Annotated in this window: 50 protein-coding genes and 1 pseudogene; 19 read left to right on the top strand and 32 right to left on the bottom strand. The window is 64.0% G+C overall.

Annotation, left to right across the window (positions count from 1 at the left end; all coding sequences use genetic code 11):
* The 4 genes from trmD to BI343_RS09105 all read right to left on the bottom strand — a co-directional run.
* On the bottom strand, positions 1-558 hold a 558-nt coding region (gene trmD / locus BI343_RS09120; RefSeq protein ID WP_071109465.1), incomplete at its 3' end, for a tRNA (guanosine(37)-N1)-methyltransferase TrmD.
* Positions 558-1064, bottom strand: coding sequence for a ribosome maturation factor RimM (gene rimM / locus BI343_RS09115; protein WP_071109464.1), 507 nt, complete (start codon positions 1062-1064; stop codon positions 558-560). The genes rimM and trmD, both read right to left, overlap by 1 nt.
* Before the next feature lie 34 nt (positions 1065-1098).
* The gene (rpsP, locus tag BI343_RS09110; RefSeq protein ID WP_011137222.1) at positions 1099-1350 is read right to left on the bottom strand and encodes a 30S ribosomal protein S16; all 252 of its coding nucleotides are present in this window, start codon (positions 1348-1350) and stop codon (positions 1099-1101) included.
* A gap of 106 nt (positions 1351-1456) precedes the next feature.
* The gene (locus BI343_RS09105) at positions 1457-4132 is read right to left on the bottom strand and encodes a bifunctional acetate--CoA ligase family protein/GNAT family N-acetyltransferase (protein ID WP_071109463.1); all 2676 of its coding nucleotides are present in this window, start codon (positions 4130-4132) and stop codon (positions 1457-1459) included.
* A gap of 386 nt (positions 4133-4518) precedes the next feature.
* Here BI343_RS09105 and nadA point away from each other — a divergent pair, with 386 nt between their 5' ends.
* The 5 genes from nadA (at position 4519) to rpoS (ending at position 9100) form a co-directional block, all read left to right on the top strand.
* A complete protein-coding gene (gene nadA / locus BI343_RS09100; RefSeq protein ID WP_071109462.1) occupies positions 4519-5436 on the top strand; it encodes a quinolinate synthase NadA in 918 nt (305 codons plus the stop codon).
* Positions 5437-5552: 116 nt separating this feature from the next.
* Positions 5553-6296, top strand: coding sequence for a 5'/3'-nucleotidase SurE (surE, locus tag BI343_RS09095; RefSeq protein WP_043624406.1), 744 nt, complete (start codon positions 5553-5555; stop codon positions 6294-6296).
* Positions 6281-6949, top strand: a complete 669-nt coding sequence (locus tag BI343_RS09090; RefSeq protein WP_071109461.1) for a protein-L-isoaspartate(D-aspartate) O-methyltransferase — start codon at positions 6281-6283, stop codon at positions 6947-6949. Before surE ends, BI343_RS09090 begins: the two co-directional genes overlap by 16 nt.
* Before the next feature lie 257 nt (positions 6950-7206).
* Positions 7207-8100 (top strand): peptidoglycan DD-metalloendopeptidase family protein, encoded by an 894-nt coding sequence (locus tag BI343_RS09085; protein ID WP_244886604.1) that lies wholly within the window; start codon positions 7207-7209, stop codon positions 8098-8100.
* A gap of 49 nt (positions 8101-8149) precedes the next feature.
* On the top strand, positions 8150-9100 hold the full coding sequence (gene rpoS, locus BI343_RS09080; RefSeq protein ID WP_071109459.1) for an RNA polymerase sigma factor RpoS: 951 nt from the start codon (positions 8150-8152) through the stop codon (positions 9098-9100).
* A 45-nt stretch (positions 9101-9145) separates the two neighbouring features.
* On the opposite strand, the gene BI343_RS09075 is transcribed toward rpoS, so the two are convergent.
* Genes BI343_RS09075 through BI343_RS09065 form a run of 3 tightly spaced genes read right to left on the bottom strand, consistent with a single transcriptional unit; the run spans position 9146 to position 12907 of the window.
* Positions 9146-11074: a transglutaminase TgpA family protein gene (locus BI343_RS09075; protein WP_071109458.1), complete on the bottom strand. Its 1929-nt coding sequence runs from the start codon at positions 11072-11074 to the stop codon at positions 9146-9148.
* Positions 11071-12018 (bottom strand): DUF58 domain-containing protein, encoded by a 948-nt coding sequence (locus BI343_RS09070; protein WP_071109457.1) that lies wholly within the window; start codon positions 12016-12018, stop codon positions 11071-11073. The genes BI343_RS09075 and BI343_RS09070 overlap by 4 nt, the downstream gene beginning before the upstream one ends.
* Positions 12002-12907, bottom strand: a complete 906-nt coding sequence (locus BI343_RS09065; RefSeq protein ID WP_071109469.1) for an AAA family ATPase — start codon at positions 12905-12907, stop codon at positions 12002-12004. Before BI343_RS09065 ends, BI343_RS09070 begins: the two co-directional genes overlap by 17 nt.
* A 73-nt stretch (positions 12908-12980) precedes the next feature.
* Here BI343_RS09065 and BI343_RS09060 point away from each other — a divergent pair, with 73 nt between their 5' ends.
* Complete coding sequence (locus BI343_RS09060) at positions 12981-13940, top strand: histone deacetylase family protein (protein WP_043624424.1); 960 nt, start codon at positions 12981-12983, stop codon at positions 13938-13940.
* Positions 13941-13968: 28 nt separating this feature from the next.
* Positions 13969-14637, top strand: coding sequence for a signal peptidase I (gene lepB / locus BI343_RS09055; RefSeq protein ID WP_071109456.1), 669 nt, complete (start codon positions 13969-13971; stop codon positions 14635-14637).
* 64 nt (positions 14638-14701) lie between these two features.
* On the opposite strand, the gene plsY is transcribed toward lepB, so the two are convergent.
* A complete protein-coding gene (gene plsY / locus BI343_RS09050; protein WP_071109455.1) occupies positions 14702-15322 on the bottom strand; it encodes a glycerol-3-phosphate 1-O-acyltransferase PlsY in 621 nt (206 codons plus the stop codon).
* An 82-nt stretch (positions 15323-15404) separates the two neighbouring features.
* Here plsY and BI343_RS09045 point away from each other — a divergent pair, with 82 nt between their 5' ends.
* Positions 15405-15764: a dihydroneopterin aldolase gene (locus tag BI343_RS09045; protein WP_043629044.1), complete on the top strand. Its 360-nt coding sequence runs from the start codon at positions 15405-15407 to the stop codon at positions 15762-15764.
* A 7-nt stretch (positions 15765-15771) separates the two neighbouring features.
* Here BI343_RS09045 and BI343_RS19995 read toward each other — a convergent pair whose 3' ends face one another.
* The 14 genes from BI343_RS19995 to mutY form a co-directional block, all read right to left on the bottom strand.
* A complete protein-coding gene (locus BI343_RS19995) occupies positions 15772-16059 on the bottom strand; it encodes a hypothetical protein (RefSeq protein ID WP_043629040.1) in 288 nt (95 codons plus the stop codon).
* Positions 16060-16181: 122 nt separating this feature from the next.
* Positions 16182-16571, bottom strand: a complete 390-nt coding sequence (locus tag BI343_RS09035; protein WP_043629037.1) for a group II truncated hemoglobin — start codon at positions 16569-16571, stop codon at positions 16182-16184.
* Between the two features lie 38 nt (positions 16572-16609).
* A complete protein-coding gene (locus tag BI343_RS09030; RefSeq protein ID WP_071109454.1) occupies positions 16610-17866 on the bottom strand; it encodes a D-amino acid dehydrogenase in 1257 nt (418 codons plus the stop codon).
* A gap of 104 nt (positions 17867-17970) precedes the next feature.
* Positions 17971-18828 (bottom strand): CheR family methyltransferase, encoded by an 858-nt coding sequence (locus tag BI343_RS09025; RefSeq protein ID WP_043629034.1) that lies wholly within the window; start codon positions 18826-18828, stop codon positions 17971-17973.
* 66 nt (positions 18829-18894) lie between these two features.
* A complete protein-coding gene (erpA, locus tag BI343_RS09020) occupies positions 18895-19227 on the bottom strand; it encodes an iron-sulfur cluster insertion protein ErpA (protein ID WP_390861608.1) in 333 nt (110 codons plus the stop codon).
* A gap of 498 nt (positions 19228-19725) precedes the next feature.
* Complete coding sequence (gene argC, locus BI343_RS09015; RefSeq protein ID WP_071109453.1) at positions 19726-20754, bottom strand: N-acetyl-gamma-glutamyl-phosphate reductase; 1029 nt, start codon at positions 20752-20754, stop codon at positions 19726-19728.
* A 134-nt stretch (positions 20755-20888) separates the two neighbouring features.
* Complete coding sequence (gene rpsI / locus BI343_RS09010; protein WP_043621698.1) at positions 20889-21281, bottom strand: 30S ribosomal protein S9; 393 nt, start codon at positions 21279-21281, stop codon at positions 20889-20891.
* Positions 21282-21296: 15 nt separating this feature from the next.
* Positions 21297-21725: a 50S ribosomal protein L13 gene (gene rplM / locus BI343_RS09005; RefSeq protein WP_043621694.1), complete on the bottom strand. Its 429-nt coding sequence runs from the start codon at positions 21723-21725 to the stop codon at positions 21297-21299.
* A 375-nt stretch (positions 21726-22100) separates the two neighbouring features.
* Positions 22101-22811, bottom strand: a complete 711-nt coding sequence (gene deoD, locus BI343_RS09000) for a purine-nucleoside phosphorylase (protein WP_043621691.1) — start codon at positions 22809-22811, stop codon at positions 22101-22103.
* 102 nt (positions 22812-22913) lie between these two features.
* The gene (locus tag BI343_RS08995) at positions 22914-24131 is read right to left on the bottom strand and encodes a phosphopentomutase (RefSeq protein WP_071109452.1); all 1218 of its coding nucleotides are present in this window, start codon (positions 24129-24131) and stop codon (positions 22914-22916) included.
* A gap of 15 nt (positions 24132-24146) precedes the next feature.
* Entirely contained in the window at positions 24147-25472 is a 1326-nt protein-coding gene (gene deoA / locus BI343_RS08990; protein WP_071109451.1) for a thymidine phosphorylase, read from the bottom strand.
* A gap of 111 nt (positions 25473-25583) precedes the next feature.
* Positions 25584-26351, bottom strand: coding sequence for a deoxyribose-phosphate aldolase (gene deoC / locus BI343_RS08985; RefSeq protein WP_071109468.1), 768 nt, complete (start codon positions 26349-26351; stop codon positions 25584-25586).
* A 237-nt stretch (positions 26352-26588) separates the two neighbouring features.
* The gene (locus BI343_RS08980; protein ID WP_071109450.1) at positions 26589-28793 is read right to left on the bottom strand and encodes a RelA/SpoT family protein; all 2205 of its coding nucleotides are present in this window, start codon (positions 28791-28793) and stop codon (positions 26589-26591) included.
* A gap of 93 nt (positions 28794-28886) precedes the next feature.
* Positions 28887-29930: an A/G-specific adenine glycosylase gene (gene mutY, locus BI343_RS08975; RefSeq protein WP_071109467.1), complete on the bottom strand. Its 1044-nt coding sequence runs from the start codon at positions 29928-29930 to the stop codon at positions 28887-28889.
* Positions 29931-30060: 130 nt separating this feature from the next.
* Between mutY and BI343_RS20695 the strand changes: the two genes are divergently transcribed.
* The 4 genes from BI343_RS20695 (at position 30061) to BI343_RS08955 (ending at position 35788) form a co-directional block, all read left to right on the top strand.
* Positions 30061-32406, top strand: coding sequence for a THUMP domain-containing protein (locus BI343_RS20695; protein ID WP_071109449.1), 2346 nt, complete (start codon positions 30061-30063; stop codon positions 32404-32406).
* 425 nt (positions 32407-32831) lie between these two features.
* Positions 32832-33434 (top strand): MarC family protein, encoded by a 603-nt coding sequence (locus BI343_RS08965; protein ID WP_043621679.1) that lies wholly within the window; start codon positions 32832-32834, stop codon positions 33432-33434.
* A 269-nt stretch (positions 33435-33703) separates the two neighbouring features.
* Complete coding sequence (locus BI343_RS08960; protein ID WP_071109448.1) at positions 33704-35020, top strand: dicarboxylate/amino acid:cation symporter; 1317 nt, start codon at positions 33704-33706, stop codon at positions 35018-35020.
* Positions 35021-35128: 108 nt separating this feature from the next.
* Positions 35129-35788 (top strand): thioredoxin domain-containing protein, encoded by a 660-nt coding sequence (locus tag BI343_RS08955; protein WP_071109447.1) that lies wholly within the window; start codon positions 35129-35131, stop codon positions 35786-35788.
* A gap of 65 nt (positions 35789-35853) precedes the next feature.
* On the opposite strand, the gene ppsA is transcribed toward BI343_RS08955, so the two are convergent.
* Positions 35854-38241, bottom strand: a complete 2388-nt coding sequence (ppsA, locus tag BI343_RS08950; RefSeq protein WP_043621674.1) for a phosphoenolpyruvate synthase — start codon at positions 38239-38241, stop codon at positions 35854-35856.
* 283 nt (positions 38242-38524) lie between these two features.
* On the opposite strand from ppsA, the gene ppsR reads away from it, so the two are divergent.
* Positions 38525-39346, top strand: a complete 822-nt coding sequence (ppsR, locus tag BI343_RS08945; RefSeq protein ID WP_043621671.1) for a posphoenolpyruvate synthetase regulatory kinase/phosphorylase PpsR — start codon at positions 38525-38527, stop codon at positions 39344-39346.
* Positions 39347-39682: 336 nt separating this feature from the next.
* Here ppsR and BI343_RS08940 read toward each other — a convergent pair whose 3' ends face one another.
* The gene (locus BI343_RS08940; RefSeq protein WP_244886603.1) at positions 39683-40042 is read right to left on the bottom strand and encodes a translation initiation factor Sui1; all 360 of its coding nucleotides are present in this window, start codon (positions 40040-40042) and stop codon (positions 39683-39685) included.
* Positions 40043-40288: 246 nt separating this feature from the next.
* Here BI343_RS08940 and BI343_RS08935 point away from each other — a divergent pair, with 246 nt between their 5' ends.
* The 4 genes from BI343_RS08935 (at position 40289) to BI343_RS08920 (ending at position 43143) form a co-directional block, all read left to right on the top strand.
* A complete protein-coding gene (locus BI343_RS08935) occupies positions 40289-40606 on the top strand; it encodes a hypothetical protein (RefSeq protein WP_043621668.1) in 318 nt (105 codons plus the stop codon).
* A gap of 212 nt (positions 40607-40818) precedes the next feature.
* Entirely contained in the window at positions 40819-41841 is a 1023-nt protein-coding gene (gene trpS, locus BI343_RS08930) for a tryptophan--tRNA ligase (RefSeq protein WP_071109446.1), read from the top strand.
* Positions 41842-41962: 121 nt separating this feature from the next.
* On the top strand, positions 41963-42676 hold the full coding sequence (locus tag BI343_RS08925) for a CTP synthase C-terminal region-related (seleno)protein (protein ID WP_071109445.1): 714 nt from the start codon (positions 41963-41965) through the stop codon (positions 42674-42676).
* The gene (locus BI343_RS08920; protein WP_071109444.1) at positions 42673-43143 is read left to right on the top strand and encodes a CreA family protein; all 471 of its coding nucleotides are present in this window, start codon (positions 42673-42675) and stop codon (positions 43141-43143) included. Before BI343_RS08925 ends, BI343_RS08920 begins: the two co-directional genes overlap by 4 nt.
* A gap of 47 nt (positions 43144-43190) precedes the next feature.
* On the opposite strand, the gene BI343_RS20345 is transcribed toward BI343_RS08920, so the two are convergent.
* The 8 genes and pseudogenes from BI343_RS20345 to mltG all read right to left on the bottom strand — a co-directional run bounded on the left by BI343_RS20345 (position 43191) and on the right by mltG (position 48257).
* Complete coding sequence (locus tag BI343_RS20345; RefSeq protein WP_244886605.1) at positions 43191-43658, bottom strand: MBL fold metallo-hydrolase; 468 nt, start codon at positions 43656-43658, stop codon at positions 43191-43193.
* A gap of 43 nt (positions 43659-43701) precedes the next feature.
* Positions 43702-43839, bottom strand: a pseudogene (locus tag BI343_RS20340) (MBL fold metallo-hydrolase); the annotation flags it as partial.
* A 141-nt stretch (positions 43840-43980) separates the two neighbouring features.
* Positions 43981-44364, bottom strand: a complete 384-nt coding sequence (locus BI343_RS08910) for a hypothetical protein (protein WP_071109443.1) — start codon at positions 44362-44364, stop codon at positions 43981-43983.
* A 13-nt stretch (positions 44365-44377) separates the two neighbouring features.
* Positions 44378-45148: a TatD family hydrolase gene (locus tag BI343_RS08905; protein ID WP_071109442.1), complete on the bottom strand. Its 771-nt coding sequence runs from the start codon at positions 45146-45148 to the stop codon at positions 44378-44380.
* Between the two features lie 70 nt (positions 45149-45218).
* Positions 45219-45596 carry a PilZ domain-containing protein gene (locus tag BI343_RS08900; protein ID WP_043621644.1) on the bottom strand — a complete coding sequence of 126 codons (378 nt, stop codon included), beginning with the start codon at positions 45594-45596 and terminating at the stop codon, positions 45219-45221.
* A 23-nt stretch (positions 45597-45619) separates the two neighbouring features.
* Positions 45620-46624, bottom strand: coding sequence for a DNA polymerase III subunit delta' (locus BI343_RS08895; RefSeq protein WP_071109441.1), 1005 nt, complete (start codon positions 46622-46624; stop codon positions 45620-45622).
* On the bottom strand, positions 46624-47268 hold the full coding sequence (tmk, locus tag BI343_RS08890) for a dTMP kinase (RefSeq protein ID WP_071109440.1): 645 nt from the start codon (positions 47266-47268) through the stop codon (positions 46624-46626). The genes BI343_RS08895 and tmk overlap by 1 nt, the downstream gene beginning before the upstream one ends.
* Positions 47265-48257 carry an endolytic transglycosylase MltG gene (gene mltG, locus BI343_RS08885; protein WP_052246635.1) on the bottom strand — a complete coding sequence of 331 codons (993 nt, stop codon included), beginning with the start codon at positions 48255-48257 and terminating at the stop codon, positions 47265-47267. Before mltG ends, tmk begins: the two co-directional genes overlap by 4 nt.
* A 239-nt stretch (positions 48258-48496) precedes the next feature.
* Between mltG and BI343_RS08880 the strand changes: the two genes are divergently transcribed.
* Together BI343_RS08880 and modA are read left to right on the top strand one after the other, a co-directional pair.
* Entirely contained in the window at positions 48497-49138 is a 642-nt protein-coding gene (locus tag BI343_RS08880) for a DUF3313 domain-containing protein (RefSeq protein ID WP_071109439.1), read from the top strand.
* Positions 49139-49195: 57 nt separating this feature from the next.
* A partial coding sequence (modA, locus tag BI343_RS08875; RefSeq protein ID WP_071109438.1) for a molybdate ABC transporter substrate-binding protein occupies positions 49196-49711 on the top strand: 516 nt, incomplete at its 3' end.

Raw genomic sequence — 49711 nt, 5'->3', positions numbered from 1 at the left:
GGTATAGTGCGGACAGTCCAGCAGACCATCCACAAATGAGTCTTCGTACGCCGATTGCGCATCGTTGAGCGCGCCCGGCAGCAAACGCACCACCGCGTCCGCCAGCACCATCGCCGGCAATTCGCCGCCAGACAGCACGTAGTCGCCGATGGAAATCTCCTCGTCGACTTGCGTGGCGATCAGCCGCTCGTCTATGCCCTCGTAGCGGCCGCACAACAGGATCAGGCCAGGCCGTTGCGACAACTCCACCGCCTTGGCGTGCGAGAGCCGCGCGCCCTGCGGCGACAGATACACCACATGGCTGCTCTCGGCGCCGGCTTCGCGCTGACGCGCGCGCGCGGCGGCAAGCGCCTGCTCCAGCGGTTCGATCTGCATCACCATGCCGGGACCGCCGCCATACGGCCGATCATCCACCCGACGATAGTTGTCGTGGGTGAAATCGCGCGGGTTCCAGGCATGGAACTGCCACAAGCCCAAGTCAAGCGCCCGCTGGCTGACGCCAAAGCGGGCGATCGAGTCGAACATCTCCGGGAACAGCGTTACCGCGTCGATCTGCATCAGTAATCCAGACCCCAGTCCACCAGGATGCGGCCTTCGGCCAGCAGCACCTCCAGCACGTATTGACCCACGAAGGGGATCAGCCTTTGGCCGTGCTCGCCCTTCACCACCAATACGTCGTTGGCGCCGGTTTCCATCAGCGTTTCCACCGTGCCCAGCGCCTCGCCCTGCTGGTTGACAACTGCCAGACCGATCAAATCGTTCCAGTAGTATTCGCCTTCGCCAGCCTCGGGTAGCTCGCTGCGCGGCACGGCAATCTGCATGCCCCGCAACGCTTCCGCTGCGTCGCGCTCGTCGACGCCTTCCAGCTTGGCCGCCAGGGCCTTGGGCTGAACAGCGCCGTTTTCGAATGCGTACGGCTTCCAGCTGCCGTTTTTGCCCAACCACCAGGTCGGGTAATCGAACAGGCTGTCAGCGTATTCGGTATCGGCATGGATTTTCACCCAGCCCTTGATACCGAAGGCGCCGCGCACAAAGCCCATTACTACGAGATCTTCGTCGCGCATGCGCCCAAATCCGTCTTGATGTTGGATAGCCGAATTAAGCGGCTACGACCTTCTGCTCTTTCAGCAGCTTGGCAACGGAGTCGGACAGCTGGGCGCCAACGCCTACCCAGTAGTTCAGACGGTCCATGGTGAAACGGACGCGTTCTTGCTTCTCGTTGGCTACCGGGTTGTAGAAGCCAACGCGCTCGATGAAGCGACCGTCACGACGGTTACGGGAATCGGTCACCACGATGTTGTAGAACGGACGGTTCTTGGCGCCGCCGCGTGCCAGACGAATCACTACCATTGTCGATTGTCCTTGAAAAAAACTGGATATAGAAAAGCCCACGATTTTAGGTCAGTTTTCCCTTATCTTGCAAGCGCTTAATGCAAGGCTGTGTCGGATAGGCCGCTCAGAGCGGCTTCAAGACCAGCGTCAGCGCCCTGTCTTCGGGGTGCGGCTCCACGCTAAACCCCAGTTTATGCATCAGTTTCAACATGCCCTTGTTGCCGGCCAGCACTTCGCCGCGCATCAGTTTCAGGCCCTGCTCGCGCGCCGCGTCGAACAAGGCCTGCATCAATAGATTGCCTATGCCGCGCCCCTGCCAGTCGTCGGCCACCTCCAGCGCGAACTCGCAGGCTTCGTTGTCCGGATCGGTGATGAAACGCGCCACCGCCAGCATCTCCTCCCCCGCCTCGCCTTCCCGCGTCATCGCCAGCGCCATTTCGCGGTCGTAATCAAGCTGGGTGAAGCGGACCAGCATGCTCTGCGACAGCTGCTTGATGCTGGAAAGGTAGCGGTTGTAGCGGCTTTCCTCGGACAGGTTGCGGACGAAAGCCTGCTGCATATCGGCGTCTTCCGGCCGCACTGGGCGGATCATCACCGGCGTGCCGTCACGCAGCTTGGCGCACACCACCATATGCGTGGGGTAAGGCATGATGGCCATATGGCCGTAGCGCTTGCGCTCTGCGCCTGCCGGCTGCACCACGATGCGGGCATCCAGCGCGATCACGCCCTTCTCGTCCGCCACCAGCGGGTTGATGTCCAGTTCGCGGATCTGCGGCAGCTCGCACACCATTTCCGACACTTGCAGCAAGACATGGCGCAGCTCGTCCACATCCACCGGCGGCAGGTTCTTGAACGGCCCCAGCAACTGGCCGATGCGGGTCTGGCTGATCATGTTGTCCACCAGATAATCGTTCAGCGGCGGCAGCGCCAAGGCCAGGTCGTGCATGACTTCCACCGCGATGCCGCCGGCGCCGAACGCCACCACCGGGCCGAAGGCGGCGTCGCGCGCCACCCCCACCATCAGCTCGCGGGCGAAGCGGCGCTTGCGCATGGGCTGCACCGACACCCCTTCGATGCGCGCGTCCGGCCGCGCCTGCCGGGTGCGGCTGATGATGCCGTCGAAAGCCGCGCGCAAGGTTGCCGCGTTGCTGATGTTCAGCTCCACGCCGCCCACATCGCTCTTATAGATGATGTCGGGCGAATCGATCTTCAGCACCACCGGATAGCCTATCGCCTCGGCCTGGCGCACCGCCTCGTCGGCTTTGCGCGCCAAGGTGGTGGGATTGACCGGGATATGGAAAGCCGCCAGCACCTGCTTGGACTCGCGCTCGGACAGGATTTCCCGCCCTTCGGCCAGCGCCGCGTCTATCACTTTGCGCGCCGCCGCCACGTCGGGATCGTCGCGCCGGCCTTCCAGCGGCCCCGGCGTCTGCAACAGCAGCTGCTGGTTGTGCTGATAAGCCGCCAGATGGCGGAACACCTCGATGCCGTATTCCGGCGCGCTGAAATGCGCGCACTTGGCCTTGGAGAACAGCTCGCGGCTTTCCGACACCTTGGCGTCCCCCAGCCAGGACAGGAACAGCGGCTTAGCGGTCTCGCGCTGCAGGCCTATCATCAGTTGCGCGGTGGTCAGGTGATCGGTGCCGGCCTGCGGCGTGAAGATCACCATCACGCCGTCCACGCCCGGATCATCGACACAGGCCTTCACCGCGGTGCGGAAGCGCATCGGACTGGCGTCGCCGATGATGTCCAGCGGATTGCCGTGCGACCAGTTGCGCGGCAGCACGCTGTCCAGCAGCTTCATGGTGCCCTCGCTCAGCTTGGCCAGCTCCACGCCGCAGTCCACGGCGCTGTCGGCCGCCAGCAGGCCCGGCCCGAAACCGTTGGTCACGATGGCCAGCCGCTTGCCGCCGACGCGGTAATTGGCCGCCAGCACCTTGGCGGCGGTGAACAATTGGGCGATCGACGACACGCGCAGCACACCGGCGCGCGCCAGCGCGGCGTCGAACACATCGCCGCTGGCCACCAGATTGCTGGCGTGGGTGCGGCCGCCGGCGTCGTTCTCGAAACGGCCGGACTTGATCACCACCACCGGCTTGGTGCGGGCGGCGGCGCGCAGCGCCGACATGAAGCGGCGGGCATCGTAGATGTGGTGAACATGCAACAGAATGCCTTGAGTGGCGTTGTCGGCCACCAGGTAGTCGAGGATCTCGCCGAATCCGACATCCAGCGCCCCGCCCAGCGACACCACGCTGGAAAAGCCGATCTCCTTGCTGTCCGCCCAGTCCAGCATCGCCGCGCACAGGGCGGACGACTCCGACACCAGCGCCAGATTGCCCGGACGCACCTTGCCGTTGTAATTGCTGGCGTTGAAGCCGGCCACCGGCCGCATCAGACCCAGCACATTCGGACCGAGCAGACGGATGCCGAAGTGGCGGGCGATGGACAGCGCCTCGTTGATCAGCTCCTGCTCCAGCTGTTCGCTGTCGGAAAACTCCTTGGCCAGCAACACGGCCTTGACGCCCTTCTTGCCGCAATCCTTGACGATGCCCGGCAGCGAGCGTATCGCCGTCGCCACCACAGCCAGGTCTATCGGCTCCTCGATCTGCCGCACCGAAGACACCGCGGGAATGCCGCCGACCACCTTGTGGTTCAGATTGACCGGAAACAGCTTGCCCTGAAAGGAGCCGGCCAGCAGATTGGCGAAGACCGCCTGGCCGATGGAGCCGGGACGATCGCTGGCTCCGACCACGGCGACAGTGCGCGGGGAAAACAGCGGGGTCAGATAATGTGGCCTCATGCGTGCGTGTCCTCGGAAACAATATCAATCAGTAGCGCCCTGCCGGCAGGCGTCGGCTGCACTGCAAGATTACGTGATCCATGCGAAATGCGCGCGACAGCAGCGGCTGCCGAAGCGGGAAGGAGGGACGGCGTAGCCGCCGTCACGCGGCGGCGCCCAGCCCTTCCCATCATGCAGAGCGAACCTGCGCGTCATATTGACCTCCGGCAAACCATGCACATGTGGGTAAGCTGGTCCGCACCGGTTGAATTTCGCCGCCGGCCATGCCGAGCTAGTGGCGCAGCCTTTACAATATTGCTAACCTTTACAGTTTCGCAATAAACGTATTTTGCGCCGCAGCACGCAACCGGCCGGGAAACCCTCGGCCAGGCAGGAGCCGACACACCATGACGAAACGCGTCGTCACACTCGCTCATTATTACACCCAACCGGAAATCCAGCAGATGGCCGACAAAGTGGGTGACAGCCTGGAACTGTCGCTGTACGCCAAGGAAGCCCAGGCCGACATCATCGTGTTCGCCGGCGTGCGTTTCATGGCCGAGACCGCGAAGATCCTGAACCCGGAAGCCACGGTGATCCTGCCGGACGCAGGCTCCACCTGTTCGCTGGTGACGCAAACCGACGTCGTCGAGCTGACCCAGTGGCGCAAGCGTTACCCGGACCATGTCCACGTCGCTTACATCAACTCCAGCGCCGAACACAAGGCGGTATCGGACTGGATCGTCACCAGCCGCAATGTCGACGACATCATCGCGCATCTGTATGCCGAAGGTAAAAAAGTCATCTTCTCGCCGGACCGCAATATGGGGGGCTACCTGAACGACCAGTACGGCTACGACATGCCGCTGTGGTCCGCCGTGTGCGAAGTGCACGACAAGTTCAACGAGGCCGCGCTGAACGAGGCCTTCGCCGCCGCGTCCGGCGACAAATACCTGATCGCCCACCCGGAAAGCCCGCTGCCGGTGCTGAAGAAGGCCGATTACGTCGGCTCCACCTCCGGCATGCTGAACTGGGTGAAAAACTACCAGGGCAATACCAAGGCGGTGATCTTCGTCGCCACCGAGGACGGCATCCTGTACAACATGGGGCTGGCCCGCCCGGATCTGGACCTGCGCCAGGCGCCGATCTACGCCGGCTGCCAGTGCAATTCCTGTCCTTACATGAAGATGAACAGCATCGAAGCGGTCAAGCGCGCCCAGCAAGGCGAAGGTCTGGTGATCGACTACCTGAGCGCCGAGCAGATGGACGCCGCGCGCGTGCCGATTGAGCGCATGCTGGAATTCAGCAAACGCTACTACGCCTGAGCCAGGCCGCACAACCCGCCCGAAGCGGGTTTTTTTACGGTCCGCCGCCGCCTCGCGGCACTATTCGCTGTCATGATGGCGGCGCTACAATCACGCGATGAATACGGAAAGACAGTATGAAGTTTCTGCTGAGCAACGATGACGGCTACGCCGCCCCAGGCCTCGCCATGCTGGCCCAAACGCTGAGGCGTTACGGCGAGGTGGTGGTCGTGGCGCCGGACCGCGACCGCAGCGGCGCCAGCAACTCGCTGACGCTGGACCGCCCCTTGACGGTGCGCTCGGCGGACAACGGCTTTTACTACGTCAACGGCACCCCCACCGACTGCGTGCATCTGGCGGTGACCGGACTGTTGGATTTCAAGCCGGACATGGTGTTCACCGGCATCAACCACGGCCCCAATATGGGCGACGACACGCTGTATTCCGGCACGGTGGCGGCCGCCACCGAAGGCTTCATGCTCGGCATCCCGTCCATCGCGGTTTCGCTGGCCGGCCATAGCGGCAGGCATTTCGCCACCGCCGGCAAAGTGGTGGAACAATTGGTAGAACGCTGCCTGGAACAGCCGTTCGCCCAGCCGGTGCTGCTGAATGTGAACGTGCCGGACACGCCGCCGGAACAACTCGGCGCGATGCAAGTCACCCGGCTGGGACGCCGCCACGCCGCGCAGCCGGTGATCAAATCTCAGAATCCTCGCGGCGAGACGATATACTGGGTAGGGCCGGTCGGCGCAGTGCAGGACGCCGGAGCCGGTACCGACTTCGGCTGCATTGCGGCGAATCAGCCCTCTGTGACGCCGCTGATGCTGGATCTGACCGCCTACGGGCAATTGGACAGGATTTCCACATGGCTTCACCGCTGACACAGAACAGCCAGGCTTACGGCATGCTTTCCGAGCGCACGCGCCGGCGCATGACCGACCGTCTGCGCCAGCATGGCATCGCCGATGAGCGAGTGCTGTCCGCCATGCATGAAGTGCCTCGCCATCTGTTCGTCGATCAGGCCCTGGCCACCCGCGCCTACGACGATGTGTCGCTGCCTATAGGCCACGGCCAGACCATCTCGCAGCCGCTGACGGTGGCGCGCATGACCGAACTGCTGATCCAGGGGCGCCCGCCCGGCAAGATCCTCGAGATCGGCACCGGCTGCGGCTACCAGACGGCGGTGCTCTTGAAGGCGGGCGCCGAAGTCTATTCAGTGGAACGACTGGGCACGATTCTGGACCAAGCAAGACGCAATCTGCGCGCCGCCAAGCTGGTTCACGCACGCTTAGTGCACGGCGACGGCAATGCCGGACTGGCCGAGGCCGCGCCCTTCGACGGCATCATCGTCACCGCCGCAGCGCGCGCGGTGCCGACCGCCCTGGTGGATCAGCTGGCCGACGGCGGCAGAATGGTGCTGCCGCTGGGAGACGGCGAGCAACATTTATGGCTGCTGGAGAAAACCGCGCAAGGTTTGCAAAAGACCAGGCTCGATTCAGTGAAATTTGTGCCCCTGCTCAATGGACGCAGTTAAAACTGCAAAAACGCAACACTATCACTGTCAGACAATCGAGCAAGACCCCAACTTAAACGCTTCTACACAAAAACATGCTAAAAATGCATTGCAGGTATGCCCATATATTAGCTGCGCTAGCCGCCACCGCATTAGCCGGCTGCAGCAGCATGGTACAGCAGGCGGCGCCGGTGGAATCCGCGGCGCCCTCGACGATAAGCAGCAACAAACCGGCCCCGGTGGCAGCCAACGCAAATCATGCGGCCAACACGGAAGCCATGCCCTACCGGGACGCAGGCAACCTGAATATGCAGCCTGTGGGCCAAGCGCCGGCAACGCCCGCGCCAGCCGCAGGCGAACAGACTTACGTGGTGAAGCCGGGCGACAATCTGTTCCGGATCTCGTTGAACCATGGCTTGAAGTATAAGGATGTCGCGGCCTGGAATAACCTGCCGGACACCGGCGTCAAGGTCGGCCAGGTGTTGCGGCTGACGCCGCCGGGCGGTGATGCAAGACCGGCGCCGGTTGCCACGGCGGCAGGGGCGCAGACTGCGCCAGTGGAATCCGCGGCGGCGGCCGGCGGCGCGGTCAAGACGTATCCGAAGGCGCTGAAGCTGCCTTACAGCGGCGAAGCGGCCAAGGACATCGCGGCTCAGAGCGAGGGCCGCGCTACAGCCAAAAACAACGCTCAGGCATCAAGCTCAACCCCTTCCCCCACCCCGGGGAAAAAGCAGGAAGCCAGCACGGCAGTTGCCGCCGCGCCGGCGCAGGAGGCCAGCGCCCCCGCGGCCAAGCAGGAAGAAGACGCGGTGGCATGGCTGTGGCCGACCGAGGGCAAGCTCATCAAGGGTTTCTCGGAAAGCAATAAAGGCATTGAAATCAGCGGGCGCATGGGCCAGCCGGTGCTCGCGGCAGGAGATGGCAAGGTGGTGTACAGCGGGACCGGGCTGCGCGGCTACGGCAAGCTGATCATCATCAAGCACAACAAGACTTTCCTGTCGGCTTACGCGCATAACAGCCAGCTGCTGGTCAAGGAGGGACAGTCTGTCAAAAAAGGGCAGAAGATTGCCGAAATGGGCAATACCGATGCCGACCAAGTCAAGCTGCACTTTGAGGTGCGCCGTTTCGGCAAGCCTGTGGATCCGATGCAGTATCTTGAACACAAGTCCTAGCGGGTAGGCTCTGCCCCCGCCGGGACCAGACAGCGACGGGGGTAGAGACATGAGCAACGAAATCGACATTCTGGACGAGAGCGAAATTCTCGACGAGGAAGCCGCCGAAGAAGGCGCAGCGGAAGCCGAAGCCGAGGAAAGCGCGGACAGCACCGCGGCCTTTGAAGACGTGGTCGCCGATGTCACCCAGATTTACCTGAACGACATCGGCAACAACGCGCTGCTGACCCCGCAAGAAGAGCTGGCGCTGGCGCGCCGCGTAGTCGCCGGGGAGTTTGAAGCGCGCCAGAAAATGATCGAGCACAATCTGCGCCTGGTGGTGAACATCGCCAAGCACTACATCAACCGCGGACTGGCGCTGCTGGATCTGATCGAGGAAGGCAATATCGGTTTGATGCACGCGCTGGAAAAGTTCGATCCGGAGCGCGGCTTCCGCTTCTCCACCTATGCCACCTGGTGGATACGCCAAAGCATAGAGCGGGCGATCATGAACCAATCGCGCACCATTCGGCTGCCGGTGCATGTGATCAAGGAACTGAACGTCTACCTGCGCGCCTCGCGCCACCTGGAAAGCCAGATCGGGCGCGAACCCACGCTGGACGAAATCGCCCATTTGGTCGGCAAACCGGTGGACGACGTGCGCAAGGTGATGAACCTGAACGAGCGCATGGCCTCGCTGGATGCGCCGCTGGACATCGACCCGATGCTGTCCATCGGCGAATCGATCCCGGACGAGCAGCATGAGGAGCCGGAGCTGCAGCTGCACAACAGCCAACTGGAAAGCTTCGTGCATGACTGGCTGGGCCAGTTGAACGAGAAGCAGCGCTTGGTGATCGAACGCCGCTACGGCTTGAACGGCTACGAGATCTGCACGCTGGAAGAGCTGGCCGCCTCGCTGAACCTGACCCGCGAGCGCGTGCGGCAGATCCAGATCGAAGGGCTGGAGCAACTGCGCCGCATCCTGCGCCGCAAGGGCATCTCTCGCGACTTCCTGCTCTAAACGCGGCAAACCTCGTTCATCGGCCCGGCCCCATGCCGGGCCTTGTCATTTCCAGCGGCGCGCCTGGCGCAACCAGCGCCGCTCCCGCCCCGCATCGGCCTGCTGCTGTCGATAGCGCAGCTCGACATACTCCTTCACCAAGCGCTGCAGACGGGCAAAATCCTCGCGCGGCAGGCCCTGGGCCGCCTTCAGCAGCTCAATCGGCCCAAGCGCGGGCGAGACTGCGACGCCGCGCTGCGCCACCCGCTGCCGCAGCCTCATCCATCCTTCGGCCAGCGGCGGCCGCCGCGGCCGTCTGCGCCACCACCAAGCCAAGGGCAATAGCGCCAGCGCCATGCCGATAATCAGGCCGCGCACCACGCTGCCGCCATCGACATGGTCTCCCAATCCCAGTCGCCGGAACAAACCGCGCTGCCGGGCGGCATCGTAACCGACCACCCATTGCTGCCAGGCGAAATCCGCCGCCTGCCATTGCTGCCGCCACCGGCGTAGCCATTGCGGCGGCAGCGCCGCGCCCGCGAAGTCCGCGCCGCGCAAAGCCGGCAAAGACTGTTCCGCCGCCTGCTCCAGCCGATTCGGAGAAACCACCGAGGTCGGGTCCACTCTCAGCCATTGCCTCTGATCCGCGAGCCAAACTTCCACCCAAGCGTGGGCGTCGGAGGAGCGCACCAGCCAGAAGCGGCCCAGCGGATTGTATTCCCCGCCCTGGTAACCGATGACCACCCGCGCCGGCATGCCGGCGGCGCGGGCAAGAAAGGCGAAGGCCGAGGCGTAATGCTCGCAAAACCCCTGCCGCGCGCCGAACAGAAACGCGTCCACCGGCTGCTCGCCCAGCAATGGCGGCTGCAAGGTGTAGCGGAAGGCCCCCAGCCGCAGATATTGCAACGCCTCCCGCATAAAGCCGCTTTCGCTGCCGCCGCGCTGCCGCAGTTGCCATGCCAGCGCGCGGCTTCTGGCGTTGCCAGGCGGCAGTTGCAAATAAAAGGCGCGTCTGCCGGCCGACAGCGGCTCCGTGACGCGCGCGTCGACCATGCTGACCAGCGGGTAACGCGCCAGATCGTCCTGGCTGCGATCCTGCCGCAGCAAGCCGCCGGACGCCAGATGACTGCCCGGCGCGGCGCCCAGCGGCATCTCCAAAGCCGGCAGACGTCCCTGATCGGCGCGCAGCGTCAGGCTGTAAGCCAACTCACGGCCGCCCGTGACCGCCAGCGGCGATACCCTCTCCTCGGCCGCTCGACGCCAGCGCCTGCCATCAAACGCGTCCAACAGCATGACCCGCCAGTACAGCTGATCCTGGCGCGGCGGCGGCCCATCGAACACCACGCTGAATGCCGGCTCGCGATTCAGAATCAGTTTGCTGATGCTCCCGGGCTCCATATCCTCGCCCAAGCCGCTGCTGGCGACAGGCTGTTGCCGCGGCATGCTCCACAACGGCTCCGGCAGGCGCGGCATCATCACGAACAGCACCAGCATGATGGGCAGCGACAACAGCAAGGCCTGCGCCGCGCTGCGCCAGCTGCCGCGCGGCAAGCCGCCCGCCAGCATGGCGGTGGCCCAGGTCAGCAACAGCAAGGCGGCCACCAGCCAAGCCGCCATCAGCGGCGACTGGTTGAACAGCAGCGGCATCGCCGCCAGGAAAAAACCCAGCGCTAACAGCACGCGCCAGTCGCGCGGCGTGGCGGTTTCATAGGCCTTGAACGCCGTCAGCAGCACCAGCAGCGCCACGCCGCCCTCGCGGCCGATCAAGGTGCCCAATTGCAGCCAAGCTCCGCCGATGGAAAGCATCAGCAGCGGCAACAGCAACCAGCGCGACGGCAAGCGCCCAGCGCGACGGGCTAGCCAGCCGCGCCCGAGCAAGGCCGCGCCGCCCAGGGCCATCAACCACAGCGGCAGAAACCATGCCAAGGGCAGCATGACCCAGGCCAATGCCAGCAGCGCCGGTCCATGGCGCATGGCCGGCCCCGCCCCGCTCATCCGCGGCTCCCGAACAAGGCCAGCGCGGCCAGCGCCAGATCGCGTTGCCGCGGCTGCGGACCGATCTCGGCATCGGGCAGGCACAGCCGGTAGTGCTGGTGTTGACGCTCGCACTGCTCCACCCGCCAGGCCATCCGCGACAATCTCCGCTCCGCGTCCAGCTCCTGGCCGTAATCGCTCCAGCGGATCAGCCGCAGCGCGCTGCCCGCCTCGCCGACGAAACGCTTGCTGGCCAAGGTGTCGCGCTGCGCCAGCACCTTCCAGGCGATCTGCCGCGGCGTATCGCCATGGCGGTAGGCGTCGAGGTGGGAGAAGTCGTCTCCACCTGGACGCGTATCGCCGCCCTCCCCGCCATCGCCTTCGCCGGCGCCGCGCGACGCATCGGGCAAAGGCGCCGGATAGACCAGCGCCCGCGCGTCCAGGCGCAACACGGCCAAGGCGCGGATCAAGCCGAATGGCGCGTCGCTTAGCACCACGCATGGCGGCAGCGCCAGCCAGCCGCGGCGGGTGGTCGGCACCTCCAGCGCCGCCTCTCCGCCATAGCCGTCGAACACGCAGGGAATCAGGGCATCGTCCCGGCCCAAGAGATGCAGCGACAGTTGCCGCGCCTGCGGCTGCGGACTGTCCAGCCGCAGGCGGAAACCGGCAGGGTCGCCGGCGAACACCGGCGCGCCGGCCTCGGCCGACACGACCAGGCCGGACAACTGGCGATAGGCCATCAGCACCGCCACCAGCGCCAGACCCACAATCCAGAACGCCAGGGCATAGGCCAGGCTGACCTGGTAATTCAGCGCGCCCACCCACACCGCCAGCGCCACCGTCAGCAACAGCAAGCCAAAACGGGTAGGCAGCAGGTATATCCGGCGCTGCGTCAGTTCGCAGCGATCCTGCAGCGGCAGCCGCGCCAGCCACCAATGCCGCAAGCGATCACGGAATGGCGACATGGGCGAGCAGCCGCTCCAGTTCCTGGCCGACGTCCACGCCGGACGCCGACTGCAGCCGGTGCGCCGCCACCGGCAGAAAGATCGCCTTGACGTCCTCCGGCAGCAGATGATCGCGCCCGGACAGCAAGGCCCAGCCGCGGGCTGCGGCCACCAGGGCCTGCCCGGCGCGCGGACTCAGCCCGGTGACGAACAGGCCGGGACGCCGCGTGGCTTCCAGCAGCGCCAGCAGATAATCGGCCAGGGCCGGCGCCACCGTCACGGCGGCGGCCTGCTGCTGCAGCGCCTGCAGCTCGCCCGGCGAAATCACCGCCTGGAATCGCGCCAGCAGGTCGCGCCTGTCCTCGCCCATCAGCAGCGCGCGCTCGGCCTCGCGCGGCGGATAGCCCAACGAGATCCGCATCAGGAAGCGGTCCAGCTGCGATTCCGGCAAGGGAAACGTCCCCATCTGCTCGCCGGGATTCTGCGTGGCGATGACGAAAAACGGCGACGGCAGCGCATGGGTCTCGCCGTCTATCGACACCTGGCGCTCCTCCATCGCCTCCAACAGCGCCGACTGCACCTTGGGCGAGGCGCGGTTGATCTCGTCTGCCAGCAGCACCTGGGTGAACACCGGCCCTTTGTGCAGCTCGAAGCGCCCGCCGTCGCGCTGATAGATGCTGACGCCCAGGATATCGGCCGGCAGCAGGTCGCTGGTGAACTGCACCCGGCGGTAATCCAGGCCCAGCACGGCGGCCAGGCCGTGCGCCAGCGTGGTCTTGCCGACGCCGGGGACATCGTCGATCAACAGATGGCCGCGCGCGATCAGGCAAGCGAAGGCCAGCCGGATCGGCTGCGGCTTGCCCAGGATAAGCGTGTTCAGTTGCCGGTAGGCAAGGGAGAGAGATTGCATTTGACCCCGGTTGCGCGCAGTATTTATCAAAATCACATAATCGCCATCCATTGTAAGCGCGTAGGGAGCGTACGTGTTCAACTGGCTGAAAAACCGCCTGCAGCGCAACGGCCTGACGGCCTACATCACTCATCCCGACTGCCTGCTGCACAATATGGGGGTGGGCCACCCGGAATGCCCGGAGCGGCTGACGGCTATCCGCGACCAGCTGATGGCCTCTCAGATTTTCGACACCCTGCAGGAAGTCGAAGCGCCGGAAGCCACCTATGAACAGCTGGCGCGCGTCCACCCGCCGCGCTACGTCGAATACCTGGAAGCCTGCGCGCCCAGCGTCGGCACCTTCCGCATGGACCCGGACACCGCGATGTCGCCCGGCACGCTGAAGGCGGCCCACCGCGCGGCCGGCGCCGTGATCAAGGCGGTGGAGCTGGTGGCCGAGGACAAGGCGCCCAACGCCTTCTGCGCCATCCGCCCGCCCGGCCACCATGCCGAGAGCGACAAGGCGATGGGCTTCTGCTTCTTCAACAACATCGCCGTCGGCGTCGCCCACGCGCTGGCGCAGTACAAGTTCGAGCGGGTGGCGGTGGTGGATTTCGACGTCCACCACGGCAACGGCACCGAGGAAATCCTGCACGACGATCCGCGCGTGCTGATGGTCTCCATCTTCCAGCACCCGTTCTACCCCTATTGCGGCGACAAGCCGCAAGGTCCGAACATGCACAACGTGCCGCTGAAAGCGGGCAGCGGGGGGCGCGAATTCCGCGAGGCGGTGGAAAACGTCTGGCTGCCGCTGCTGCACGACTTCCAGCCGCAAATGCTGTTCATTTCCGCCGGCTTCGACGCCCACCGCGAAGACGACATGGGTTCGCTGGGCCTGACCGAGGCCGACTACGAATGGGTGACGCGCCATCTGCTGCAGATCGCCGACCAATACTGCGCCGGCCGCATCGTATCGGTGCTGGAAGGCGGCTACGACCTGTCGGCGCTGGGCCGCAGCGTCGCCGCCCATATCCGCGTGCTGTCCGATGGTTGAACGCCAATCTCACTGACAAAGGACTGCAATGAAGCGCTGGTTCCGCAATAATCGAGGCTTTCTCGTTTTCGTGCTGGTATTCGGCCTGTTCCGCACCGCGGTGGCGGACTGGAACCCGATCCCGTCCGGCTCGATGCGCCCCACCGTGCTGGAAGGCGACCTGGTGCTGGTCAACCGGCTGGCCTACGACCTGAAGCTGCCCTTGAGCAACGTCATCCTGCATCGCACCGGCGAACCTCAGCGCGGCGACATCGTCACCTTCGCATCGCCCAAGGACGGCACGCGGCTGATCAAGCGTTTGGTCGCCGTGCCCGGCGATGTGGTGGAAATGCGCAATGAGGAATTGATCATCAACGGCCGCACCGCCCATTACCAACCGCTGCAGCAGCTGACGGAGACAGTTGCCGCCAATGTGGCGCTGCCTGCGCTGCGTTTGCAAGAAAGCGGCGCGCTGCCGCCTCACCGCGTGCAATGGCTGGCCGGCGTCAACGCCCGCAACAGCTTTGGTCCAATCACGATCCCGCCGGGGCAGTACATGATGCTGGGCGACAACCGCGACGACAGCGCGGACTCGCGCTACTTCGGCCTGGTGCCGCGCAATCTGCTGATCGGGCGCGCCGTCGGCGTCATCGCCTCCGCCGACATCACCGGCAACTGGATGCCGCGCTGGGAGCGTTTCGCCAGCGATTTCCACTGATCCCCATCGCCAAACAAAAAGCCGTCCCATCCGGGACGGCTTTTTGTTTGGCGAAAATCAGGCGTCAGCCGGCGTCGCTCTTGCCGCCTATCTTGTCTTCCTGGCCGGTCATCAACTTGATCAGGTTCGACTTGTGGCGGTGGATCACCACGATGGCGATGATGATGCAGGTGCCGAAGAACACGCTCTGCGGCCCGAGGATGAAGTAGGCGTAAACCGGAACCAGCACGCAGGCGACCAAGGCGGAAAGCGAGGAAATCTTCACCACGAAGGCCATGAACAGCCAGGTGGCGATCGCCGCCAGCGCCAGCGGCAGGCTGATGCCGAACAGAATGCCTACCGCGGTAGCCACGCCCTTGCCGCCTTTGAAACCGAAGAACACCGGCCACATGTGGCCGAACAGCACGGCCAGCGCGCACATGGCGATGCCCTGCTCGCCCAGGCCGTAGCGCGGCCCGAGCCAGGCGGCCAGCGCCACCGCCACCCAACCCTTGGCGCCGTCGCCGAGCAGCGTCAGCGCCGCCGCCAGCTTCTTGCCGCTGCGCAGCACATTGGTGGCGCCGGGGTTGCCGGAGCCGTAGCTGCGCGGGTCGGCCATGCCCATCGCCTTGCTGACGATCACGGCGAAAGACAGCGAACCGATCAGATAGGCCGCCAGGACAAATGCAAATGCGGTCGTGGTCATGGTGGTGGTGTGTCCGTTAGATTAGAATAGGAGGTTTCGGATTTTACGGTATCGGGCGCCAAAGCCCAACCTCCTAGGACTGATGGACATCATATTCCTGCGCGAAGTGCGCGCCGACACCGTGATCGGCGTGTACGACTGGGAGCGCACCGCCGCCCAGACCATTGAAATCGACCTGGAAATCGGCATTCCCAGCGACACGCCCTGCCACAGCGACAATATTGGCGACACCATACACTACGGCGTCGTGGTGGAACGTTTGCGCCAATCGCTGGAGGAACAGCACTTCCTGCTGCTGGAGGCCCTGGCCGAGCATATCGCCAAAATGGTGCGCGAGGAGTTCGGCGCGCCGTGGGTCAGGGTAGCGGTGACCAAGCTGGGCATCCTGCCCGGCGTCAAACGGGTAGGCGTGCAGATAGAACGCGGCCACCGGCCGCGCTGAGGAGGGATCAGTCGGTATTGAAGCGCAGCTTCAGGCCGACGTCCTTATTGTGCATCTTGACGGTAAGATGGGTGCGCTTGCCCAGGTTCACATTGGGCACCAGCCGCAATGTATGGCCGTCCGCATCCTGCTCCAGCCGCACCGGACCCAGCTGCAGCCCCTGCGGCGTCAAATCCTGCTTCTGCACGGCCGCATCGCGCGGCGAAGCGCACATCATGGCCTGCGGCAGGCAAGACGCGATGGCGGCGCCGCACTGCAGCCAGACCGCGAGCGAGAATGACAGACGATGCCACATGGCCGAACCCTCACCATGATTTCTTCTATCATGGACCAAGCCGAGCAATCGTCAAGAAGTGTTAACAAATTAACCAAAGCGCTTATTTCACCGCTGCTTCGCATGACAAAAGTCAACCGCGCCTAGCGGTTCCGCATGAAATCGGCAGTGTTGTAAAACGCCTCCAGCAACTTGTCCTTCAGCCCATCCTCCACCACCAGTTCGCTCACCGCCTGCCGCATGCACAGCATCCACTGGTCGCGCGCCGCCTCGTCGACGGCAAAGGGCATGTGGCGCATGCGCAGGCGCGGATGGCCAAAAGCCTCCATGTACAGAGACGGGCCGCCCAGCCAGCCGGACAAAAACATGAACAGCTTCTGGCGCGAACCGGACAAGTCGGCCGGATGCATGTCGCGCAGCGGCTTGGCCGCCGGCTCGCTGTCCATGATGTCGTAGAATCGGTCCGCCAGCCAGCGCACCACGCCTTCGCCGCCCAACAACTGGTACGGCGTCATTTCCTGTACTTCGCTCATGCTTGCTCCAGATGCCGGCGCAATGCGCCAGCGGTTTTTCACACGCCGCGGAAGGCAAAATCCAATTGCGGTTTGCGGCCGCTGATGATTTCCGCCAGCGCCCGCCCCGAACCGGCGCCTTCGGTCCAGCCCAGCGTGCCGTGGCCAGTATTCAGATACAGCTTGCCGATGCCGCTCTTACCGATCAGCGGCACATTGCCCGGCGTGGCCGGCCGCAGACCGGTCCAGAAACGCGCGGCATCCCAGTCGCAGGCGTCGGGAAACAGGGCCTGCCCTCGCCGCAGCAAGGCGGCGCAGCGGGCCGGATGGAGATGGGACGAATAGCCGGACAATTCAGCCGTGCCGGCGATGCGCAGCTCGTCGCCCAGCCGGCTGAATACGAGCTTATGCGCTTCGTCGGTAATGCTGACCATGGGCGCGGCCACCAGGCTCCTCACCGGCACCGTCGCCGAGTATCCCTTGGCCGGATAAATGGGCAGGCGCAAACCCAGCGGCGCGGTCAATAGCGGAGAATGGCTGCCCAGCGCCAACACATAGGCATCGGCCGTCACCCGTTGGTAACTGCCGTCCGGCCCCGTCACCGACACCGCGCTGACCGCGCCGGCCGTCGCCTCCAAGGCATTGATCCGGGTATTGTAGCGGAACTCCACGCCCAAGCCGGCAGCCGCTTCGGCCAGTCCGCGCGTGAACAGATGGACATCGCCGGATTCGTCGTCCGGGCACCAACTGGCGCCGGCCAGTTGCGGCAGCGCCGGCGCCAAGGCCGGCTCCAACGCCAACAGCTGATCGGGCGCCAGAATCCGTTTATCCACCCCCAGCCGCCGCATCCTGGCAGCGGCGCGCTCGGCCAGGGCCAGCTGGCCGGCCGTGTAATGCAGGGTCAGAATGCCGCGCGACAGGCGGCGGTAGGCGATGCCGGTTTCCTCGCGCAGCTGGCGCATCGCATCGCGGCTATACAGCCCCAAGGCCACCATTTGCCGCGTGTTGCCGTGATCGCGCCCGGGCAGGCACTCCAGCAGGAAATCGGCGATCCAGCGCCATTGCGCCGGCTCCAGCCGGGGCCGGAATAGCAGGGGCGCGTCGTCGCGCCACAGCCAGCGCAGCACCTGCCACGGCGCGCGCGGATTGGCCCACGGCTCGGACTGGCTGACCGACAACTGGCCGCCATTGGCGAAGCTGGTCTCGCGCGCCGCGCCGCATGCCCGCTCCAGCACCACCACTTCATGGCCCATTCTGGCCAGGAACCAGGCGGTGGACACGCCCACCACGCCGGCCCCAAGTACTGCCACACGCATTCCGCCTCCATCAGACAAGACAACGGGCAAGACGCGCTTGCCCGTTATGGCGGAATGTTAAAGCCAAATGCGCGCGGCGGCGACTATTTTGTCGGACAAACCGCCTATTTCTTGGCGTGCTCGTACACGGTCTTGCCGCGCAGATGGAAATAATCGGACGCGAAATAGAAATTTTCCGAGTGGCCGACGAAGAGCAGGCCGTCCGGCTTCAACAGCGGGGCGAAGCGCTTGAGCACGCCGAACTGGGTATCGCGGTCGAAATAGATCATCACATTGCGGCAGAAAATGGCGTCGAACTGCTTGCGCACGCTCCAGTTTCCCTCCACCAGATTCAGCCGCTGGAAGGTGATCATATTGCGCAGCGCCTGCTTGGCCTGGTAACTACCGTCCGGCAGCTTGTCGAAATACTTGACCGCATGGCCGGCCGGCAGCCGGGCGATCTTGTCTGCCGAATAAATGCCGGTGCGCCCGGTTTCCAGCACGCTGGTATCCAGGTCGGTGGCGAGCACGGTGATGTTAGGCCGGGATACGCCAGGAAAGGCCTCCAGCGCGGTGATCGCCAGCGAGTACGGCTCCTCGCCGGTGGAGGCCGCCGCGCACCAGATGGACAACTCGCCGCCGGCCGCCGCCCGTTTCTTCAGATGCTCCGACAGGATGGGGAAATGGTGCTCCTCGCGGAAGAAGAAGGTCAGGTTGGTGGTCAGCGCGTTGACGAACTGCTCGAACTCGCGCTTGCCGCCTATCGACTCCAGAAAATCGACGTAGGCGGCAAAGCCAGGCAGCTTCAGCTCGCGGATGCGGCGCACCAGCCGGCCGTACACCATGTCTTTTTTGGATGGATTGAGCGCAATCCCCGCTTCCTTGTAGATCAGCTTGCGGATGCGTTCGAAATCGGCGTCAGTGAAAGTGAACTCTCGGTTGAATTCTATCTTGGGCAATACCACTGGCGGCAGTTTGTTCATGTCGTGGATTCCACAGCAAAAAGGCCCGGGCAAGTGCCCGAGCCTGGTTCTCACCTTCGCTCAGTATCACACCGAGAACGAAGAACCACAACCGCAAGTGGTGGTGGCGTTGGGATTGCGGATCACAAACTGCGAACCTTCCAGGCTTTCCTGGTAGTCGATCTCGGCGCCGACCAGGTATTGGTAGCTCATCGGGTCCACCAGGAAAGTCACGCCCTGGCGCTCGATGGCGGTATCGTCCTCGTTGGCGATCTCGTCGAACGTGAAACCGTACTGGAAGCCGGAACAGCCGCCACCGGTCACGAAGACGCGCAGCTTCAGGTCGGGATTGCCCTCTTCCGCGATCAAGTCCAGCACCTTGGTGCAGGCGCTGTCGGTGAAGTTGATCGGGCTCGGCATTTCGGTAGCAGCTTCTGTCATGTGTAACCTCGCATTTCAATCGGGCCGGTCGCGGCCATTCACCCACTATTTTAGTCGGATATCGGGGCGGATGGCGAGTATTCAAGCCCCTAGGGGCTGTTGACGTTTGGTGAGTGGATCGCGTTTGAGCCGATTTGGCCCGGAAGCAAGGCGCGCAGTCCGACGCATAGTCATTCTATGCAAGGACTGGGCAACGCGGCTTCCGGACCAAAGCGGCCAAACCCGAAGGGCCGGGCGCCTTTCGCGCCGACTCTTCGTTGTTACGCGCTGGCAGAGAATGCTATGCGGCGCGCGAAACGCCTCGATTCGGCGCAAAATGCATCCCGGCGCGACCTCTCCCCAAACGTCAACAGCCCCTGGCACGATTGTCGTAGGGAGGAAGCCCGGCCGTGCCGGGCGTTCCGCCGCGCCCAATCGACGATGAGGCTTGATCGGCGAGGGGCGGATCGCTCCTTTGGGGCCCCCGCCCTACGCCCATCAGGGCAGCAAGGGCACCACATCCAGGCCGTCGGTTTCCGGCAGGCCGAACATCAGATTCATGTTCTGCACCGCCTGGCCGGCTGCGCCCTTGACCAGATTGTCTATCACCGACAACACCACCACGGTGTCGCCGCCTTGCGGCTTGTGCACGGCGATGCGGCACAGGTTGGCGCCGCGCACCGAACGCGTTTCCGGATGGCTGCCGGCCGGCAGCACGTCGACGAAGCCTTCGCCGGCGTAACGGCGCTCGAACAGCTGCTGCAGATCGACATCCTTGGTCAGCCGCGCGTACAGTGTGGCGTGGATGCCGCGTATCATCGGCGTCAGGTGCGGCACAAAAGTCAGGCCGACCTGCTTGCCGCCGATATGGGACAGACCCTGGCGGATTTCCGGCAGGTGACGGTGGCCGGCCACGCCATAGGCCTTGAAGGAATCGCCGGCCTCTGCCAGCAGCGCCCCGATCTCGCCCTTGCGGCCGGCGCCGGATACGCCGGACTTGCAGTCGGCGATCAAGCTGCCGGCGTCGACCACGCCCGCCTCGATCAAGGGCAGGAAGCCCAGTTGCACCGCGGTCGGGTAGCAGCCCGGGTTGGCCACCAGCCGCGCGCTGCGGATCGCCTCGCGGTTGACTTCCGGCAGGCCGTACACGGCGTCGGCCACCAGACGCGGCGCGGCATGCTTGACGCCGTACCACTTCTCCCACTCGTAGACGTCTTTGATGCGGAAGTCCGCCGCCAAGTCTATCACCCGCACGCCGGCCTCCAGCAAAGCCGTCGCTTCCTGCATGGCAATGCCGTTGGGCGTGGCGAAAAAAACAACATCGCAATCCTGCAGCCTGGCCTCATCCGGCGTGGTGAACGCCAAGTCGATGCGACCGCGCAGGCTGGGGAACATCTCGTCGACGCGGATGCCGGCATCCTTGCGCGAGGTCACTGCCGTTACCCGGGCCTGCGGATGCTTGGCCAGCAAGCGCAACAATTCCACCCCGGTGTAACCGGTTCCTCCGACGATCCCAACCTTGATCATGGCCAGCCCTTTATATAAAAAAATGTCGCAAAGGCGACAGTTTAGGCAGAGCAGGCCGCCACGGCAACACATACAGAAAAGAAAAAACCGCCGGGCCAAGGCCGGGCGGTTTTTTTCCGTGCAGAACCGAGCGATTAACGCTTGGAGAACTGCTTGGCGCGACGTGCTTTGCGCAGGCCGACCTTCTTACGCTCAACTTCACGAGCGTCGCGGGTAACGTAACCAGCGGCGGACAGGGAAGCCTTCAGAGCGGCGTCGAAGTCGATCAGGGCGCGGGTGATGCCGTGGCGGATTGCGCCGGCCTGGCCGGTTTCACCACCGCCAACCACGTTTACCTTGATGTCGAAGGATTCGAGGTTTTCGGTCAGGACCAGCGGCTGGCGGATGACCATGCGACCAGTTTCGCGGGCAAAATACTCGTCAACCGGCTTGCCGTTAACGATGATCTGGCCGGAACCTTTTTGCATGAACACGCGAGCGACGGAGCTCTTGCGACGGCCGGTGCCGTAGTAGTATTTACCGTTCATTGTTATGCCTTAAAATCAGATTTCCAGCACTTTGGGCTGTTGGGCGGAGTGCGGATGCTCGGAACCAGAGTACACCTTGAGCTTCTTGATCATGGCGTAACCCAGCGGACCCTTCGGCAACATGCCTTTGACGGCTTTCTCCAGAACGCGTTCCGGGAACTGGTTTTGCAGTTCGGTGAAAGTGCGTTCGTAGATACCGCCCGGGTAGCCGGAGTGACGGTAGTACTTCTTGTCTTGGGCCTTGGTACCGGTCACGCGCAGTTTTTCGACGTTCACCACAACGATGAAGTCGCCGGTATCTACGTGCGGAGTGAATTCCGGCTTGTGTTTGCCACGCAGGCGGCGGGCGATTTCGGCAGCCAGGCGACCCAGCACCTTATCGGCGGCGTCGACCACGTACCACTCGCGCTTTACCTCATGCGGCTTGGCAGAAAAGGTCTTCATGGAACTCTTCCATCGTAATTCTTGAAAGTTACGGATTTTAGAGCAATGGCCGGGTAGCTGTCAAACCCTTGTGACACAACAGATTTCCGGAGGGCGGGAAACTGTGCGACGCGTGGTAAATATGGTCAAAAAAAAAGCGCAACGCTGCTGCGTGTTGCGCCAAGTTCCACCTTTGAGAAGGAGGATGGAGGAGACAACACCAGAGCGCCACAGTGCGTAACGCCCTGATGCAATACCGATTATCAGTATCCCACCGGAATTAGGCAAGTAATTTTTGTGCACTGCACGATAAATCATGTGCGCCAATGAGACACCCTTGCCACAGCAAGGCGAAACGGGCGCACTCGGCGCCCGTTTCATCGGCAAATCAGCGATTTACAGCTTGATCGCCGCGTCCAGCGCCACTTCCATCATGTCGCGGAAAGAAGTCTGGCGCTCTTCCGCGCTGGTGGCTTCGCCAGTCGGGATGATGTCCGACACGGTCAGGATGCCAGCCGCGCGCGCGCCGTACTGGGCCGCCACGGCGTAGATGCCGGCCAGCTCCATCTCGATCACATTGACCTGCATCTTGGAGAGCACGTCCAGCATGTTCGGCTGCACGCCGTAGAACAGATCGGCGGAGAACACATTGCCGACGGTCACTTTCTTGCCCTGCTCCGCCGCGGTGTCCACCAGGGTGCGCAGCAGGGTGTAGTCGGCGATGGCAGCGTAGTCGTGGTCGTTGAAGCGCATGCGGTTCACCTTGCTGTCGGTGGACGCGCCCATGGCGATGAACAGCTCGCGCAGCTTGATATTGGGCGTCACCGCGCCGCAGGAGCCGATGCGGATGATGTTCTTGACGCCGTAGTCCTTGATCAGCTCCGTGGTGTAGATGCTGGCGGACGGGATGCCCATGCCGTGCGCCATCACCGACAGGCGCTTGCCCTTGTAGCTGCCGGTGTAGCCGAACACATTGCGCACATTGGTCACCTGCTCCGCGCCTTCCAGGAAGGTTTCGGCGATCATCTTGGCGCGCAGCGGATCGCCCGGCATCAGTACGGTTTCGGCGAAGGCGCCATCCTTGGCGTTGATATGCGGGGTAGCCATTGAAAGTCTCCTCTAAGCGATATGCAATAGTCTGGCGGCAGCCCGTGATCCGGGCCGCTCAAATGCGTTGAACGGGCCGCCAGGCGGCCCGCAGGGTAGGACTCAGTCCAGGAAGGACGTGCCGTAATCCATGGCAGGCAGGCCAAGATGGCTGGCCACGCTCTGACCGATGTCGGCGAAGGTGGTTCGCTCGCCCACGCTGCCCGGCTTCACCGACTTGCCGTAGCACAGCACCGGAATGTGCTCGCGGGTGTGGTCGGTGCCCGGCCAGGTGGGATCGCAGCCATGATCGGCCGACAGGATCAGGATATCGTCGTCGCCCAGCGCCGCCATCACCTCGGGTAGGCGCGCGTCGAACTCCTCCAGCGCCGCGGCGTAGCCGGCGGTGTTGCGGCGATGGCCGTAGCTGGAGTCGAAATCGACGAAGTTGGCCATGATGATGGCCGGCTTGCCCCGATGCTGATGCATGGCGGTCAGCGTGGCGTCCCACAGCTGGTCAAAGCTGGTGGCCTTGTGCTTGTGGGTGATGCCGACGTGGGCGTAGATGTCGGCGATCTTGCCGATGGACACCACGTCGCCGCCGGCGTCGGCCAGCTTCTTCAACACCGTGGCCGCCGGCGGCTCCACCGCCAGGTCCTTGCGGTTGCCGGTGCGGGCGAACTTGCCCTTGCCCTCGCCGATGAACGGACGGGCGATCACGCGGCCGATATTGTACGGCTCCAGCAGCTCGCGGGTGATCTTGCACAGCTCGTACAGCCGGTCCAGGCCAAAGGTCTCTTCATGGCAGGCGATCTGGAACACCGAGTCGGCCGAGGTGTAAAAGATCGGCTTGCCGGTTTGCATGTGCTCCTCGCCCAGACGGTCCAGAATCTCGGTGCCGGAGGCGTGGCAATTGCCCAGATAGCCCGGCAGGCCGGCCTTCTCGACGATGGCGTCCAGCAGTTCCTGCGGGAAACTGTTGTCGTGGGCCGAGAAATAGCCCCAGTCGAACAGCACCGGCACACCGGCGATTTCCCAGTGGCCGGACGGGGTGTCCTTGCCGCTGGAGATTTCGCGGGCGTAGCCGTAGGCTGCCAGCGGCACGGCCGGGTCCATCCCTTCCGGGAAGTAGCCGGACGACAGCTGGCAGGCGTGGCCCAGGCCCATCTTGGACAAATTGGGCAGCCTCAGCGGGCCGCTGCGGCCCACGTCGGCGCGGCCGGCGGCCGCCTCCATGGCGATGTGGCCGAGCGTGTTGCTGCCGGCGTCGCCAAACTTGTCGGCGTCCGCCGCGGCGCCGATGCCCAGCGAATCGAGAATAATGATGATTGCGCGTTTCATGCTGCCTCCCTGGCCTTATTCGCCACGGATGATCTGGTAAACCTGCGGCAGCGTGGCCGGCGCGATTTCATCGATGCGGATGGCTGCCCTGACCCGACGCGCCGCGTCTTCGAAGCTCGCCTCGTCGGCGGCGTGGATCATCATCAGCGGGGTGTCCTTGCTGATATTTTGGCCCAGTTCGACGAACTGCGACAGTCCTACGCGGAAATCCAGCTCGTCGCTGGCCAGACGGCGGCCTCCGCCCAGCGCGCAAACGGCCATGCCGATGCCGCGGGTATCCATCGCACCGACGAAACCGCCCTTATCGGCGAATACCGGGCGCACGATGGGCGCCGGCGCCAGATGGCGGTCGTAGTTTTCCAGGAAGTCGGCCGGGCCGCCCAGCGCGGTCACCATGCGGCCGAAGATCTCGGCGGCGCGGCCGGAATCCAGCGCGGCTTGCAGCTTGGCGCGCGCGTCGGCCTCGTCGCTGGCCAGCTTGCCGCCGATCAGCATCTGCGCGCACAGCGCCATGGTTACTTCATGCAGGCGCGGGTTGCGCTCGTCGCCCTTCAGATAGCGTACGGCCTCGCGGGTTTCGATGCTGTTGCCGGCGGTGGAAGCTAGCGGCTGGCTCATCTCGGTGATCAGCGCGGTGGTGGCCACGCCGGCGCCGTTGCCCACCTTGACGATGCGTTCGGCCAGTTCGATGGACTTCTGCATGGTCGGCATGAAGGCGCCGCTGCCGGCCTTGACGTCCATCACCAGCACGTCCAGGCCCGCCGCCAGCTTCTTGGACAGGATGGACGCGGTGATCAGGGCGATGGATTCGACGGTGGCGGTGACGTCGCGGGTGGCGTAGAAGCGGCGGTCGGCCGGGGCCAAGTCGGAAGTCTGGCCGATGATGGCCACGCCCACGTCCTTCACCACCTTGCGGAACAGCTCCGGATCGGGGAAGGGGTTATAGCCCGGCACCGCCGACAGCTTGTCCAGCGTGCCGCCGGTGTGGCCCAGGCCGCGGCCGGAAATCATGGGCACGAAGCCGCCGCAGGCGGCGACCATGGGTCCGAGCATCAGCGACACCACGTCGCCCACGCCGCCAGTGGAGTGCTTGTCCACGACGGGGCCGGGCAGGTTCAGATCTTTCCAGTGCATGCGGCGGCCGGAGTCGCGCATGGCCAGCGCCAAGTGGACGTTCTCTTCCAGCTCCATGCCGTTGAAGTAGATGGCCATCGCCAGCGCGGCGATCTGGCTGTCCGCCACGCTGTTGTCGGTGATGCCGGCAACGAATTGTTGAATGTCTTGCTGCGACAGCATCACGCCGTCGCGTTTTTTGCGAATGATTTCCTGCGGCAAAAACATGGCATTCTCCCTGCCTGATACCCACTGCGCTGCAGAATGAAACGGCAATGGGCGATGCGGCCGGGAAATCGCCCGGCCAGAGTTGCGGTAACCCCGCGAATTCCTAAATGATCAGTAGCCGCTGCTCGGCTTGGCGACGCCGCCGGCGATCTCGATCTGCAGATTGGCCAGCAGGCTGGACGCGCCGAAGCGGAAATGGGCCGCGTTGACCCAGGCGTCGCCCAGCAGGCCGCCGGCCAGGTCCAGGTACTGCTTGGCTTCGGCCGCGCTCTTCACGCCGCCGGCGGCCTTGAAGCCGCACTTGCCGCCCTGCTCCTTGATAACGTTCAGCATCACGCCCGCCGCTTCCAGCGTGGCGTTGACCGGCACCTTGCCGGTAGAGGTCTTGATGAAGTCGGCGCCGGCGCGGATGGAAATCTCGCTGGCGGCGCGGATCAGCGCCGGGTCGTTCAGCTCGCCGCTTTCGATGATGACTTTCAGCAGCTTGTCGCCGCAGGCCTCTTTGCAGGCCTTGACCAGCTCGAAGCCGATGTCGCGGTTGCCGGCCATCAGCGCGCGGTACGGAAACACCACGTCCACTTCGTCGGCGCCGTAGGCGATGGCGGCGCGGGTCTCGGCGACGGCGATGGCGACGTCGTCATTGCCGTGCGGGAAGTTGGTGACGGTGGCCACCAGCACTTCCGGGCAGCCGGCTTCGCGCAGCGTTTTCTTGGCGATGGGCACGAAGCGCGGGAATACGCATACCGCGGCGACGGTGCCGTCCTGGCTCTTGGCCTTCTGGCACAGCGCGATCACCTTGGCGTCGGTATCGTCGTCGTTGAGGGTGGTCAGGTCCATCAGGGACAGCGCGCGGCGCGCGGCTTCAATCAATGCAGACATGGTCATTCTCTCTAGGATGGCATCGCTCGGTCCCGACGCGTATCCGCCAACATGACGGCGTTTTGTCCGAGCCACTGGATGCGATTATGAAAATTTCTTCACGTGAAAGCAAATCGCGAATCGCGCGGACTTGCTTAAACGCAAACCGTCGGTATTACCGATAGCATCGCCAAAAAAACCAAACCGGCTGAAACCCGCGCCACGCGGACGTTTCAGCCGGCCCCTGTATTGCTTGTCTTATACCCGCCGCGCTTCCTGCACGCCGGACAACTCCATCAAACGCGACAACACGCGGCTGATGTCCTGCACCTGCCTCACCTCCACCGTCAGCCGCAGCCGGCTGCGATGGTCGCGCGCCAGCGTATTGACGCCGATCAGGTTCAGCTTCTCGCGCGACAGCACGTCGGACAGATCGCGCAGCAGGCCGGGCCGGTCCATCGAGATCACCTCGATGTCTATCGGGAACAAGCTGTTTTTCTGATCGCCCCACTCCGCCGCGATCAAACGCTCCGGCACTTCCTGCGACAGCTTTTTCAGCGTGATGCAGCTGCTGCGGTGGATGGAGATGCCGCGGCCCTTGGTCACAAAGCCCATCACCTGGTCGGGCGGCGCCGGCTTGCAGCACTTGGCCAACACCGTCATCAGATTGTCCACGCCCTCGATCAGCACGCCGCCAGCGTCATGGCCGCCCTTGCTGGCCTTGACCAGGCTTTCCGGCAACACCTCAACCGCCGGCGGCGGGGCAAAGCTGGTGATGGCGTTGCTGACGGCGCGTATCGTCAGTTCGCCGTGGCCCAGCGCGCCATAGACTTCGTCGAGCTTGTCGTAGCCTAGCTTTTCCGCCAGTTGCTGCAGATTCGGCTGAATGTGCGGACGCCGAGCCAGTTCGCGCTCGAACAGCGCCTTGCCGGTCTCGCGCACGGTGTCGGCGTTTTGCAGCCGGATGTACTGACGGATCTTGGAGATGGCGCGATGGCTCTTCACCCAGCCGTCGTGCAGCCAGTTGACCGACGGGCCGCCTTCCTTGGCCGCCAGGATCTCCACGCGCTGGCCGTTCTGCAGCGGCGTGGACAGCGGCACGATCTGCCCTTCCACCTTGGCGCCGCGGCAGCGGTTGCCCAGGCCGGAATGGATGGCGTAGGCGAAGTCGATCGGCGTCGCGCCCTGCGGCAGCGCCAGCACCTTGCCTTGCGGCGTCAGCACATAGATGGTGTCGGCGAACAGCTCGGTCTTGAACGCCTCGGCCAGGCCTTCGCGGTCGGACATTTCCTCGCGCCAATCCAGCAGCTGGCGCAGCCAGGAGATTTTCTCCTCGTAAGCCGCGTCGCCTTTGCCGCCCTCCTTGTAACGCCAGTGCGCGGCCACGCCGAACTCGGCGTGTTCGTGCATCTCGAAGGTGCGGATCTGCACCTCCAGGGCCTTGTCCTCGGGGCCGATCACCGCGGTGTGCAGGCTGCGGTAGTTATTGGCCTTGGGATGGGAGATGTAGTCGTCGAACTCGCCGCGTATCGGCTGCCACATGCCGTGAATGATGCCGAGCGCGGTATAGCAGTCCGGCAGCTTGTCCACCAGGATGCGCACCGCGCGGATGTCGTAAAGCTCGGAGAAATCTAGCTTTTTCTTCTTCATCTTCTTCCAGATGGAATAGATGTGCTTGGGGCGGCCGGCCACTTCGGCCTTGACGCCGGCCTTGCTCAATTCTTCGCGCAGGACGTTGAGCACGCGCTCGATATAGTCGATGCGCTCCAGCCGCCGCTCGTCCAATAGCTTGGCGATCTTCTTGTAGGTGTCCGGCTCGGTGTGCCTGAGGCCCAGGTCCTCCAGTTCCCACTTGATCTGCCATACGCCCAGCCGGTTGGCCAGGGGCGCGAACAGCTCCAGCGTCTCGCCGGCGATGCGGCGGCGCACCGCCTCATCGGCCACATTGGCCAGGTAATGCATGGTTTGCGTGCGCCAGGCCAGCTTGATCAGCACCACGCGGATGTCGGCCACCATCGCCAGCAGCATCTTGCGCATGGTCTCGGCCTGGCGCGCGCAGTCCTCCGGCGTGGCCATCTTGTCGATGCGGGCGAATTCGGTGATGCGGCGCACGCCGCCGACGCCGTCCACCAGCATGGCCACGGTGGGATTGAAGGTTTCCGTCAGCCACTGCTGCCAGTCAGGGTGGTAATCCGGCGCGGAGAACAGCAGCGTCGCCGCGATGGCGTCCGGCAACAGGTGCAGGTCGGCGACGATGGCCGCGGCGGCCACCGCATGGCTGAACAGGTCTTCGCCGGTGGAGGGAACGGTCTTGCCGGCATACATCTGACGCGCCGCCTCGAAGGCGCGGGCCAGCAGGGCGCCGTCCTCCGCGGGATAAGCGGCGGACAAGCGCTCCAGCCAGCGCGCCGGATCGGCGGCGTCGGCCAAGGTGTCGGCAACGGTGCGGACTACGGAAACCATATCTGTCTATCTGGACGGACCTGCCGTCTTAGCCACGGCCGGACGAACCCGGCCATCGGATTTGCCACATGGGCGGGAAGCGCCCCGCCCCCTTTAAACTTGCGCGAGCCTCAACAGCAAGCGGCGAACCGGCGCCGGCACCCCGGCATCCGCCGCCTGATCGATATCCAGCCACTGGCCATCGGCTTCGGCGACGCCCAAGGGTTTGAGCTGGTCGATGCGGACCGGCTGCGGCGTGATGATCAGGCGAAAATGCGTAAACACATGCTCCAGCTCCGGCCAGGCGGGCAGCATATCGCCCTCGCCCGCAGCGCGCAGCCAGTCTTCGATTTCGAAGGTGGTGGCGAACTCCGGCAAAGACAACAGTCCGCCCCAAATGCCTGTAGGCGGACGGCGCCGCAGCCATACCTGATTGCCGCGCCGCGCCAGCAACATCACGGTTTGCCGGGTGGGCACGGTTTTCTTGGGCCGCGGCGTCGGCAGCTCGCCGGCACGCCCCTCGCGCGCCGCCACGCAGCCATCTAGCATGGGGCAGACTGCGCAGGCCGGCTTGCCGCGGCTGCATACCGTGGCGCCAAGATCCATCAGGCCCTGCACATACGGACCGATGTCGTCGGCGTCGCGCGGCAGTATCTGCTCCGCCAGCGCCCACATCCGCTTCTCCACCGTCTTTTCGCCGGGGAAGCCCTCCACGCCGAAACAACGGGCCAGCACCCGCTTGACGTTGCCGTCCAGTATGGTTTCGCGGCGGCCGAAAGCGAAGGCGGCAATCGCGGCGGCGGTGGATCGCCCCACGCCCGGCAGCCGCTCCAGCTGTTCGCGCTCGGCCGGGAAGACGCCGCCGAATTCGTCCATCACCATTCGCGCCGCCTTGTGCAGATTGCGCGCACGGCTGTAATAACCCAAACCGCTCCATTGCGCCAGCACGTCGTCCACCGGCGCGGCCGCCAAGGCCGACACATCCGGGAAACGAGCCAGGAAACGCGGGTAGTAGTCGAGCACGCTCTTCACCTGCGTCTGCTGCAGCATGATCTCTGACAGCCATACGCGGTAGGGGTCGCTAACCTGCCAGGGCAGATCGTGGCGGCCGTGCCGCCGCTGCCAGGCCACCAGTCGGGGGGCGAAACTGCTGTGCAACATCGCGATCCAGTATCCAATCGAACCAGTTATGGTAACGGAAAGCCGCAGCGTCACCAAGCAGGCGGAGGCCAAATGCGGTAAAATTAAAAGATTACTTATATTAGTTGTTCAATTCGAGGTCGTTTCAATGTCCAGTTTCCGCTCCCGCCAGCGCGCCAGCCAGCGCCGCGATCAAACCAGCCGCGAACGCGCGGCCAACTCGCCGGCAGGCGGAAACCAGCCGCCGCGGGATGGCGAGAAGCCGCCGCGCGCGCCGTACTCCGGCCCGCGCCCCGGCGCGGCCAAGCCGGACTGGCAGCCGCGTCAGGACGACCGCCGCTTCGACAAACGCGGACCGCGCCCGGAACAAGGACAAGACAAGCGTTTCGACCGCCCGGCCGCCAAGCCTGACTGGCAGCCGCGCCAGGACGACCGCCGCTTCGACAAGCGCCCGCTGGAAGCCGGCCAGGAGCGCCGCTACGACCGCGACCGCGGTCCGTCCAGCCGCAAACCGCTGCCGGAAGGCGCGGAACGCGCGCAGGACTTCCGCCGCGACGGCCCCGCTCACGACAAGCGCTACAGCCGCGACCGCGGCCCGTCCGGCCGCAAGCCGCTGCACACCGAAGACGCGCCGCCGCGCCCATTCAAGCCGCGCGCCGAGGGCGAAACGCATCATGCCAAATGGCAAGACCGCGCCCCGCGCGAAGACCGCGCGCCGCGCGACGAAAACGCCCCGCGCAAGCTGTTCTCCAGGCGCGAGGACGGCGAGCGCGACAACCGCTTCCGCCGCGACGACAAACCGCAATGGCAGGACCGCGCCCCGCGCCAAGACCGTCCGCAGCGCGACGAAAACGCCCCGCGCAAGCTGTTCTCCAAGCGCGAGGACGGCGAGCGCGACAACCGCTTCCGCCGCGACGACAAGCCGCAATGGCAGGACCGCGCGCCGCGCCAAGACCGTCCGCCGCGCGATGAGAACGCCCCGCGCAAGCTGTTCTCCAAGCGCGAGGACGGCGAGCGCGACAACCGCTTCCGCCGCGACGACAAGCCGCAGTGGCAGGACCGCGCGCCGCGCCAAGACCGTCCGTCGCGCGACGAAAACGCCCCGCGCAAGCTGTTTTCCAAGGCGGGAGAAGAGGCCCGCGACAACCGCTTCCGCGACGAAGCGCGCGGCCTGCAGCCGCTGAAGGACAGCCACCGCCTGGACAACCCGCAACGCCGCTTCGAGCAGCGCTCGTTTGACCGCCAGCAAGAGCAGGAGCAGGCGCCGCGCATCGAACGCAGCATCACCGGCCGCCTGGACAGCCGATTGTCGCTGTTCGCGCCTTGTCCGCGCGGCCTGGAGCAGGTGCTGGCCGATGAGCTGCTGGCGCTGGGCGCCGGCGACATCGCGCCCGCCGACGGCGGCGTGGCCTTTGCCGGCGACGCGCGCCTGATGATGGCGGCCAACCTGCATTGCCGCACCGCCAGCCGCATCCTGCTGCGCCTGGCCCACGGCGGCTATCACGCCGAGCAAGACATCTACCGGCTGGCGATGAGCGTGGACTGGCCACGCTGGTTCGAGGTGTCGCGCACCATCAAGCTGAAGGCGGACGGCATCGCCGCCCGCGTCAAGAGCCTGGACTACATCGCGCTGACAGTGAAGGACGCCATCTGCGACCGCTTCCGCCAGGCGCAGCTGGGTCGCCCCAGCGTGGACACCCGCAATCCGGATGTCCGCGTCAATGTCTTCCTGACCGCCGATACCGCCACCGTTTACCTGGACACCAGCGGCGAGCCGCTGTTCAAGCGCGGCTGGCGCGAGGAAACCGGCGAGGCGCCGCTGCGCGAAAACCTGGCCGCCGGCATTCTGCTGCTGGCCGGCTATGACGGCAGCCAGGCGCTGCTGGATCCGCTATGCGGCAGCGGCACCTTCCTGGTGGAGGCCGCCGACATCGCGCTGAAACGCGCGCCGGGCCGGAATCGCCGCTTCGGATTCGAGGCGCTGTCGAGCTTCGATTCCGCGTCATGGGAAATACTGCAGCTGGACGCGCGCAAGGCAGAGCTGCCCGCGGCATCGTTGCCCATCCGCGGCTCCGACCGTTCGCAAGCCATGGTCAACATCGCCCGCGCCAATCTGGAACGCGCCGGCCTGGCCGACCTGGTGGAAGTGAAGGCGGCCGACGTGACGGACACCCGTCCGCACGCCGAACACGGCCTGATCGTCGCCAACCCGCCCTATGGCGTGCGGCTGGAAGAACAGGATCAGCTAGCTACCTGGTATCCGGAACTCGGCGACTGGCTGAAGGCCCACTTCGCCGGCTGGACCGCCTGCCTGTTCAGCGGCGACTTGCGCCTGGGCAAGCTGATCCGCCTGGCGCCGAAGCGCCGCACCCCGCTGTTCAACGGCTCGCTGCAATGCCGCCTGTTCGTGATCAATATGGTGGAAGGCAGCGCGCGCAAGCAGAAGGACGGCGAAGAAGCCGCCGACGTTGAAAGCGGCGGCGACGGGCAGTAAGCCACAACCGTTTCAGCCACGAAAAACACGAAAAACACGAAACAACAGGCACTCCGCCGATATTTCTTCGTGCCGTTTCGTGGGTTTCGTGGCGCGAATCACGATGCCGAGCGCCGCAGCACAGCACAGCACCATCTTTTTACTACGAGACGCACGAAACAACAGGCACTCCGCCGATATTTCTTCGCGCCGTTTCGTGGGTTTCGTGGCGCGAATCACGACGCCGAGCGCCGCAGCATAGCACCGTCTTTTTACTACGAGACGCACGAAAAACACGAAACAACAGGCACTTCGCCGATATTTTTTCGTGTCGTTTCGTGGATTTCGTGGCAAATAATGAAGTTGGACAAATCATGTGCCGCCGCTCGCCGGAACCCCATCGGCATGCGATAATCGCCGGTTGCTCCACCCACCTGGCAATACCCATGCAAACGTCTTTCCTGTCCGCCACCATCCTGCTGATCCTGATCACCGACCCGCTGGGCAACATCCCGCTGTTCATTGCCGCGTTGAAGCAGGTGAAGCCCGAGCGCCGCAAGCGCGTGGTCTACCGCGAATGCCTGATCGCCTTCCTAGTGCTGACCATCTTCATGCTGTTCGGCCGCAACTTCCTGGACCTGATGCACCTGACCGACGAATCCATGCGCATCGCCGGCGGCGTGATTCTGTTCCTGATCGCCATCAAGATGATCTTCCCCGGCGAGGGCAGCGTGTTCGGCGGCGACAAGATGAGCGGCGAACCCTTCATCGTGCCCATCGCCATCCCGCTGATCGCCGGTCCGTCGGCCATGGCCACCGTGCTTCTGCTGTCCACCCGCGAACCGGGCCGCATGCTGGAGTGGATGGGCGCGCTGACCATCTGCATGCTGGTCACCACCGTGGTCTTCCTGTTCTCCAGCCGTCTGCAGAAGCTGCTGGGCGAACAGGCCATCACCGCGCTGGAGCGACTGATGGGCCTGGTGCTGACCGCCATCTCCGTCGAGATGCTGCTCAGCGGTTTCGCGTCTTATTGGAAGCAGCTGCACTGAGTCTCCTAAAAACTTCCAATAGCCACGGAAACACACGGAAGAACACGGACAGAACCAACTAAAAAGGCCGGCTCGTTTTGTCTACTCCGCCCTTAATGCTCTTCTACCTTTCTTCCGTGTGTTTCCGTGGCCAAAATCATCCCGAACATCAGGGTTATCCCCGATAGGGATATCGCCTATGCCCCTGGCTGACGACAGTTGTTAGCATCGCATGCAAATGGACCAAGAAGAGTCCGCATCAGAAGCAACCAACGCCAGTCGGGAGAACCATGCAAACCAAGACCCCATTCTTTTCGCGCCTCTATGTGCAGGTGCTGATCGCCATCGCGCTGGGCGTCACGCTCGGCGCCGTCGCGCCGGACCTCGGCGCCAAAATGAAACCGCTGGGCGACGCCTTCATCAAGTTGATCAAGATGATGATCGCGCCCATCATCTTCGCCACCGTCGTCGTCGGCATCGCCAAGATGGGCGATATGAAGGAAGTGGGACGCGTCGGCGTCAAGGCGCTGTTTTACTTCGAAGCCGTCACCACCCTGGCGCTGGTGATCGGCCTGATCGTGGTCAACCTGCTGCAGCCCGGCGCCGGCCTCAATATCGACCCGCACACCCTGCACGCCAAGGACATCGCCAAGTACACCGCCGGCGCCAAGGAAATGAACACCGTCGATTTCCTGCTGCACATCATCCCGGATACCGTAGTCGGCGCCTTCGCCAGCGGCGAGATCCTGCAGGTGCTGACCTTCTCGGTGCTGCTGGGCCTGGCGCTGACCAAGATGGGCGACAACGGCAAGACCATCGTCCACATCCTGGACGAGTTCTCGCACGCGCTGTTCGGCGTGATCAATATGCTGATGAAGCTGGCTCCGATCGGCGCCTTCGGCGCAATGGCTTTCACCATAGGCAAATACGGCATCGGTTCGCTGAAGCAGCTGGGTTTCTTGATGGCCTGCGTGTATCTGACCTGCTTCGCCTTCGTCTTCATCGTGCTGGGCGCCATCGCCCGCTTCTCCGGCTTCAGCCTGTGGCGCTTCCTGGTCTACATCAAGGAAGAAATCCTACTGGTGCTGGGCACGTCTTCGTCCGAATCCGCGCTGCCGGGCATCATGAAGAAGCTGGAAAACCTGGGTTGCGCCAAGCCGGTGGTGGGCATGGTGGTGCCCACCGGCTACTCGTTCAACCTGGACGGCACTTCCATCTATCTGACCATGGCGGCGATCTTCATCGCCCAGGCCACCAATGTGAACCTGACGCTGGGCGAGGAGCTGGCCATCATCGGCGTGCTGTTGCTGACCTCCAAGGGCGCGGCGGCGGTGACCGGCGGCGGCTTCATCACCCTGGCCGCCACACTGGCGACGCTGGGCGGCAAGCTGCCGGTGGAAGGCCTGGCGCTGCTGATCGGCATCGACCGCTTCATGTCCGAGGCGCGCGCCATCACCAATCTGATCGGCAACGGCGTCGCCACCGTAGTGATCGCCAAGTGGGAAAAAGCGCTGGACGTGGAGCAAATGAACCGCGTCCTGGCCGGCGACCAGCCGTCCGAGCCGCCGCCGCAACCGCGCGAGCAGCCGGTGCCGCAACTGAGCTAAACGCAACACACCCACCCCCGCCCAGGCGGGGGTTTTCGTTGGCATTAGAATCAATGCTTGATTTTGCCCCTACCGCGTCCACGATGAAAACTGAGGAGGGGTCACATCATGACTGATTTCTGGCTGCAATACGGCGACGAGATGCTGCCGGTGATAGGCGACTTTCCCAGAGTCGGCGACTATTTGCCGAGTTTCATGCTGGTGGATGACCAAAAGCGCGACGCGGCGCTGGAAAGCTACCTTGGCCCCAAGGTCATCGTCACGCTGCTGTCTGTGGACGAGGAAGAGCACGGCGGCATCTTGCTGCTGCGCGAAACGCGCCGCTGGCTCGATCGATGGCCGCACCTGAAGCTGATCGTCATCACCGTGGACTCGCCTTCCTCGCTGGCCCGGGCTCGCCACGAGCACGGCCTACCCCACACCACGCTGCTGTCCACGCTGCGCGGACGCGACTTCCACAAACGCTACGGCGTGCTGATCACGGAATTTCCGCTGAGCGGCTACACCGCGCCTGCCATCATTCTGGCCGACGCCAACAATGTGGCGCACTACACCGAACGGCTGGTCGATACCCGCGCCATGTTCGACTTCGACACCATCGACACCCTGCTGCAACAGGGCGAACAGCAGGCCCTAGAGGCCGAGCGCGCCGCCGAGGAGGCCCGGCAACAGCAATTGGCCGAGCGCGAGCTGGGCACCGAACGGCTGGTTGAAAAAGCGCGCGAGATCGAGAAATTCACACCCAAAACCGGCTTCGGCAACCGTTGAATATTCGATAAAAAAACCGCCCGTTACTGGGCGGTCTCTCATTCACCGATGGATTGCCGTGAGCCTCAGCTGTTCAGTTCCTTGGCCAGGTACAGCCAGGTTTCCACCACGGTGTCCGGGTTCAGCGACACGGTTTCGATGCCCTCTTCCACCAGCCACTTGGCGAAGTCCGGATGGTCGGACGGGCCTTGGCCGCAAATGCCCACATACTTGCCCAGCTTGCGGCAAGCCTGGATCGACATGTGCAGCATCGCCTTCACCGCCTCGTTGCGCTCGTCGAAAGTGCTGGCGATCGGGCCGCCGGAATCACGGTCCACGCCCAGCGTCAGCTGGGTCATGTCGTTGGAGCCGATGGAGAAGCCGTCGAAGTGCTGCAGGAACTTCTCCGCCAGCACGGCGTTGGTCGGCAGCTCGCACATCATGATCAGGCGCAGGCCGTTTTCGCCGCGCTTCAGGCCGTTTTCGGCCAGGATCTCGACTACCTTCTCGGCTTCGGCCAGCGTGCGGACGAACGGGATCATCACTTCCACGTTGGTCAGGCCCATCACGTCGCGCACCTTCTTGATGGCGCGGCATTCCAGCTCGAAACAGTCGCGGAACGACTCGGCCACGTAGCGGGCGGCGCCGCGGAAGCCGATCATCGGGTTTTCTTCGTGCGGTTCGTACAGCTGGCCGCCGATCAGGTTGGCGTACTCGTTGGACTTGAAGTCCGACATGCGCACGATGACCTTCTTCGGATAGAAGGCCGCGGCCAGCGTGGACACGCCCTCGGCGATCTTGTCGACGTAGAAGTCCACCGGGCTGGCATAGCCGGCGATGCGGTCGGAAATGGTTTCCTTCAGCTCCGGGCTCAGCTTGTCGAACTCCAGCAGCGCTTTCGGGTGGATGCCGATCTGGCGGTTGATGACGAATTCCATCCGCGCCAGGCCCACGCCTTCGTTCGGCAGTTGGGCGAAGTCAAACGCCAGCTCCGGGTTGCCGACGTTCATCATGATCTTGACCGGCGACTTGGGCATCTTGTCCAGTTCCAGGTCGATCACTTCCACGTCCAGCAGGCCGTCGTAGATGTTGCCGGTGTCGCCTTCAGCGCAGGACACAGTGACCTGCATACCTTCCTTCAGCACCTGGGTGGCGTCGCCGCAGCCCACCACGGCCGGAATGCCCAGCTCGCGCGCGATGATGGCGGCGTGGCAGGTGCGGCCGCCGCGGTTGGTCACGATGGCCGCGGCGCGCTTCATCACCGGTTCCCAATCGGGGTCGGTCATGTCGGTCACCAGCACGTCGCCCGGCTTGACGCGGTCCATCTCGGACGCATCCTTGATGGTGCGCACCACGCCCTGGCCGATCTTCTGGCCGATGGCGCGGCCTTCGCACAGGATTTCGGACTTGCTGTTCAGGCGGTAGCGGCGCAGGGTGTCCTTGCGGTCTTCCTGCGATTTGACGGTTTCCGGACGCGCTTGCAGGATGTACAGCTTGCCGTCCACGCCGTCGCGGCCCCACTCGATGTCCATCGGGCGGCCGTAGTGTTTTTCGATGATCAGCGCGTACTGGGCCAGCTCGGCCACTTCAGCGTCGCTGATGGAGAACTGCTTGCGCAGCGCCGGCTCCACATCTACGGTCTTGACCGAGCGGCCGGCTTGCGACGCGTCGGTGAATTCCATCTTGATCAGCTTGGAACCCATGGTCTTGCGCAGCACGGCCGGACGGCCGGCCTTCAGGGTCGGCTTGTGCACGTAGAACTCGTCCGGGTTCACGGCGCCCTGCACCACGGTCTCGCCCAGGCCGTAGGAAGCGGTGATGAACACCACGTCCTCGAAGCCGGATTCGGTGTCGATGGTGAACATCACGCCGGCCGCGCCCTTGTCGGAACGCACCATGCGCTGCACGCCGGCGGACAGGGCCACCACGTCGTGGGCGAAGCCCTTGTGCACGCGGTAGGAGATGGCGCGGTCGTTGTACAGGGAAGCGAAAACGTGCTTCATCGCATCCTTGACATTGTCAAGGCCGCGGATATTCAGGAAGGTTTCTTGCTGGCCTGCGAACGAGGCATCGGGGAGGTCTTCGGCGGTGGCGGAGGAACGGACGGCGACGGAAATGTCGGCGCCACCGGCATCGGCCACCATCTTGTCCCAGGCTTCCTTGATGTCGGCATCCAGCTTGGCTGGGAACGGCGTATCGATAATCCATTGACGGATTTCTTTGCCGATGCGAGCCAGCTCGCTTACGTCTTCAATGTCCAGCTTGGCCAAAGCGGCATTGATCTTGTCCGCCAGGCCATTATGCTGAAGGAAATCGCGGTAGGCTTGCGCGGTCGTCGCGAAACCGCCGGGAACGCGCACGCCGGAACCGGCCAGCTGACTGATCATTTCACCAAGGGAGGCGTTCTTGCCGCCTACCTCTTCCACATCGGTCATGCGCAGTTTCTCGAACCAGATGACGTAGTTCTCTGCCATCACTTCACTTCCTGTGTTGGGATTGGGACGATGCGCCGCATTCTAGCCGAATTACGCGCCGATTGCGTAGCAACTTTTGCAGTGCACAAGATTTTTTGCGACAGACGGAATGTCAAATCCAGAAGAATCAACAAGTTGCAGAAGTCAAAGCTGGTCAAAGTAAGAAAATGTCATGTAATGTTGTGATTACATGAAGAAAATGAATCTCTGCCAAACCGATACCACCAGCCCTTGCGCCGGTATACACTTTGCGCAGACAAACCCATAGCAAGCAAGGTCTTCCATGCCGCACCACCGCTCCGCCTTCTTCATCTCCGACCGCACCGGCATCACCGCCGAATCGCTGGGCCATACGCTATTGACCCAGTTCGACAGCCTGGACTTCCAGCGCGAAACCGTGCCCTTCGTCGACACCGTGGAAAAAGCGCAAACGCTGGCCGAGCGCATCAGCGCCGTGGCCGAGCGCGATCATCTGCGCCCGCTGGTCTTCACCAGCATCGTCAATCCGGAAGTGCGCGAGGCGCTGCGGCTCAGCAACGTGATCCTGATCGACTTCTTCGAGACTTTCATCGGCCACCTGGAGCTGGAGCTGGGCCAGAAAGCCTCGCTGACGGTGGGCAAGGCGCACGGCATGATCAACGAGGAGAAATACGATCACCGGATCGAAGCGGTGAACTTCTCGCTGAACCACGACGACGGCGTGAAGCTGAAAGACCTGGATGAGGCCGATGTCATCCTGATCGGCGTCTCCCGCTCCGGCAAGACGCCTACCTGCCTGTACCTGGCGCTGCAGTACGGCATACGCGCCGCCAACTATCCGCTGACGCCGGAAGACCTGGACAGCCCCACCTTGCCCAAGATCCTGCTGCCGTTCAAAGACAAGATGTTCGGACTCACCATCGATCCGAACCGTCTGCACCACATCCGCTCCGAACGCCGCCCCGACTCCAAGTACGCCAGCATGGATAACTGCCGGCGCGAAGTGAACGAGGCGGAATCGATGTTCCGCCATCACGGCGTGCCCTTCATCAGCACCACGCACAAGTCGATCGAGGAAATCGCCTCCACCATCATGCACAAGGCGGCGCTGGGCAGGAAGTTCTAAGAACGTGTTCACGATCTTTGGCTTTTAGACCTGATTTGTGAAAAACAAACACGTTTTCGATGCACCCACATCCCTTCAAGCCTGCCGTCTGGTGGCAGGCCCGAGGTCTTAAGCGGCTGCATGTTCGAGCGATTTGACGTCAGCAAATCGCGAGTTCAGCCGCGCTTCGGGCCTGACGGGAACCGACGGGAAGCCGCAGGCCAGGCTTGCAGGGTGGCCTTTAGGGGTGGAGGGGATATTTGGCCAAGCAAATATCCCCTCCCTGCCGCCGGCAGCCCTGCAATGAAAACGGCAATCCGCGCGGCGGATTCAATCGTGAACAAGTCTCAAGCGCCACTAGCCCCCGGTCCGCTTGGTCTTGAATCCCAGCTTGAGCAATTCGGCGATCACCGTCTCCACGTGATCGCCCTGTATCTCCAGCACGCCCTCCTTCACGGTGCCGCCGCTGCCGCAACGCGTCCGCAGCTGCTTGCCCAGCTTGGCCAAGGCCTCGCCGGCCAGCGGCACGCTCTTCACCACCGTCACCGCCTTGCCGCCCCTGCCCTTGGTCTCGCGCGAGACCCTTGCAATGCCATCGCCTGCGGGCACGGTCGGCTGGCCGCATTGACACTGGTCTATGGGCTGCCGGCAAGCGGGGCACATCCGGCCATGCTCGGTCGAGTACACCAGCCCGCCGCTCTGTTTTGCTTTCATCATCAGCGCTCTCCTGCAAAGACGCCATGGTCGCGTCAAAACCGCATCAGAACAAGCATAGAAAGCGGTCGCTCCGCGTCCCGCTGCTTTGATTTTGATGCCAAGCATGTTCGGATTAAGCCAACCCAACAAAATTCATAAAAACTCATAAAACACAAATAACATTGTCAATATGTAAAATTTGTGAAAATTACCGAACAAAAGCAATTGTTCGCTCTCAAACCATCAACCCTACTTGAGAGCGCTTGCATGAACATCCCCGACTTCAACCTGCCCCCGATCCAGCTGATCCGGCCTTGGCCGCAACAGCTAGCCGGCGTGCAATCCAGCCGGGGGAGCAGCGCCGAGCCGCAGCATGAGTTCGCAGAGATGCTGTACCGCAGCGTGCTGCAGAACCCAGCGCATACCCTGCCGGCGCTCGCGCCAGCCTTCCTGCCGCCTGCCGTGCTGAGCCAGCCGCAAACCCGCTCCTCGCGCCCGTCTCCGTCGCAGGCCCGCTCCGCCGCGCGCGCCTATTCGCCCTCATCCCGGCCGACTGTCGGCACTCTGCTGCAAACCGAGGCTTGACGGCGCGGCCGCAGCCATGGTTTGATGATTGCATGAATACCGCATCCGCATTCGCAATCCGATTTTGGTGGTGGCGCCTCTTCTAGGCGGCACCGGCGAACGCGCACGCAAAACCCGGAGGCTGCCGACAAGGCGCACCGGGTTTGTTTTTTTGGCCTCACCTCCCCCAGTCCACCCTGCCGGCATCCTCCCCGAACCTCACGGAGAGCGATATGAATCTGGACACCATCACCAAGCAAGACATCATCCTGACCGGCGACCGCACCACCGGCCAGCTGCACCTGGGCCATTATGTGGGCTCGCTGCGCAACCGCGTCATCCTGCAGGATCGTTGCGCCCAATTCCTGCTGCTGGCCGACGCCCAGGCGCTGACCGACAATATGGGCAACTACCTGAAGGTGCGCGACAACGTGCTGCAGGTGGCGCTGGACTACCTGGCCGTGGGCATCGACCCGGCCAAGAGCACCATCTTCATCCAGAGCCTGGTGCCGGAACTGACCGAACTGGCGTCCTATTACCTGAATCTGGTGACGGTGGCGCGGCTGGAGCGCAACCCCACCATCAAGGACGAGATCAAGCAGCGCGGCTACGAGCGCGACATCCCGGCCGGCTTCCTGACTTATCCGGCCGCCCAGGCCGCCGACATCACCGCCTTCAAGGCCACCATCGTGCCGGTGGGCGACGATCAGATCCCGATGATAGAGCAGACCAACGAAATCGTGCGCCGCTTCAACGCCAGCGTGGAACAAACGGTGCTGGTGGAGGCAAAGGCCGTGGTGCCGGAAGTCGGTTCGCGCCTGCCAGGCATAGACGGCAAGGCCAAGATGTCCAAATCGCTGGGCAACACCCTGACGCTGTCCGCCAGCCCGGACGAAATCCGCCAGGCGGTGAAAATGATGTACACCGACCCGAATCATCTGCGCGTGGCCGATCCCGGCCAAGTGGAAGGCAATGTCGTCTTCACCTATCTGGACGCCTTCCACCCGGACCAGGAGCTGGTGCAGGGCCTCAAAGCGCATTACCAGCGCGGCGGCCTGGGCGACACCGTCATCAAAAAGCACCTGGAAGACTGCCTGCAGGAGATGCTGGCCCCGATACGCGCCCGCCGCGAGCGCTATGCGCAAGACCCGGCCGCCGTGCTGGACATGCTCAAAACCGGCACTCGCCGCGCCCGCGACGTGGCGGCGCGCACGCTGGCCGAAGTGAAGGCGGCGATGGGCCTCAACTACTACTGATCCCAGGCCAACGCGGCTGAGCGCGTCCATTAGGTGCGGCCAGCTACACCGCTAACGCAAAATTCGTTGAAGCAAACCGTCCCCATCCATACAATTGGCATTTCCAGAACGGGTAGTCTCCATGATACGCATTGCCCTGGTTGGCGATTACCGCGCCGACGTCCCCGCCCATCAGGCCATTCCCCAAGCGCTGCAACTGGCGGCACAAAGCCTGGATTTGCCTGTCGATGCACAATGGCTGGCCACCGTCAGCCTGACCGCAACCGAGCAGTTGGCATGCTTTGACGGCATCTGGTGCGTACCGGCCAGCCCTTACCGCAACATGGAAGGTGCGCTACTGGCGATACGCCACGCCCGCGAACGAAATCTTCCTTTTCTCGGCACTTGCGGCGGCTTTCAACACGCCGTGATCGAATACGCCCGCAACGCGCTGGGCTGGGCTGATGCAGAACACGCTGAAACCGCTCCCGATGCGGCACGCGCAGTCCTCTCACCGCTGGCTTGCTCGCTGGTAGAAGTGAAAGACAAAGTGGCACTATCGCCGGGCAGCCGCCTGGCGCGCATTTATGAACAAGCGGTGATAGAAGAAGGCTACCGCTGCCGCTACGGTATCAACCCGGCTTTTGCCGCCGAGCTGGCCAGCGGCCCGCTGCGCTCCGCCGCGCATGACCAAAACGGCGAAATCCGAGCGCTTGAGCTGGACAACCATCCGTTTTTCATCGCCACGCTGTTCCAGCCGGAACGGCAAGCCCTGCAAGGCACATGCCCGCCGCTGGCCGCCGCCTTTGTCGCCGCCTGTTGCCAAAACCAGATGCAGCCAAGGAAAACCCTATGAAAATCGCCACTCTCGCAGCCATGCTATTGGCCAGCCTAACCTCCCTCGTCCACGCCGAAGAAGTGGGCGAGGTGTCCACTACCTTCAAGCTGCTCAGCCCCAACGACAAGGTCATCGTCGAAGCGTTTGACGATCCCGGCGTGCAGGGCGTGGCCTGCTATGTGTCGCGCGCCAAGACCGGCGGCTATCAGGGCGCGCTGGGCCTGGCCAAGGACCCGTCCCGCTTTTCCGTCGCCTGCCGCCAGGTTGGCCCCATCCGCTTCAGCCAGCCGCTGCCGCCGCAAGAGCAGGTATTCAAGGAGAGCGCGTCCTTCGTGTTCAAGCATGTGCGGGTGGTGCGCATGGTGGACGCCAAACGCAATGTGCTGACGTATCTGACTTACTCTGACAAGCTGGTGGATGGCAGCCCGGACAACGCCATCACCGCCGTGGCCGTGCTCGACCAGAAAATCCCATTGAAAAAGTGATCAGCCCAAGTTATTGATAGTCATGATCTTTTTAAACATGATGACCATCATGCAATGGGCAATTCCGCCCGCCAGCCATCAAAACCGACTTCCACGCCCGGCGGGCATTGCGCGCCAAGCGCCTGGTATTCCAGCTTGTGCGTCATATGGATCAGCACGGTGCGGCGGGCGCCGATGCGGGCCGCCCACTCCAATGACTGGGCCACGCACAGGTGGGACGGATAGGGATCGGCATTGAGACAATCCAGAAACAGCAGCTCCAGCCCCTCCAGCAGCGGCAGGCTGCTATCCGGAATGTGCGACAGATCGGTCAGCCAGGCCATATTGCCGATGCGCCAGCCCAGACAGGGCCAGCTGCCATGCGGCAGCGGAATCGGCGTCAACGCCACGCCCTGGTGCTGAACGGGTCCGTTCACGGTCTCCGGCAACAGCACCGGCTTGTCCCACATCTTGGACGGCGCTTGCAGCGCATAGCCAAAACGCTCGCGGATATTGGCCATGGTGAACATTGCCATACAGCGAGATCGGCCCCTTCTTCAGGTAGCAAAAGGCGCGCAGATCATCGATGCCGTTCAGGTGGTCAGCGTGCGGGTGGGTGTACAGCACCGCATCCAGCCTGTCCAAGCCTTCGCGCAGCGCCTGCAGGCGCAGGTCTGGTCCGGTATCAATCAGAAAACCCAGTTCGCCGACGCGCACATAGGCGCTGGCGCGGGTGCGCTTGTTGCGCGGATCGGTCGAAACACAGGTTTCGCAGCGGCAGCCTATGGCCGGCGTGCCGGAGCTGGAACCGCAACCAAGTATGGTGACTTCTAGCTTATCCACAGCGTCCCTTGTCGTTCATTGGCACAATGGCGGCCGCACCGCCGGCACCACCGTAGACCCACCCTCGCACGCCACCTGGCCCGCGGGACCGATATTGCAGCTGCCGTTAGGCGCGGCCGCGCAATGCGGGGCGCCATCCGGCCCCAGCAGGCAAAGGCCCGGGCCGGCATAGAAACTGCCATTGGCGAAGATGGCGCCGCCCCCGGGATACGGCGAACAAAACAGATTGCCGAACGAATCCACCACGCAGGCGCCGGCGCTGCAATAAGCCTGTCCCTGGTGCAGCACCGCCTGCCCGCCCGGCGGCGCGCAAAAGCTGCGCCCGGCCAGATTGACGCAATTGGCCAAAGCCGGCGCGGCGGCCAGCATGCCGGTCAGACACAAGGCGACAAGCCGCATGGCAGCCTCCGTTTCAGCGCGCCGCCTTGGCGAACAGGCGGAAGAAATTGTCCGTGGTGGCCTGGGCCACCTGTTCGAACGGTATGCCGCGCAGCTGGGCGATGAATTCGGCCACATGCCGCACATAGGCCGGCTCGTTGGTTTTGCCGCGGAACGGCACCGGCGCCAGATACGGCGAGTCGGTTTCGATCAGCATCCGCTCCAGCGGCACTTTCTGCGCCACTTCCTGCACCTGTTTGGCGTTCTTGAACGTCACCACGCCGGAGAAGGAGATGTAGAAGCCCAGCGCCAGCGCGGCCTCGGCCACTTCCCAGGTCTCAGTGAAACAATGCATCACGCCGCCGCATTGCTCGGCATGCTCTTCCTGCATGATGCGTATGGTGTCGGCGGCCGATTCGCGGGTATGGATCACCAAGGGCAGCTGCATGCGCTTGGCGGCGCGGATATGGGTGCGGAAGCGCTCGTGCTGCCATTCCAGATCGCCCTTGCACCAGTGGTAGTCGAGGCCGGTTTCGCCTATGCCCACCACGCGTGGATGGGCAGCCAGCCGCACCAGCTCTTCCTCAGAATACTCCGCGGCCTCGGGATCGTCGGGATGCACGCCGACGGTGGCGTACAGATTGGGATGCGCTTCGGCCAGCGCCAGCACCTGCGGGTACTTGGGACGGCTCACGCCTATCACCAGCGCGTGAGTGACCTGGTTCTGGCGCATATTGGCCAGCACGTCGGGCAAGCGCTCGGCCAGGTCGGGGAAATTGATGTGGCAGTGGGAGTCGATCAGCATGGCGGATGGTGAATCTGTCTAACAGACTACAGCATACCATGCCGGCGGACCGCCTTGCCGCGCGGCCGCGTTACATCGTGTGCGTGGGGCGGCTGGAATTGAGCACGCCGCCCAGCAGCGTCTCGATCTTGTCCTTGGCTTGCTTGCCGGCGTCGCCGGAAACGAATTCCACGCCCACGCCCTGCACCCGGCTGTTGTTGGCGCCGCTGGGCGTGATCCACACCACTTTGGCCTGCACTGCGATGCGTTGCGGATCATCCATCAGCGTGAGCAACAGGAACACTTCCTCGCCCAGCTGCATTTCCTTGCTGGTGGGGATGAAAATGCCGCCATTGCGGACGAAGGGCATATAGGCGGCGAACAGCGCGCTGCGCTCCTTGATGTGCAGCGACAGCACGCCAGGGCGATTGGGGTTGGTCAGATCCGGCCGGGAATTCGCGGCGTCCATAGCGGGGCTTGCCCTCTCCGTCTTTAACCGGCCTTGGCGCCGGCGAAGATCTTCAGATAGTCCATCAGCACCGCCTCCAGCTGCAGGCGGTTATTCAGCGTATGTTGCGCAAACGGCGCCAGCTCGGTCAAGCCTCTTTGGCAGGCCATCAGCTGCGTCGCGTCGCAGCGCGCCGCCAGCGCGGACAGGGCGCGCTCCTGATCGGGATAATAACGGAGCCGGCCGGCCAGGCACAGCGCGGCCAGGTCGTGCAGCCATTTCTGCAGCCAGGACAAGGGCTGCAGCAGCGACAATTGCTTGTTCTTGTCCACCAGCTCGGCCAGTTGCAGCATGCCGGCGAAGCTGGGCTGCCCCAGGCCGCGGACGAACTGGGCGCGCAGCGCCGCCAAATCCGGATCATGATCGAACAGCGGCGCGCCGCCGTTGTGCGCCAGCTCCACCTCGGCGTTGGCAATGCCCTGCTCCCTCAGCCAGGCCAGCGCGGCAGCCTCGGCCGGGCGCGTCAGCGCAAACTGGCGGCAGCGGCTGCGGATGGTGGGCAGCAAGCGTTGCGGCGCGTGCGACACCATCAGGAACAGCACCGCTTCCGGCGGCTCCTCCAGGATTTTCAGCAAGGCGTTGGCGGCGGCCAGGTTCAGGTTCTCCGCCGGCTCCACCAGGATCACGCGCCGTCCGGCGCGATGGGCGGTCAGGTGGGCGAAATCAATCACCTCGCGCACCGCCTCGATCTTGATCTGCGGCAGCTTCCGCGTGGTCTTGGCCTCCTTGCCGTCCTCCTCATCGTCCGAGAACGGCGACAGGCGGCGAAAATCCGGATGGGTGCCGCTGGCGAACCAGCGGCAGGCCTGGCACTGGCCGCAAGGCTGATGGTCCGCGCCGGGGTTTTCGCACAGCAGGGACTGGGCCAGATGCTCGGCGAAGGCCAGCTTGCCGATGCCCGCGCCGCCGGTCAGCAGCCAGGCGCCGGGCATCCGTTCGCGCTCGGCGTTCAGCCGCTGCCAGTCTTCGCTCTGCCACGGATACAGCATCAGCCGCGCTCCAGCAGGTTTTGCAGATGGCCGGCGATATCGGCCTGGATCTCGGCGATGCCGCGGCTGGAATCCAGCACCGCGAAGCGCCGCGGCTCGCTATCCGCCCGGCGCAGATAGGCCTCGCGCACGCGCTGATGGAAATCGGCGGCTTCCTGTTCGAAGCGGTCCAGCTGGCGGCTGCCGGCCATGCGTCCGGCGGCCACTTCCAGCGGCAGGTCGAACAGCAAGGTCAAATCCGGCTGCAAGCCGCGCTGCACCCAGTCCTCTAGAACGCCGATGCGTTCGAACGATACGCCGCGGCCGCCGCCCTGGAAGGCGTAAGTGGAATCGGTGAACCGGTCCGACACCAGCCAGCGCCCGCTGCCCAGCGCCGGCTCGATCACATCGGCGATGTGCTGCTGGCGCGCGGCGAAGGCCAACAGCGCCTCGGCATCCAGCGAGACGCGGGTTTCCGGCGCCAGCAGCAGCTCGCGGATTTTTTCGCCCAGCGGCGTGCCGCCGGGTTCGCGCGTGAACACCGCGTCGATGGCATGGCCATCCAGCCAATCGCGGATGAAGGCCAGATGGGTGCTCTTGCCTGCGCCGTCTATGCCCTCAAGCGTGATGAATCGGCCGCGCGGGGCCTGCTGCTGACTGCTCATTGCTTGCCTTTCTTCAGGATGTACTTGCGCACCGCCTGGTTGTGCTCTTCCAGGGTGCTGGAAAACTGCGAACTGCCGTCGCCGCGGGCGACGAAATACAGCGCGGTGGACTCCGCCGGCTGCGCGGCGGCATACAGCGCGGCCCGGCTCGGCAACGAAATCGGCGTCGGCGTCAGGCCGGCGCGGGTATAGGTATTGTACGGGGTATCGCGGCGCAGGTCCGCCTTGCCGATATTGCCCTGGTATCGGTCGCCCATGCCATAGATCACCGAGGGGTCGGTCTGCAGCCGCATGCCCAGCTTCAGCCGGTTGACGAAGACCGATGCCACCATGGGCCGATCCAGCTCGTTGGCGGTTTCCTTTTCGATCAGGCTGGCCATGATCAGCATCTCGTACGGCGTGCGGTAGGGCAGATTCGGCTTGCGCGATTCCCAGGCCGCAGCCAGTTGCTGCTGCATTTTCTCGAACGACAGGCGATACAGGTCCATATCGGACGCGCCCGGCGTGAACAGATAGGTGCTGGGGAAGAACAAGCCCTCCGGGTCCGCGCCCGGCAGGCCCAGCTTGCTCATCAATTCGGCGTCGCTGAGCTTCTGCGCGTCATGGCTCAAGTCCGGGCTCCGGTCTATCGCCTGGCGGAACTGGCGGAAGGTCCAGCCTTCAATCGTGGTCAGGCTGGCCTCGTCCGGCCGCCCTTCGCGCAGCCTCTGCAACACGTCCAGCAGCGATTGCGGCCCCTGGAAACGATAGAGGCCCGCCTTGATCTTGCGGTCCGAGCCTGACAAGCGCGCCAGCGCCACCAGCAGCTGCGGACTGCGGACTGCGCCATCCTCGCCCAGCGTGCGGGCGATCTGCTTCATGGTGCGGTTAGGCCCGACCAGCAAGCGGTAGCCGGCATCCGGCAGCGATACCGGCATCAGCGCGGTCCAGCCCAGCCAGCCGATGGCGCACAACAGGAGCAACAACAGAATGCCGGGTAATCTTTTCATAAGGCTCAGCAACGATGATCGGTTTCACAGCCGTCCAGGCGGCAAAGGCGGAATCATACCAGCAAGCAGCCCTGTCCGACATGACAGGCCCATCGCGCCGGAGTTCTCATAGTTTGTCCCACATCAACAGCAAACGCCGCGGTTTTGCCTATTTTCCAGCTGCAAGCATGCCGTTTCGGCAGGCGCCGCCGCGTCGCTATCACGACCGGCCATCTTAACCACTGCGAGCACGGCCCGAAATGAAACCTTTCTTCAATCTAGGATGCGCGCTGGTCGCCTGGAACGAATTACGCAGGGTCAGCCGGACCCGCGGCCGCCCGGAAGGCGCCACGCCGCTGCCATTCCAGCAAGGACGGGACAAACGGCAATTCATCTGCCACGAAACCGCGCCGCGGCTGGCCAGCTACGGCTCGCTGCTGCTGGAGCCGATCTGGCTGCTGAACCATAACGTCAACGGCCGCTGGCAATTGACTGCCACCGCGCTGGGCAACGGGCTGAACCTGCGGCTGCAGACGCTGCTGCGCGCCTGGCTGCCGGAGATGCCGTTGGCCCCGGAGGCCGGGCCGGGCGTCATGCGGATGCGCCTCGCGGTGCGCGGCTATCTGGTCGACATCGGCGCGCCGCCGCCCTTCCTGCGCCCGCCACGCGCCATCGACGCCCGCTCGCCTTTGCTGAGCGGCATCGCGCCCTATCTGGAACAAGTGGCCAGCGTGGTTCAGCTGTCCGATGCGCAAAGCGGAGAACTGCTGGGCGGCGGCGTCAATCTGCTCGACGTCCGGCTGCCGCCGGAGCCATCGCAAGCCGGTAGCTGGCAGGCCTTGCTGGCCTGCGACTGGCCGCGCTTGCTGCAAGCGGGCGAAAGCGCCTTGGCCGCTGGCTAGCATGCGCTGCTTGGCGGCATAATGACAGGCAGCTCAACAGAAACCTTGGAATCCGCCATGCCGCGCCTTCGCCTCGCCGTGCTTTGCCTGTTCCTGTCCCCCATCGTCCTGGCCGATACGGTCACGGTGGCGGTGGCCAGCAATTTCCAGCAAACGCTGGACAAGATCGCCGTCGCCTTCAAAGCCGCCACCGGCCATGACATCAAGGCCAGCGCCGGCGCCTCCGGCAAGCTGGCGGCGCAGATTCGCCAAGGCGCGCCGTTCGACGTGTTTCTGTCCGCCGACGACGAGCGGCCGACCGAGCTGGCCAAAGCCGGCGTAGGCCTGCCATCCAGCCAATTCACCTATGCCTATGGCCAGCTGGCGCTGTGGAGCAAGCAGCGCGACGACGCCGGCGAGGCCGCGCTGCGCCGCGGCGACTTCAACAAGCTGGCGGTGGCCAACCCAAGCACCGCCCCATATGGCCGCGCCGCGATGGAAACCTTGGCCGCGCTGAAGCTGGACGCCGCCGTCAAGCCCAAGCTGCTGACCGGGGACAATATCGGCCAGACCATGCAGTTCGCCCAGGTCGGC

It is taken from the genome of Chromobacterium amazonense, assembly GCF_001855565.1.
GTDB lineage: Bacteria > Pseudomonadota > Gammaproteobacteria > Burkholderiales > Chromobacteriaceae > Chromobacterium > Chromobacterium amazonense.
This window is presented reverse-complemented; position numbering and strand designations above follow the sequence as displayed.

Excerpts from the sequence above, each read along its gene's own strand:
- rimM (WP_071109464.1), bottom strand. The coding sequence starts at position 1,064 with ATGCGCGACGAAGATCTCGTAGTAATGGGCTTTGTGCGCGGCGCCTTC.
- rpsP (WP_011137222.1), bottom strand. The coding sequence starts at position 1,350 with ATGGTAGTGATTCGTCTGGCACGCGGCGGCGCCAAGAACCGTCCGTTC.
- BI343_RS09105 (WP_071109463.1), bottom strand. The coding sequence starts at position 4,132 with ATGAGGCCACATTATCTGACCCCGCTGTTTTCCCCGCGCACTGTCGCC.
- nadA (WP_071109462.1), top strand. The coding sequence starts at position 4,519 with ATGACGAAACGCGTCGTCACACTCGCTCATTATTACACCCAACCGGAA.
- surE (WP_043624406.1), top strand. The coding sequence starts at position 5,553 with ATGAAGTTTCTGCTGAGCAACGATGACGGCTACGCCGCCCCAGGCCTC.
- BI343_RS09090 (WP_071109461.1), top strand. The coding sequence starts at position 6,281 with ATGGCTTCACCGCTGACACAGAACAGCCAGGCTTACGGCATGCTTTCC.
- BI343_RS09085 (WP_244886604.1), top strand. The coding sequence starts at position 7,207 with ATGCCCTACCGGGACGCAGGCAACCTGAATATGCAGCCTGTGGGCCAA.
- rpoS (WP_071109459.1), top strand. The coding sequence starts at position 8,150 with ATGAGCAACGAAATCGACATTCTGGACGAGAGCGAAATTCTCGACGAG.
- BI343_RS09075 (WP_071109458.1), bottom strand. The coding sequence starts at position 11,074 with ATGAGCGGGGCGGGGCCGGCCATGCGCCATGGACCGGCGCTGCTGGCA.
- BI343_RS09070 (WP_071109457.1), bottom strand. The coding sequence starts at position 12,018 with ATGTCGCCATTCCGTGATCGCTTGCGGCATTGGTGGCTGGCGCGGCTG.
- BI343_RS09065 (WP_071109469.1), bottom strand. The coding sequence starts at position 12,907 with ATGCAATCTCTCTCCCTTGCCTACCGGCAACTGAACACGCTTATCCTG.
- lepB (WP_071109456.1), top strand. The coding sequence starts at position 13,969 with ATGAAGCGCTGGTTCCGCAATAATCGAGGCTTTCTCGTTTTCGTGCTG.
- plsY (WP_071109455.1), bottom strand. The coding sequence starts at position 15,322 with ATGACCACGACCGCATTTGCATTTGTCCTGGCGGCCTATCTGATCGGT.
- BI343_RS09045 (WP_043629044.1), top strand. The coding sequence starts at position 15,405 with ATGGACATCATATTCCTGCGCGAAGTGCGCGCCGACACCGTGATCGGC.
- BI343_RS19995 (WP_043629040.1), bottom strand. The coding sequence starts at position 16,059 with ATGTGGCATCGTCTGTCATTCTCGCTCGCGGTCTGGCTGCAGTGCGGC.
- BI343_RS09035 (WP_043629037.1), bottom strand. The coding sequence starts at position 16,571 with ATGAGCGAAGTACAGGAAATGACGCCGTACCAGTTGTTGGGCGGCGAA.
- BI343_RS09030 (WP_071109454.1), bottom strand. The coding sequence starts at position 17,866 with ATGCGTGTGGCAGTACTTGGGGCCGGCGTGGTGGGCGTGTCCACCGCC.
- BI343_RS09025 (WP_043629034.1), bottom strand. The coding sequence starts at position 18,828 with ATGAACAAACTGCCGCCAGTGGTATTGCCCAAGATAGAATTCAACCGA.
- erpA (WP_390861608.1), bottom strand. The coding sequence starts at position 19,227 with ATGCCGAGCCCGATCAACTTCACCGACAGCGCCTGCACCAAGGTGCTG.
- argC (WP_071109453.1), bottom strand. The coding sequence starts at position 20,754 with ATGATCAAGGTTGGGATCGTCGGAGGAACCGGTTACACCGGGGTGGAA.
- rpsI (WP_043621698.1), bottom strand. The coding sequence starts at position 21,281 with ATGAACGGTAAATACTACTACGGCACCGGCCGTCGCAAGAGCTCCGTC.
- rplM (WP_043621694.1), bottom strand. The coding sequence starts at position 21,725 with ATGAAGACCTTTTCTGCCAAGCCGCATGAGGTAAAGCGCGAGTGGTAC.
- deoD (WP_043621691.1), bottom strand. The coding sequence starts at position 22,811 with ATGGCTACCCCGCATATCAACGCCAAGGATGGCGCCTTCGCCGAAACC.
- BI343_RS08995 (WP_071109452.1), bottom strand. The coding sequence starts at position 24,131 with ATGAAACGCGCAATCATCATTATTCTCGATTCGCTGGGCATCGGCGCC.
- deoA (WP_071109451.1), bottom strand. The coding sequence starts at position 25,472 with ATGTTTTTGCCGCAGGAAATCATTCGCAAAAAACGCGACGGCGTGATG.
- deoC (WP_071109468.1), bottom strand. The coding sequence starts at position 26,351 with ATGTCTGCATTGATTGAAGCCGCGCGCCGCGCGCTGTCCCTGATGGAC.
- BI343_RS08980 (WP_071109450.1), bottom strand. The coding sequence starts at position 28,793 with ATGGTTTCCGTAGTCCGCACCGTTGCCGACACCTTGGCCGACGCCGCC.
- BI343_RS20695 (WP_071109449.1), top strand. The coding sequence starts at position 30,061 with ATGTCCAGTTTCCGCTCCCGCCAGCGCGCCAGCCAGCGCCGCGATCAA.
- BI343_RS08965 (WP_043621679.1), top strand. The coding sequence starts at position 32,832 with ATGCAAACGTCTTTCCTGTCCGCCACCATCCTGCTGATCCTGATCACC.
- BI343_RS08960 (WP_071109448.1), top strand. The coding sequence starts at position 33,704 with ATGCAAACCAAGACCCCATTCTTTTCGCGCCTCTATGTGCAGGTGCTG.
- BI343_RS08955 (WP_071109447.1), top strand. The coding sequence starts at position 35,129 with ATGACTGATTTCTGGCTGCAATACGGCGACGAGATGCTGCCGGTGATA.
- ppsA (WP_043621674.1), bottom strand. The coding sequence starts at position 38,241 with ATGGCAGAGAACTACGTCATCTGGTTCGAGAAACTGCGCATGACCGAT.
- ppsR (WP_043621671.1), top strand. The coding sequence starts at position 38,525 with ATGCCGCACCACCGCTCCGCCTTCTTCATCTCCGACCGCACCGGCATC.
- BI343_RS08940 (WP_244886603.1), bottom strand. The coding sequence starts at position 40,042 with ATGATGAAAGCAAAACAGAGCGGCGGGCTGGTGTACTCGACCGAGCAT.
- BI343_RS08935 (WP_043621668.1), top strand. The coding sequence starts at position 40,289 with ATGAACATCCCCGACTTCAACCTGCCCCCGATCCAGCTGATCCGGCCT.
- trpS (WP_071109446.1), top strand. The coding sequence starts at position 40,819 with ATGAATCTGGACACCATCACCAAGCAAGACATCATCCTGACCGGCGAC.
- BI343_RS08925 (WP_071109445.1), top strand. The coding sequence starts at position 41,963 with ATGATACGCATTGCCCTGGTTGGCGATTACCGCGCCGACGTCCCCGCC.
- BI343_RS08920 (WP_071109444.1), top strand. The coding sequence starts at position 42,673 with ATGAAAATCGCCACTCTCGCAGCCATGCTATTGGCCAGCCTAACCTCC.
- BI343_RS20345 (WP_244886605.1), bottom strand. The coding sequence starts at position 43,658 with ATGGCAATGTTCACCATGGCCAATATCCGCGAGCGTTTTGGCTATGCG.
- BI343_RS08910 (WP_071109443.1), bottom strand. The coding sequence starts at position 44,364 with ATGCGGCTTGTCGCCTTGTGTCTGACCGGCATGCTGGCCGCCGCGCCG.
- BI343_RS08905 (WP_071109442.1), bottom strand. The coding sequence starts at position 45,148 with ATGCTGATCGACTCCCACTGCCACATCAATTTCCCCGACCTGGCCGAG.
- BI343_RS08900 (WP_043621644.1), bottom strand. The coding sequence starts at position 45,596 with ATGGACGCCGCGAATTCCCGGCCGGATCTGACCAACCCCAATCGCCCT.
- BI343_RS08895 (WP_071109441.1), bottom strand. The coding sequence starts at position 46,624 with ATGCTGTATCCGTGGCAGAGCGAAGACTGGCAGCGGCTGAACGCCGAG.
- tmk (WP_071109440.1), bottom strand. The coding sequence starts at position 47,268 with ATGAGCAGTCAGCAGCAGGCCCCGCGCGGCCGATTCATCACGCTTGAG.
- mltG (WP_052246635.1), bottom strand. The coding sequence starts at position 48,257 with ATGAAAAGATTACCCGGCATTCTGTTGTTGCTCCTGTTGTGCGCCATC.
- BI343_RS08880 (WP_071109439.1), top strand. The coding sequence starts at position 48,497 with ATGAAACCTTTCTTCAATCTAGGATGCGCGCTGGTCGCCTGGAACGAA.